Here is a 55449-nt window from a genome sequence, read left to right as displayed (position 1 = left end):
CCGCGACATGGAACGCCAGGCCTGCGAGGCCCTGCGAGACGAACTGCACTCCTTCGCCGACTTCCTCGCCGAAGACCACAAGCCGTAACCAAAGCCCGAGCCTTGACGGCCCTCCCCCGGCCCCGCATCATTGCGCCACTCGATATGCAAACTGAAATATAACGAACCGCGTACCCATCCTGACATAAAGCCCGTCACTGCGAGGAGCCACGCGACGAAGCAGTCGCCCAACGGAACCACCCGAGCCAACCGCAACCCGCACCCACAGGGAACCCTCCCCAACATGCACCTGCGCGCCCTCCTCCTGACCCTGCTCCTCCTGCTGCCCGGCCTGGCCGCCGCCAACGGCCCGCTGACCATCGCCGCCGCCTCGGACCTGCGCTTTGCCCTGGACGAGATCCTGGACGCCTACCGCGAGGCGCACCCGGACGACGCGGTACGCGTCACCTACGGCTCCTCCGGGCGCATGACCACGCAGATCATGAACGGTGCGCCGTACGACGTGTTCTTCTCCGCCGACATCGCCTACCCGCAGAAGCTGCGCGCCGAGGGTCACGCGGTCACCGAACCGGAGGTCTACGCCATCGGCCGCATCGTGCTGTGGAGCAACCGCATGGATGCCTCCACGATGACGCTGGAAGACCTGACGCGCGACGATATCCGCCGCGTCGCCATCGCCTCGCCCACCCACGCCCCCTACGGCGTGCGCGCGAAGGAGGCGCTGCAGTCCGCCGGCGTCTGGGACGCGCTGCAGCCCAAGATCGTCAACGGCGACAACATCGCCCAGACCGCGCGCATGGTGCAGGCAGGCGGCGCGGACATCGGCATCATCGCGCTGTCGCTGGCCGAGTTTCCCGATCTGGCCGAGCACCCGCACCACCTGATCGACGACGCGCTGCACGAACCCCTGACTCAGGGCTTCATCATCACTCGGCGCGGAGAACACAACGAGACCGCGCACCGCTTCGCGGACTACATGAACGCCGACACCGCCCGCGAGATCATGCGTCGCTACGGCTTCGTGATGCCCGGCGACGACCTCGCCGAAAACCGCTCCGCCGAAGCCACCAAGGCCGCCCCGTAAGCGCCCATGTTCGACCTGAGCCCAACGGACTGGATGGCGATCGAGGTCACCCTCAAGCTCGCGCTCTACACCACGCTGATCCTGCTGGTGATCGCCACGCCCATCGCCTGGTGGCTGGCCAACGGCCGCGGCTCCCCCGGCGTACGCACCGCGGTGCAGGCCCTCGTCGCCCTGCCGCTGGTGCTGCCGCCCACCGTGCTCGGCTTCTACCTGCTGGTGCTGCTCGGCCCGGCCGGGCCAGTCGGCAGCACGCTGGAGAGCTGGGGCCTGAACCACCTGGCCTTCACCTTCCAGGGCATCCTCATCGGCTCGGTAATCTACTCCCTGCCGTTCGCGGTGCAGCCGCTGCAGCAGGCCTTCGCCAACCTCGGCCGCCGCCCGGTGGAGATCGCCGGCTCGCTGGGCGCCGGGCGCATCGACCGCTTCGTCACCGTGATCCTGCCGATGACCCGCGGCGGCTTCATCGTCGCCGCCACACTCGCCTTCGCCCACACCCTAGGCGAGTTCGGCGTGATCCTGATGCTGGGCGGCGCGATCCCCGGCGAGACCCAGGTGCTGTCCATCCTGATCTACGACCACGCCGAGGCGATGGACTTCGACTCCGCCCACCGCCTCTCCTTCGGCCTGCTGATCTTCGCCTTCGCCGTACTGTTCATCGTCTACGCGATCAACCGCCGCTTCGACACGGTGCGCCTGTGACCCGGCCCGAGCCCGACACGCTGCGCATAAAGGCCCGGATGGAACGCTCCGGCTTCGCACTGGACGTGGACACCGCCTTCCCGCTGGAGGGCGTCACCGCCCTGTTCGGCCGCTCCGGCTGCGGCAAGACCACGCTGCTGCGCATCATCGCCGGGCTGGAACACCCGCCCGGCGGCGAGGTGCACTTTCGCGATACCGCCTGGCAGTCCGGCAAGACCTTCGTCCCGCTGCACCGCCGCCGCGTCGGCCTCGTGTTCCAGGAGTCCACCCTGCTCCCGCACCTGTCCGTGCGCGGCAACCTGCTCTACGGCTACAAGCGCACACCGGAGCCGTTGCGTCGCCTGCACCTGGACGAGGTCACCCGCCTGCTCGGCATCGACGACCTGCTGGAGCGCCGCGCCGACCAGCTCTCCGGCGGCCAGCGCCAGCGCGTCGCCCTCGGCCGCGCCCTGCTCACCAGCCCCGACCTGCTACTGCTCGACGAGCCCCTGAACGCCCTGGACACCCAGACCAAGCGCGAGATCATGCCCTTCCTCGCACGCCTGGCCGAGGAGACCGGCATCCCCAGCCTGCTCGTCACCCACACCCCGGACGAGGTCGAACGCCTCGCCACCCGCGTCGCCTTCATGCACGACGGCCAACTCGAACGCCTGGAACCCCTGCGCGAAGCCCTCGCCCGCGCCGACTCCCCCCTGTTCCGCGACGAAGGCGCCGTCTCCGTCCTGCAAGGCGAACTGGGCCCGGCCGACGCCCACGGCCTCCACCCCTTCGGCCCGCCCGAGGCCCGCTACCGCGTACCATCCACACCGGGCGCCACCAACGGCGCCGGCCGCCCGGCCCGACTGCGCATCGACGCCCGTGACGTCTCCATCGCGCTGACCCCGCCCCAGGACGTCTCCATCCTCAACATCATCCCCGTGACCATCGAGTCGCTGGATGAGGCGCCCGGGCACCACGGCCCCGCCCGCATCCTGGCCACCTGCCGCCAGGACGACGGCCAGACCCTGATGGCCGAACTCACCCGCCTCTCCACCGAACGCCTCACCCTCCAGCCCGGCACCCGCGCCCACGCGCTCGTCAAGTCCGTCGCCTTTCTCGACTGATCACAGCGGGTGCCCTGCGTGCCGGGCCATCCGATATCGGCAAACAGAATGTCGAGCGTCGCGCAATGCGCTACACTTGACAAATGATCAAGTCGTTTCGGCACAAGGGACTGCGCCGTTTCTACGAATCGGGAAGCGTCACCGGGATACAGCCTCGGCACGCGAAGCGGCTGAGGATGCAGTTGGCGACCCTCGATACCGCTTCCTCAATCGAGGACGTGGATATCCCCGGCTTCCACTTGCACCCACTCAAGGGCTCGGCGCAAGGACGCTGGACCATCCGGGTCAGCGGCAACTGGCGCATGACCTTTGAGTTCCGTGACGGCAATGTCCACGTCTTGGACTACGAGGATTACCACTGATGAACATGCACAACCCTCCGCACCCCGGCGAGTTCATTCGCGAGGTCTATCTGGAACCGTTCGGGCTGAGTGCCCGCCAGCTAGCCAGCAAACTCGATGTCTCGCCTTCCACCCTGGGGCGCGTCCTGCAGGGTCGTAGCGGGGTCAGTCCCGAGATGGCGCTGCGTCTGTCCAAAACGCTCGGCCGTTCGCCGGAAAGCTGGCTGGCGATGCAGGACCAGCACGACCTCTGGTGTGCACGCAGGAACGTGAAGCTGGATGCCGTCCAGCAGATGCGGTTCGAAGATCAACCCGACAAGGGCCAACCAACGGCGTAGGCGGCATTGCACAGTCGGTGGGCATCACCGGGTCACACCTCGCTAGGACAAGGATTCGAAAGGCCTTTTAACATGTTCGATCCATCTATCTTCGTGAAAGACCATATGGTCTACCTCGTCGGCCTCTCCGCCATTCTGCAAATCATAGGGACATTGGTTTTGGCTCTCTTCTCATTCCGAGGAATAAAGATTTCTCCAAGCCTAAATACGTATGCGAACGGGAAGCCAGTTACACACGTAACGATCGTTGACGGCTGGCTACGAGCTGCACAGATTGGCCTAACCCTTGTTTTGGTGGGCATCGCCTTATCGGGAGTTGCAAGCGTTATTGACGCGGCCTGAGCGGCATGAGGATGAGCGGCATGAGGACACCCACTTTCTTCTCGCGACGCCCTCGCCCGCGTCGGAGATGGGTTCGGCGCTGCTTCGATGGAGGAGGCGCATCCTGTGTTGGGCTTGCGCTGTTCCAAGTCGGTCGTCATCCCGGGAACTGCGCTGTGGGGCACAGGGGTCTGTGGGGCACAGGGGTCAGACCTTGCCTTTTGCCTCCCTGCCACGACAGGGGCAAAAGGCAAGGCCTGACCCCTTAGGTGCGTGCTGCCACGACAGGGGCAAAAGGCAAGGCCTGACCCCTTAGGTGCGTGACGGATGCGCTGCACGTAGCGCGCGCGAAGGATAGGACACTCACTTTCTACATGCCTGCCCGCAAACGAACTCCATGCCCGCAGGGGCGGGCGGAAAGGTTGGGAGGGTGCCAGGGGCCAAGCGCCAGATGTCTTGGGAAATGGCGGCGTACCAGGCGCGGTTGTGTTCGCCTCGCGGCGGCGCCAGCTTGAAGGATGGCCGAGCGGACTCACGTCAGCGAAGCCTTCGACTGCCGCCTAGCCGTCATTGTGGTACTGGTACACGGCGGGGGTGAAGACAGGAGACCTACGTTCCTCCACCCTCTCTGACCACTGTTAGTTTCATGAGGATTCCGTGTGATCCCTTCGCGTAAACAGATAAAGATCGCGCTGCTGGAATTGCTAGCACGATCTGGCCCGATGCCCTCAATCGAGGTCTATGGCCAGCTTTCTGAACAATTTGACTTGTCGCAGAAAGACCTTGAACTAACTACAAATGGTAACGAAAGCTTATTTAATAAGGAAGTTCGGTGGGCAAAGAAAGATTTGGTAGATGACGGAAGAATTAAACGCCCAACCCAATCTGGACATGGTGTTTGGGAACTCATCGAGCCTACCAACCCGCCTGAGGAGCGGGGCCCATTACTTTGCAAAACGCGCGAAGAGTTAGAGAAAACGGTTCGCGATCTCCCGTCCAACACAGCGATACCAATTGGGCAAAGAAATCCTGATCGGAATACCACAACGGTCGATACATTTGTTCGCGACGCACGTGTTGTCCGCTACGTTCTAGACGCTGCAGATGGAAACTGTGAAATGTGCGGGAACCCAAGTCCATTCTTCAAAGACAATGGCGATCCGTTCCTTGAGGTCCATCATGTAAAGCGTCTTTCCGATGGCGGCAGCGATACCGCTAGGAATGCAATCGCCGTCTGTCCGAACTGTCACCGGGAGTTCCACTACGGAGCCAATCGCGATGCGCTCAGGGTTCTTATTTATTCGAAGGTCGGCCGGCTCATGAAAGAGTGAAATCCAAGAAATGTCCCCGTTTCGGGGTCGGACCTCAACCCCCATCACGGCGAGGGAAGGAGAGGACACCCACTTTCTTATCCATCGACGGTGTTTGCTTCTCCGTCGTGATGCAACCTCACAGGGGCGACGAAGACGAGGAGACCCATCGTTTCCGTTCCGCAACGTGGCGGTCAGGGCCCGGGGTTGCTTGCGGACGGATGCCCAGACTGTATGCTCGGGCGCTCCGCAAACACTGCCAGCGAGAACCACCGCCATGAACTCCCCAGACCACGAACCGCCCGAAGGGCCGAGCCAAGCCGATCAGGACGGCTTTGCCGCGTTCGAACGGGGCGACTATCGGACCGCCGGGGAGCTCTGGGCGGCCAGTGCCGAGGCCGGCTCGGCCTGGGCCCAGTTGGGTATGGGGATTCTGTATGCCGACGGCCTGGGCCTGGAGGCCGATGCCGAGCGTGCGCGCGGATACTGGGAGCAGGCCGCGGCGCAGGGACTGAGCGATGCCAGCTTTAACCTGGGGGTGATGGCGGAGAAGGCCGACCCCGCCGATACCGAGGCCGCCCGACTCTGGTACGGGCACGCGGCCGAGGCGGGTCACGTCGTGGCGCAGAACAATCTGGCCGTGCTGCTGCAGAACGCGGGCGACGAGGCCGCCGCCACCGAGGCCGTCCAGTGGTGGAAACGCGCCGCGGAGCACGGCGACACCGACGCCCTGAACAGTCTCGGCGTCGCGCATCAGCAAGGCAGCGGATGCGCGCGCGACCGGGCTGCGGCAGCCGAGTACTACGCCCGGGCCGCCGAGGCGGGACACCGCGACGCGGCCTTCAACCTCGCCCTGGCCCTGGAACAGGGCGACGGCGTGGCGACGGACATGACCGGGGCCGCCCACTGGTATCGGCAAGCCGCCGAGGCCGGGGACCCGGACGCCGCTGCCCGCCTGGGGAACCTCTGCCGCGACGGCAACGGCACGCAGGAAGACCTGACGGCGGCGGCCCACTGGTATCGCGCCGCAGCCGAAGCCGGCCATCCCCAGGCTCAGGCGAACCTGGGTGTCCTCCTGGAACGGGGGCTTGGGGTGACTCAGGACGAGTCGGCCGCGGCCGCCTGGTACCTGGCCTCGGCGCGGCAGGGGCTGGCGCCGGCGCAGTACAACATGGGCATCGTGCTCGCCGAGGGCCGTGGCGTGGAGGCCGACCTGCCCGGCGCCTGGGTCTGGTTCGCGCGCGCCGCCGATCAGGGCCACAAGCCGGCCGCGGAGGCCCGCGACTACGTCCACCAGCAGCTCACCCCGGAGCAACGCCGCGACGCCGAGGCGCGCAAGGCCGAGACCTCCCGCTAGTCGCCCCGGTCGGCCCGTGAAGGGGGTACCCACCTTGACACTATCCAGTCTTCAGCTCGCGGCCTTGTCCGGACGGACCTGCCTGGTACTCAAGTCCGCGCCGGCAAAGAAGAGCCTGCGATAACGCCCCGGCGTGGTACCCGTCAGCCGCCGGAACAGCTCCCGACAAAAAGATACGTCCTCGTATCCGACGGCGAAGCTGATCTCCTCGATGGACATCGTCGTAGTCTCGAGCAGGTGTTTGGCCCTTTCGATGCGCAGGTTCTGCAGGTAATGCACCAGGGATACGCCGGTGGCCTGCTTGAAACGCCGCTTCAGGGTGCGTTCGGCCAGGCCAGATTCCTCGGTGAGCAAGCGGATCGCCGAGTGCTCGGCAAAATGCTGGCCCAGCCAGTCCTCGCACTGCCGCATTCGGGCGTCGGTATGGTCGGATTTCAGCACCAGCGGGGTATAAGGCCCCTGCCCTTCATCGTGCCACTTGAGCAGATACACCTTGGCAATGCGGATGGCCTCCACCGGGCCCAGATGGCGCGCGATGATGTGCAGGGCCAGATCGTGCCAGGACGTGGTACCCCCCGCGCTGACGATCCGCCCCGACGGCTCCGCCAGGACCAGATTGGGCTCGGGCAGGAATCGCACTTCCGGATAGTCGCGCCGGAACAAGTCCTGATAGCCCCAGTGCGAGGTGGCGGCACACCCGGACAAGAGGCCCGTTTCGGCCAGCATGATGGTGCCGGAGCAGGCCGAGTAGATGGATTTCCCGCCCTCGTAACAATCCCGAACCCAGCGCATCAGTTCCGGGTACCGACCATGGAAGGATTCATCCGGGCCCAACCACAGCTCGGGCAGGATGACGATGGAGGCCTCCGGCTGGTCGCTGATCGCGCAATGCGGCTGCACCGGAATGTCGTTTCCGCACAGAAACGGCTTGCGTTCGCGGGCGACGATGCGCACCCGAAACCCGGCCTGGCTGACGGGCTCATGGCGAAGGCGTTGCCAGAGATTCCCGGCGGCCGACAGCACGTCCACCATGCCGTACAGCGCGGAACCTGCGGTTTCGGGGACGGCAACGATCAGCACCTCGACAGGCATGTCCGAGCGGCTCATCTGCATCCTCCGGTGGCACGAACGCCACGCTTCTGGCTCGTCTGCCGCTTATGCGGTCGATTCCCCGGTTATAGCCTAAAGCTGCGTCACCATCCGATGGCGCGCAATGGTCCCTTCTCAAGCGGAGAACAGCCATGAACACTCAAAACACGATGAACGGCCTGAACAGAAGGGGTCAGACCTTGCCTTTTGCCCTTTCTGCGGACCTTCCCGGAAACGAACTCGGCGCCCGAGGGGCAGAAGGGGTCAGACCTTGCCTTTTGCCTCCGTACCACGACACGAGGGGCAGAAGGGGTCAGACCTTGCCTTTTGCCTCCGTACCACGACAGGGGCATAAGGCAAGACTTGACCCCTTCGGTGTGACCCCTTCGGTGCGTTTCCGGTTATGACGACTGCCTTAGGCTTCGAGGATTATCGCTGATGACCATGCACAACCCTCCGCACCCGGGCGAGTTCATTCGCGAGATCTATCTGGAACTGTTTGGGCTGAGTGCCCGCCAGCTTGCCAGCAAGCTCGATGTCTCGCCGTCCACCCTGGGGCGCGTCCTGCAGGGTCGTAGCGGGGTCAGTCCCGAGATGGCGCTGCGTCTGTCCAAAACGCTCGGCCGCTCGCCGGAAAGCTGGCTGGCGATGCAGGACCTGCACGACCTCTGGTGTGCAGACAACTAGGACACCCACGTTCCCTGCCGCGTTATGGCGAGGCCCCGCCGGGGCCGTGGCCATCTCCGAACGCGACCCCAGACGTCCGCCTCGATCAGCGCCAAGGACATCCACAGAGATCGCCACGGCGCTACGCGCCTCGCGATGACGGTGTTTGCTTCTCCGTCGTGATGAAACCTCAGAGGGGCGACGAAGACGAGGAGACCCATCGTTTCCGTTCCGCAACGTGGCGGTCAGGGCCCGGGGTTGCTTGCGGCCGGATGCCCAGACTGTATGCTCGGGCGCTCAGCAAACAATGCCAGCGAGAACCACCGCCATGAACTCCCCAGACCAAGAACCGCCCGAAGGGCCGAGCCAAGCCGATCAGGAGGGCTTTGCGGCGTTCGAACGGGGCGACTATCGGACCGCCGGGGAGCTCTGGTCGGCCAGCGCCGAGGCGGGCTCCGCCTGGGCCCAGTTGGGCATGGGGATTCTGTATGCCGACGGTCTGGGCCTTGAGGCCGATACCGAGCGTGCGCGCGGGTACTGGGAACAGGCCGCGGCGCAGGGGCTGAGCGATGCCAGCTTTAACTTGGGTGTGATGGCGGAGAAGGCGGACCCGGCCGATACCGAGGCCGCCCGACACTGGTATGGCCACGCGGCCGAGGCGGGTCACGTCGTGGCGCAGAACAATCTGGCCGTGCTGCTGCAGAACGCGGGCGACGAGGCCGCCGCCACCGAAGCCGTCCAGTGGTGGCAACGCGCCGCGGAGCACGGCGACCCCGACGCCCTGAACAGTCTCGGCGTCGCGCATCAGCAAGGCAGCGGGTGCGCGCGCGACCGGGCTGCGGCAGCCGAGTACTACGCCCGGGCCGCCGAGGCGGGACACCGCGACGCGGCCTTCAACCTCGCCCTGGCCCTGGAACAAGGCGACGGCGTGGCGACGGACATGACCGGGGCCGCCCACTGGTATCGGCAAGCCGCCGAAGCCGGAGACCCGGACGCCGCCGCCCGCCTGGGCAACCTCTGCCGCGACGGCAACGGCACACAGGAAGACCTGACGGCGGCGGCCCACTGGTATCGCGCCGCGGCCGAAGCCGGCCATCCCCAGGCCCAGGCGAACCTGGGTGTCCTCCTCGAACGGGGGCTTGGAGTGACTCAGGACGAGTCGGCCGCGGCCTCCTGGTACCTGGCCTCGGCGCGCCAGGGGCTGGCCCCGGCGCAGTACAACATGGGCATCGTGCTCGCCGAGGGCCGTGGCGTGGAGGCCGATCTACCCGGCGCCTGGGTCTGGTTCGCGCGCGCCGCCGATCAGGGCCACAAGCCGGCCGCGGAGGCCCGCGACTACGTCCACCAGCAGCTCACCCCGGAGCAACGCAGCGAGGCCGAGGCGCGCAAGGCCGAGACCTCGCGCTAGTCCGCCAGCGCGGGCAGCCTAAGCGCAGTAAGCAGAGGCCAGCCAGCTCGCTCCCGGCCCCGTCATGGCGAGGCCCCACAGGGGCCGTGGCCATCTCCAAACGCAGCCCCGGACGTCCGCCTCGATCAGCGCCCGGCCATCCCGTCAGCGATCGCCATGGCGTTGCACGCCTCGCGATGACGGAGCCGGCCCGCGAAGGCGACCGTCACCCTCGGCCGACGCAGCGCGACCCGGTAACCGCAACATCCGCTCCCCCGCCGCAAGATTGTGGAAGCCACCCCGACCGGGCCAAGCCAGAATCCTGGATAAAGGCCGCGCGCACGCATCCCATTGGCGGGGCCCATGACAGAGAAAAGGCTACGCACGGCCCGCGGCCGGCCAAGCCATGGACCCCAGGAGGTGCCTCATGTACGACCACTCGATCCGCCCCACGGGAGCGCTTCGCCACCTGGCCACGGCTGCCGCCGCGCTCGCCCTGGCCGCCCCATTGGCGAGCCTGGCGGCCGACGAAGGCCAGGCCTTTATCTGGGCGCCGGACGCCCCCGATCTCGAATGGAACCCCTGCCCGGCCTTCATGCCCGACGACTGCCGCCTGGCCGTCCTCCAGGGCGACCCGGCCGAGCCCAACGCCGATGTGTTCTTCCTGCTGCCCGGCAACAGCACCGCGCCCCATCACTGGCACACCAGCGCCGAGCGCATGGTGCTGGTCCAGGGCGAGATGCAGGTGGACTATGACGATCAGGAACCGGTAGTGCTTCGGCCCGGGACCTACGCCTATGGCCCTGCGCGACTGGCGCATACCACCCACTGCATCTCGGACGAGGACTGCATCCTGTTCATCGCGTTCGAAGAACCGGTGGACGCGCACGAGACACACGGTCACTGAGGCCAGCCGATCCCTGCCATCCGGGCTTGACGCCCCGGGCTCGTTCCAACGGGCGGGCAGAACGACAAGCCTTTGCGCAATGCGCCGAGAGCCGGCGCATTGCCAGCAACGAGGCAGGGAGGCGAGTACGCGCCTTATTCGGTAGCGGCGTCGCGGGGCCACTCGCGAAAGCCTTCGCGAACCGAAAGGCAGCGGGTATACCCCAGGTCCCGCAGCAGTTCGGCGGCGCGCAGGCTGCGCCGGCCGCTGTTGCACAGGCACAGCAGGATCTGGTCCTGGGTGACGTGATGCCGGTTAATCAGGGAGATGAAGTGCTGGAAGTCGCGATCATCCGGCTCGTCCGCGTCCAGCAGCTCCTGCTCTTCCTCCGACAGGCCCCGACCCAGTAGCTGCTTCAGGCGGAACAGGGGCACCGGGACCGCCCCTTCCACCTCGCCCTCCAGTTCCAGCTCGAAGGGCTGACGGATATCCAGCAGCACCGCCAGACCAATATCCACCAGCTCGCGGGCCGCGTTGACGCTGATCTCCAGCTTTGGATCGTCCGTCTCGTTCACCATGCAGGCTCCTTTTGCGTCGGGGTTGTGAGGGCGCACGGGGTTCGCTTCAGCAGGCGCCCCTGGTTCCGATAGATTTCGCGAAACACCGCATGATTGCAAAAGGCCCGAAGCCCGACGCGCACGCGCGCTGGCCCTGCAGCGCCTCCACACACCAGTCCATGCCGCATGCATTGGGCCCCGTGGTTGTACGCGCCGGCCGAATCACCGGTCTCTCGCCTGCTCGAAGCGATTTTCGGGCACTATCGCAAGGGCAATCGTCCCCCATGGAGGCCCCCTTGACCGACGAGACGACCGGTGGAGCCGAAGGCACGCTTCCCCTGCAGCGGCTGGCCGGCTGGGCGCTTCGCGGCATCGCCGCCCTGACGGGCCTCGGCGGACTGCTGGCCTCGCTGGCCTTCTGGATGCTGGCGCAGGAGACACCGGAGCTCCCGTGGCCGCTCGTCTCCCTGATCCTGCTGCAGATCCTGTTCGGGATGGCCGTAGTCGCCTGGGTCGCGTTGTTGTGGCGCCGCGCCCGGGCACTGGGAGCATTGGATACCCGGGACTATCCCGCCATCACCTGCGTTGTCGTCTGCATGCGGCTGGCGGGCGAATTGCTGGCAACCGGCGTGGTCCTGTTCGCGGTGGCCCTGTCGGTGATCTCCCTGACGGCCGCAGAACCCTTCGCGGGCGCGGCCGTTGCCGCGTTCGGGCTTGAAGCGGAACAGGTGGAAGCAATCGGCTGGGCACTGGCCGTGCTTGCAGCCCTCCTGTGGCCGCTGGCCGGGCTGTTTGCGGCCGGAATGATCGTGTTCGGGGCCTACCTGTTCGCCGACGCCATAATGGCCATGCTGGAGTACGTGCGCGACCTACGGCGGATCCGCGAGACACTGGCGTCGAGACGCGACCGCGACCCGGAATGAGACGGCGCCCGGGCCAGGACCGCGGGTACCGGCCCGACCGGCGACCCGCCACCTTGGGCGACCCTCGGCGCGGTTGATGTGGCTCAAGGTTTGGCGCGCGGGGCCGTTTAATCTGTCATCAGGGTAATGCCGCCGCCGGTGGCGCCCGCTGCCATGCGCGCGAACAAGGCGCGGCGCCTGCCGGTAACACCGCAGCCGTCCGCGCACGACGCCAGCACCCGGAATACCGGGGCACGGACGCCTGCATGGATCGGCATTTCCCGGCCCGGTACCTCGGGCTTACCCCTTCCAGGCCATACAAGGACCCGCCCATGAACCTCCGCTCGCTGTCCGTTCGATCCAAGCTGGTCATCACCATCGTGGTACCCGTGGCCGCGCTCCTGCTGCTGGCCGCCCTGGCGGCCCGCGGCACGGCCAATATCGAAGAAGGCGTGCAGAACATCTACCACGACCGGGTCGTGCCCCTGCAGCAGTTGAAGACCATCGCGGACAACTACGCGGTGCTGGTCATCGATGCCGTGAACAAGGCCGATGCCGGGCGCATGACCGCGGAAGAGGCCCTGGCCGACGTACGCGAGGCGCGCACGGAGATCGCCACAATCTGGGAGGCCTACCTGGCCACGACGCTGACGCCCCGGGAACAGGAACTCGCCGATGGCGCCCGCGCGCTGTTCCGCGCGGCCAACGCGGACCTGGACCGCCTGGAGGCGGCGCTGGGCGGGATGTCGGGCAATGTGCAGGGCGAACTCGACGCCTTCAACGGCCCGCTGTACGACAGCATCGACCCGATCAGCGACCAGATCACCGAGCTGGTCGACCTGCAGATCGACGTCGCCGGCGCGGAGGCCGAACGGGTATCGGAGTTCTATACCCAGGTGCTGGTGCGCAGCGGCGCCCTGATGCTGGTGGTCCTGATCGGGGTCGTGATTACCGGGGTGTGGACCTATCGGTCGGTGGCGCTCCCGATCGCGCACATGCGCGAGACGCTGGAGGGGATTGCTGGCGACCATGACCTGTCGCGCCGGGTGAATGTCGGCGCGAACGACGAGATCGGTGCGACCGCGACCGCCCTGAACAGCATGCTCGACCAGTTCCAGGACTCCATCCGCGAGCTGCGCACCCTGACCGACCAGATGGCCTCGGCCGCCGAGCAGCTGTCCGCGGTCAGCGCGCAGACGGACGGCAACATCGACCAGCAGCGTTCGCAGACCGAGCAGGTCTCGACCGCGATGAACGAGATGGCGGCGACGGTCCAGGAGGTTGCGCGCAACGCCTCCGATGCCGCCTCCTCCAGCCAGGAAGCCGACCAGGAGTCCCGTGCGGGCGGCGAGGTCGTGCGTACCGTCGTCAGCGACATCGGCCGCCTGTCCGGCGAGGTCGCCACCATCGAAGAAACCGTGCGCAACCTGGACGAGAAAGGTCAGCAGATCGGCTCGGTGCTGGACGTGATCCGCGGGATCGCGGAGCAGACCAACCTGCTGGCCCTGAACGCGGCGATCGAGGCCGCCCGCGCGGGCGAACAGGGCCGCGGCTTTGCGGTGGTCGCCGACGAGGTCCGCACCCTCGCCTCGCGCACCCAGGACTCCACCGCCGACATCCAGGCGATGATCGAGGCGCTGCAGGCGGGCACCCGCAACGCGGTCACCGCCATGGGTCGCGGACGCGAGATGGCGGAGGCCACCAGCAACGATGCCGAGCGCGCCGGCCAGGCACTGGAATCCATCGTCCAGGCCATCGGCCGGATCAGCGACATGACCACGCAGATCGCCAGCGCCGCGGAAGAACAGAACGCCGTGGCCGAGGAGATCAACCGCAACATCTACGCGATCAACGACATCACCGGCGACACCGCCAATGGCTCGCGCCAGACCGCGACCGCCAGCCAGGAGGTCGCGGACATCGCCTCGCGCGTACGCGACCTGGCCTCCGCCTACCGCATCGCCTGATCCCCACGCAGGCGACCCAGGCGCGGCCCGCGCCACGGCGGCCACCGGACCCGGCTTCCGGGCACAACGACCGCGGCGGTATAGTCGTGCGGCGTTTTCCCGGGAGGTCGCATGAGACTCTGGTCGAAATGGAAAAAAGGCGGCACGCTGCTGGCCGATGTGCTCAAGCGCAACGGGGTCGACCCCAGGGCGGCCGCTGCCAGGGAGGTCTTTCGCCAGATCCTGGACGACGCGGAGGCGGCGGCCGATGCCCGCCTGAAAGACGAGCAGGCCGACGGCTCGCTATCCCCGGACGAACGCAACACCCGCTGGGAGGCGCTGTTCTTCGAGGATATCCGCGCCCGGGCCAGGGACTACGCACAATCCGCGCGCAACCAGCGCAAGAATTAACCCGACCACACTGCCGGGTCCATTTCGTGGCGCCCGTCGCGCTTCGTGCTACCCTCCGCCACGTTTCCCGATCCACCGGTCCCGCCCATGAAATTCTTCCGCCTGATCAGCGTCCTCGAGGGGTTGTCGCTCATTACCCTGCTGTTTATCGCGATGCCGCTGCGCACCTACGCGGACATGCCCCTGGCCGTGACCTATGCTGGCTGGGTCCACGGCATCCTGTTCATCGTCTACGGCGCGGCGTCGGTGATGGCCAGCCACCTGACCGGCTGGCCGGTGTGGAAATGGCTGCTGGTGCTGTTCCTCGGCGTGGTGCCCTTCGGCTTCCTCTACGTGGACTACCTGATCCGCCGCGAAACCGCCGCCACCGGAAACGCCGAGACGGCCTGACACGCAACTGCCGCCGCTCAAGCGCGACCGATCGGCACAGCCCCACACGACATCATCCCGGCCTCAGCGGAGCGCAGAGCCGGGAGCGCCCACGCCGGCCTTGCCACCGACCGCGCCCGCCCCACCGGCGGAGACCCCGGATCACCGCTGCGCGGCGTCCGGGACGACGGAGCGCAGGAGACCCGACGTCAGGCTTTGTGCCTTGCCCTGCACGTCTGGTGGCGCAAGGGCGTCGGGCGCACCCCTTCCACGGCCGAGAGTGTCGACACCAGACGAGTCCGGGTCTGAGCGCGCGTGGTGCCGACCCGCGCCGGCTCAGTCTGCGTCGCGCAGGAGCTGCTGCTCCATGTCGACGATGAAGCCCGGCAGGGTGTCGAGATCGTGCTGATCACGCACGCCCTGCTCGCCCTCGCGCACCAGCGCGCCGCCCGGGTGGTCGTCGCTGTGCAGGAACTGATAGGTGATCTGACCCGGGTAGAACACCTCCACCTCGGTCCATTCCAGGTCGGCTTCGTCCAGGTCCCCATCGACACGGCGAGCGACGATGTCGGCCTCCCCGTCTTCCAGCCCCAGGGTCATCGGCAGCGAGACCAGGTGCCAGCGCGCGCCCGCGGCACTGTGAACCGCGAAGGCGACGTTGTAGGACGCGCCATGTTCCAGGGTCTTGCTGTCCCGGGCGTTGGGGGCCTCCAGCGTGCGGGTGAGTGCAATCCGCCAGGCGCCGTCTTCGTAGCCACCATCGGCACGGATCGCGCCGCGGCTGCCGCTCGGCTCCCGCAGGAACCGCTGCGGGATCACATCGCCTTCCTGCCAGTCGTGGTCCGGATCGAAGGCGATTGCGTTGCCCTCGTGGATGTAATAAGCATCGTCCTGGCCGTACTCGCGGGCGATCAGGGCCTCCCACTCCAGGGCGGGGGCTCCGACCTGCTCCGGATCGAACATCCAGGCAGGCTGATCGGCGTCGTCATCCCAGTTGGTCGTGAACATGCTGGTGCCCTCGGACGACAGGCGGTAGTGCAGCACGTAGTTGTTGTCCGCGTAGCCCATCGGGTGGCTGCGGTGGGAGCGCCACTGCCACAGGTCGAGGAACACACCGTCGGACTGCAACTGTTCCAGGGCCTCGTCATCGATGACCTGATCCCAGGAGACCTCTTCCGGATCCTCCGTGACGCGGGTCTGCGGGAGGTACTTGCGCACGTCGCTGCGCCCGAGGTCGCCGCCCAGCTTGGGATGCTCGCGAACGGCATCCGCGTCCACCTCGGAGGTCAGGCTGCGCATACCGTCGTGCGCGGTCATCCATCCGCCCATGCGGTCGAAACCCTCCACCTTGCCGTCGTCCAGCATCATGGAGATTCGGTCCTCGTACAGGCCGTGCTCGTCCGGCCCCGGGCCGCCGGATCCGTAGCGCACCCACTCGCCATCCTCGTAGCGCCAGACCTGGTGATACCAGCTGGGCGTATCGGTCTCGTACTCGTAATGGATGCGGAAGTCTTCGTCGTTATAGACCGCGGCGACCCGCAGAACCGCGCGGGCATCCTCTTCGGCGGGAATAAAGACATTACGATCGGTGTCCACGACACGGGGTTCGGCCAGCCCCAGAGCCGGGCAGGCGGCGGCGACCGCAAGGGCCATCAGTGATTTCTTCATTTGGCTCTCCCTATATATGGCTATGAAGATATGCTGAACTCCCTACGACCACAAGGGAATTAGTAGGTTCCTCCCGGGTGTCCCGACAGAGATCACGGCCAGAGGCCGTGCAACGCTGGCACCCGCACCCGGCGGGAGCCGCACACCCTCAACGAAGGAGACCTGGATGAATCACCACGATGAAGCGTTTCTCCGACGCGCACAGGCCGCGCGCGAGCGCATCGATGAAATTGAGCCGAAACAGGTAGACGACCACCTGGCATCCGGTGCCATCGCCATTGATGTGCGCGAACCGGAGGAGTACCAGAAGGGCAGCCTTCCGAACGCCCGCAACGTTGCGCTGGATTCCATCACCCGCCAGATCGAGGGGGTGGTGCCTGACAAGGGCGCGCCCCTGGTCTGCTTCTGCAATGGTGGCAACCGCGGGGCACTGGCGGCGGCCCAGCTGGTGGATATGGGCTATACCAATGTCCAGTCCATCGCGGGCGGACTGCGCGCCTATCAGGACCCGGATGACACCCCGGAAAAATGAGTAATCCCCCTGATCGATGACAGGCCGTGCGCCCGAGCCTCCGCGGGCGGGCGCAGCTTCCACCTTGCGCCTGCGCGCATGGTTAAATCGGCCCTCGTCTTTCTGATAGCGAAACCGCCATGATTGCCGTGATCTTTGAAGTGGAACCGCACGCCGAGCGCAAGCAGGACTACCTGGACGCGGCCGCGAGCCTGCGCGAACACCTGAAGGACGTCGACGGATTCATCTCCATCGAACGTTTCGAAAGCCTGAGCCAGCCGGGCAAGGTGCTGTCGCTGTCCTTCTGGCGGGACGAGGCCGCGGTGCGGCAATGGCGCAACCTCGAGGAACACCGTCAGGTGCAGGCGGCCGGGCGCGGCGGCATCTTTGCCGACTATCGCCTGCGCGTGGCCGAGGTGGTCCGCGACTACGGCATGCACGAACGCGACCAGGCCCCGCACGACTCACGCGACGCCCACGGAAACTGACGCTCGCCACGCCCACTGCGCGCAACGGCCCCCGCGCTGGACTATAGCTTCAGGGTTACTCACTGGAGGAGACGGGCATGGGCATCCTGAACGAGTTCAAGCAGTTTGTGGCGCGCGGCAACGTGGTGGATATGGCCGTGGGCGTGATCATCGGGCTGGCGTTCGGCCAGATCGTGTCGTCCTTGGTATCGGATGTGGTGATGCCGCCGATCGGCCTGCTGATTGGCGGGGTCGACTTTTCCGATCTGGTGATCGTGCTGCGCGAGGCCGAGAATGGCGTGGCGGCGGTCACCATCAATTACGGAGTGTTCATCAAGCGCGTGGTGGACTTCCTGATCATTGCGGCCGTGGTATTCGCCGCCATCAAGATGATCGCGCGCCTCCAGCACAAGGAGGAGGCCAGGCCCGCGGAACCCCCGGCCCCCAGTAACGAGGAGAAGCTGCTGGCCGAGATCCGGGACCTGCTGAAGGCGCGCCAGGACGGCTAAGGGAAAAATCTGGGGTACCAACCCCGCGGGGCTGTCCGGCGGAACCCGGTCGCCCCGCCCGCGTCCGAGCGTGGAGAGCCGATCAGGAGACAGGTTTGGACAACGCCATCGAAGTACAGGGACTGGTACGGGACTTCGCCGCCACGCGGGCCGTGGACGGCGTCGATCTGCGGGTACCAACCGGACAGGTCCTGGGCCTGCTGGGGCCGAACGGCGCCGGCAAGACCACCGTGGTCCGCATGCTGGCCACCCTGCTCGCGCCCACCGCCGGCACGGCCCGCGTGGGCGGGTTCGATGTGGCCCGCGAGGCCGCGCGGGTTCGCGAGATTATCGGCCTGACCGGCCAGTACGCCTCGGTGGACGAAAAGCTGACCGGCCGCGAGAACCTGATCCTGATCGCCCGCCTGCTGGGCCTCAAGCGCGCCGATGCCCGGGCCCGTGCGGACGCGCTGCTCGCGGACTTCTCGCTGCAGGAGGCCGGGCGACGCCCCGCGCAGACCTACTCCGGGGGTATGCGCCGACGCCTGGACCTGGCCGCCAGCCTGGTCGGACGGCCGCGCATCCTGTTCCTGGACGAGCCGTCCACCGGCCTCGACCCGCGCGCCCGCCGCGACCTGTGGGAACGGGTGCGCCAGTTACAGGCGGCGGGCACCACCGTCCTGCTGACCACCCAGTATCTGGAGGAGGCCGACGCCCTGGCCGATGCCATCGTGGTGCTGGATCAGGGCCGCGTAATCGCCGAGGGCACGGCCGCCGAACTGAAGGCCCGGGTCGGGGCGCGCAGCCTCTACGTGACAGTGGCGGACCCGGCGACCAGCGACCGCGCAGCCGGGATCGTCACCGGGCTCGCGGGACGCCCGGCCCAGGTCGAGGGGGCGCAAATCAGCGCGCCGGTGCAGGATGCCGGGCTGCTTCCCGCCGTGTTGCGGCGCCTGGACGACGCCGGGATCGAGGTGGTCGATCTGGGGCTGCGCGGCGCCAGCCTGGATGATGTGTTCCTGTCCCTGACCGGGCGCAGTGGCGCCGGCCACGCGGAACCGGACGCCGGGGAGGACGCGGCATGAACGCCATTGACCAGACCCTGGCGCTGGCCTGGCGCAGCCTGGTGCAGGTACGCCGCAATCCCTGGGAACTGGGCGACTACTCGATCCAGCCGATCCTGTTCCTGGTGCTGTTCCTGTTCGTGTTCGGCGGGGCCATTGCCGGTTCGCCCGAGAACTATCTGGCGTTCGTGCTGCCCGGCGTGATCGTGATGAACATGCTGTTTGTGACCGTGTACGTCGGCCACGGCCTGAACACCGACCTGACCCGCGGCGTATTCGATCGCTTTCGTGCCCTGCCCATCCCGCGCTGGGCGCCACTGGCCGGACGCATCCTGGCGGACGTGGTCAAGCAACTGCTGTGTATCGCCCTGTTGCTGATCGTCGGGTTCCTGCTCGGCTTCCGCCTGGAGACCTCGTGGGCGCACCTGCTGGCGATGGTCGCGCTTGTGCTGAGCTTCGCGGTGGCCTTTTCCTGGGTGATGGTGCTGGTGGGCGTGATCGCGCGCGACCCGGAGCATGTGCAGCTGTTTGGCTTTACCGCGCTGTTCCCGGTCACCTTCGTCAGCTCCGCGTTCGTGCCCGTGGACACGATGCCGACCTGGCTGCAGGGCTTTGTACAGGCCAACCCCGTCTCGCTGCTGGCGGAGGCCGCCCGCGCCCTGATGAACGCCGACGGCCCGGCCCTGCAACCGGCCCTGTGGTCGCTGGCCTGGGCCCTGGGCATTGCCGGTGTGTTCGCGCCGCTGTCGGTCTATGCGCTCAACCGGCGACTGGCGCGCGGCTGAACGTGGCACCCGTCGGCTGACCAAAAAAGGGCCGCCGCTTCCCGCGACGGCCCGGCAGGCCCCGTGTGAGGGGGGTTACGGGATCAGTAAACCGGCACCAGCGCGTAGCCCTGGTTCTGGTAGCCCATGACCGCGATGAAGCCGCTGCGCACCGGCTGGATCGGATCCAGGATGGTGTCGTTGTCCACACCATAGGCCCGCGTCGCGGCGGCGCAGACCTCCATCTTCACACCCAGCTCGTCCAGGCGGTCCACCGCCTTCGCGATCTCCTCCAGGGTGTCGGCGTGATCGATCGCAACCTCGGGCTCTGGGTCGGTGTTGATGAACTTGACCGCCTCGGCGATAAAGACCATGCGCAGATCGGGCTCCACGCCCTCCTTGAGCAGGTTCTCGTGGTTGGTGGCGATGCCGCGCAGGTAGGCCAGCATCACGTTGGGGTCGGACTTGCGCATGTCGTAGACCGCGCGCATCGTCTCGATGCCCTGGGTCGCCTCGCGATTGTCCAGACCCTCGGCGCTCGCCGTGGAGGCCAGGCCAAACGGCAACAGGACGGCCAGCAACAGGATCAGCATTCGATTTCGCATGGTGGTTCTCCTCCTTTTATGGTGAAGGCCCGGGTGTTTCGTCCCCGGGCTCGAAACCCGAACCCTTCAGGCTCAATAGATCGGGATGACCGCGTAGCCCTGGGCCTGGTAACCGGTCAGGGACACGAAGGTATTGCGCACCGGCTCGATGCCGGGCAGCAGTTCGCCGTGTTCGACGCCGAACAGGCGGGTGGCCACGGCGCAGGACTCCATGCGCACGCCCTTCTCCTTCAGTGCCGCCACGTGCTCCTCGATCGCATCCAGGTGGTCGAACTCCGTCAGCTCGAAGCGCTCGCGATCCTCGGAGACCATGGTCACGGCCCGCCCGCGAAAGGCGAGGATCATGTCGGGCTCAACGCCCTGATCGGTCAGGTCTTCAAAGGTCTCGCGGATCACCATCAGGTACAGCGCGAGCAGCTCCGGGTCGTTGTTGTTCAGGTCGAACACGACGCGACCCTGCTCGACGCCGTCCAGGGCGCGGGCGTCGGTGGGGGTTTCGGCCTGGACGCTCAGGGTGGTCAGCGACAGGGTCAGCAGCAGGAACAGGGATGCAACGATCTTCATCGGGGATTCTCCTTTGGGGCCATCGATAGCAGAACGGGTTACGGGCACTCGGCCGAAGGCATCGCGATGGCGCGCCAGGCGGCCTCCTGGGTCTCGGGCAGGTAGTGCGCCAGGGGTTTCTCGAGCACGCCGTCGAGGTACAGGTGCAACAGGCGGATGGCGCCACCGAACGCGGCGGTGGCCGCCACCGGGATCTCCATGGGCCGGACCTCGCCGGCGGCCATGCCCTGTTCGATGCACTCGCGCATGCGCTGGAACGGCTGCGAGGAGCACACCGGCGGCTCGTCCGGAAGAAACTCGCGGTGCCGCGCCTCGAGCACGAAACGCATCGTCTGCGGGGCCTCGGTGGCGGCCCGGAACAGGAACGCGATGATCCCGTCGCAGCGTGCGCGGCAACCGCTCTCGCGCTCCATCACCTCGGCCAGGCCCGCATCCATGCGTTGCAGCAGCGCGTCGTACAGCGCCTTGGCCAGCGCCTCCTTGTTGCCGAAGTGGTGATAGATCGAGCCGATGGAGACACCGGCCTGACGCCGGATGTCATGGATGGAGGTATTGAAATAGCCATCCTGACTGAACCGCTCGAGCGCGGTATCCAGTACCAGTTTGCGCAGCGCGGCGCCGCGCACGGATTGCTTCGGGTTCTCTGTCATCGCCCATACCGAACCGAACGTTCGTTCTAATTTAGCGCGAAGATATGGGAAATGCCACATGCGACCCGGCACTGCCTTCTCGCCAGGACCCATTCTCCGCACAACCGACCTTCACGTACGCGGTGTACTTCCCGCGCTGTACTTCCCAGGGAAATGCTGATCCACGTACACCCTCGCCCTTAAAAGAGCCCGGGTTTCCGGCCGATTGCGGTTTTGCAAGCGCCCCATCGGCCAGGGGGCTGGCCTCCTGCAAATGCTGACTCCAGACCAGTAGGAGCCGAGCCCTCTCGGCGATTGAGGCCTTGCCCACGCCCTGCCGGCAGGGGCTGGCTTCCCACAGGCGAGGGACCCGGACGCTCCGCATTGGGATTCAGAAGTCCTCGAACTCCATGGCGCGGAACACGCGGCCGGCGTTCTGGCGATGCAGCTCGCCGTAGGTGTCCAGGTGGCGGTAGGCGGTCTGGTCGATGTTGTAGGCATCGTTCAGCGTGCCGCCCTCGTCGAGGATGCGCTGGACCTCCTCGCGCAGGTACACGAGATAATCGTGGGTGTAGCGGCGCAACACGTCGAAGTCGTTCACCGGGTCGCCGTGGCCGGGGATGATGTACTCGGCCTCCAGGGCCTCCAGTTCGTGCCAGGTCTCGATCCAGCCGGCGGTATCGGTGTACTCGAAGATCGGCAGCATGCGCTGATGGAAGGCCAGGTCCCCGGTGATCAGGACCTTGCGCTCCGGCGCCCAGAGGGCGATATCGCCCGGCGCGTGGCCCGGCCCGAGGTAGCGGATCTGAATGGTTTCACCACCCATCTCCAGGTCCAGGCGGGTGGCGAAGGTGACGTCCGGCGTGCCCAGCTCGGTCATGAACGCCTTGTCGCGGGTGCGCGTGGCGGCCGCTTCCAGGCTCGCCTGACCATTGGCCTCGATCTCGCGCCAGGCATCGTTGTGCGCGATCACCGTGGCGCCCTGCTCCTGCCAGTAGGTCATGCCCAGCATCGCGTGGCCCTGGGCATTCTCGAGAACCACGTACTTCACCGGCTGGTCGGTAAGCTTCTTGATCTCCTGATGCAGCGACTTGGCCAGCAGGTAGTTGTCGCCGGCGTTCATCACCACCACGCCGTCATCGGTGATGATGAACGACAGGTTGTTGTTGTGGCCGGAGTTCTCGTAGGTGGAGGGCTGGGTCGCGCCGATCGCGGACCAGACGCCATCGGTCACCTTCTGCGGGCGGTCGTAAAGGAACGAGTCGCGCGCCTTGTCCAGCACGTAGAGGGGCAGGCCCGCGTCCTTCCACTCGAAGAAGCCGCCGGGGTAGTTGTACACGTTGGTATAACCCATCTGCTGCAGAGTCTGCGCCGCGGCCACGCTGCGCAGGTTCTGGCCACAGTAGACGACGATCGGCGTGTCCTTGTCCGGGATCTCGCCGGGTACCTCGAACTCGATCCAGCCGCGCGGGATATTCAGCGTCTCGCTGGAGCGGATCTGCCCGCCGGTGTGATCAATCTCGGTACGTGTGCGCACATCAATCACCACGTGGTCAGGCTCGCTGGCGATCAGGTCCTGCAGGCCCTCCTGGTCGATGTTGGTGATCTCCGCGTTCGCCGCCTCCAGCAGCGTGTCGCCCGTCAGCACATCGGCCTGCGCGGCACTGCTGCCCACCGCGACAAGGGCCAGCCCCAGCCAGATCGCTCGCATGGTGATTCTCCGGTTCGTATCCATCCCTTCACCATAGCCCTCCGCGGCGGCGGCAGCCAGGCCCGTTGCTTGAGCCGCCTCCGGCAGCGTCTATATTCATGTTGTAGGCACACGGCCCCGCGGCCGAAGGAGCCCGCAATGAGCACCCATATGGCGGATGTCACCATCCACATCGACGAGGACACCGACCACGCGGCCCGCGAACGCATCCAGGATGCCCTGCGCGAACTCCCGGGCGTGATGGCCGCGTCCAGCCACGATGAACGCCCGCACCTGATGGTGGTGGAGTACGACCCGCAACGCATCAACAGCCGCAAGCTGCTGGACACGGTCACAGCCTCCGGTGTGCATGCCGAACTGATCGGCCTTTAAGGAGACGCTGATTGAATCGCACGTCCGCGTTGGCGCCCCCTGTTTTCCGAGACAAGGCACGTCGTGCAGCGGGTAGTGGTTCTACCCGCAAGCGGCGCAACGCAGGATCGGGGAACAGGGGGCACCAACCCCACAAGCCAGTGAAAGCAGGGGCTCGGCCGCTTTTGCGCGCGCACAGCGTTGCGGTTCCCTTGTGCAGAATGACTGCACGGCAGTCACCGCGCCTTGTTCGCGCGCAAAAGCGACTCGAGCGCGGACGTGCGATTCAATCAGCGTCTCCTTAAGGCCCCCCTGCGGAGGGAGCCGCGCGCCGCCGCGGAGGCGGGACAATCCTGCATCGGTCTGTCACCATACGGCCGATGGGGGAATCGGCCGACATCCAGCGTGGCAGCACGCATGCCGCAAGCAGGGACGCCCGCCGCACCGCGCGACGGCCGCGCCCGGAGGGCTGGAGCGTACTGCTGGGCATCGGCCTGGTGCTGGCCATGGCCTATGTCGCCCTGCCCCATGGCCCGCTGGCCAGCGCCCTCTACGTCATCACGACCGCCGGCGCCGCGGTGGCAGTTGCCCTCGCCACCCTGCGCCCTCAACGCCCGTTCGCCGCCTCGTCCTGGGCCCTGATCGCCGCCGCGCTGGCACTGGCCGCCACGGGGCACGGCATCTGGTACTGGCTGGACCTGCAGGGCCTGGAGCCCTTCCCTTCGGCCGCGGATGTCTTCTACCTCGCCGTGTACCCGCTGTTCGCCGTGGCGTTGTGGCGCTTGGGGGCCCAGGCCGCGCGGAACGATGGCGCCTTCGTGGATGCGCTGATCGTGGGGATCTCGGCCGCGGTCCTCGGCTGGGCCCTGCTGATCGCCCCCTACACCTACGACCCCGGACTCGGCTGGCTGCAACTGCTGGTCTCCACGGGCTACCCCGTTGCCGATCTCATCCTGCTGGTGCTGGTGCTGCGCCTGGTGTTCCTGCAGCGTACGGGCATCACCGCTCACAGCTTCCTGCTGCTGGGGATGCTGGCCTATCTGGCCGCCGACCTGCTGTATGCCCACGGCAACTCTGCGGGCTGGTACCGGGCAGGCGGGCTGACCGACGCCCTCTGGCTCGTGGCCTATGCGCTGATCGCGGCGGCCGCATGGCACCCGTCCGCGAGGGTGGAACCGCGAACCCATACCTCGCCTGCCGAGCTCTCCGGGCGGCGCCTGCTGATCCTGGGGGCGGCCTCGGTGCTGGTCCCCATGGTGATCCTGGCCACCGCCGGCGGCGAGACGGAGACCATCCGCGTGGCCGCGATCGCGTCCATCCTGCTGTTCCTGCTGGTGATGTACCGCATGGCAGGCCTGCTCCGCGAAACCCACGTACTGGCGCAGCGACTGGAACACCTCTCCCGCAGCGACGCGCTGACCGGGGTCGGCAATCGTCGCCACCTGGAGGAACAACTGGACCGCGAAATCGCGCGGGCCGAGCGTAATGCCGGACCACTGACCCTGGCCTTCCTGGATATCGATCACTTCAAGCGCTACAACGACACCCACGGCCATGCCGCCGGCGACGCCCTGCTCCGCGACATGGTCCGCGCCTGGCGCCCGAGCCTGCGCCCCACGGACCTGCTGGCGCGCTTCGGCGGGGAGGAGTTCGTGATCGTGTTTCCGCATACGGATGCCCGGCAGACGCGCCACATCCTGGAGCGCCTGCGCGCGGCGATGCCCAGCGGCCAGACCTGCTCCGGCGGCATTGCCAGCTTCCGCCCGGGGGATACGGCGGATTCGCTGCTGGGCCGCGCCGACCAGGCCCTGTACGCCGCCAAGAACAGCGGACGCGACCGCATTATCATCGCCAGCACCGACGCCCTGCCCCAGTCGGACACGGCAGCAACCGATCAAGGAAACATCGATTCATGACCGCATCCACCCGCGCCACGCTGCGCGCCGCCATCGGACCCGGCCTGCTGATGGCCGGCGCGGCGGTGGGCGTCTCGCATCTGGTCCAGGCCACCCGCGGCGGCGCCGAATACGGGCTGCTGCTGATCCCGATCGTGCTCCTGGCCTGCCTGTTCAAGTACCCCTTTCTGGAATTCGGGCCACGCTACGCGGCCGCCACCGGGCACAACCTGCTGACCGGCTATCACCGGCTCGGCAACTGGGCCCTGGGCCTGTACATCGCGGTGACGCTGGGCACGCTGTTCATCATCCAGGCCGTGGTGACACTGACCACCGCGGGGCTGTTCGCCCTGGTCTTCGGGCTGGACCTGTCGATGGTCGTGCTCTCCGCGCTGATCCTGGCCGCCTGCATCGCTTTCCTGATGGTCGAGGCCTACAAGGGGCTCGACCTGGGCATGAAGATCATCATGGCCGCGCTGAGTGTATCCACCGTGGTCGCGGTCGCCCTGGCGTTCCAGGAGGCCCCGGACTGGCATGCGCTCTCCGGCGCCCGGGAATGGTCGAACCTGTGGACCCTGGCCGGTCTCGCCTTCGTGCTGGCGTTGCTGGGATGGATGCCGATCCCGCTGGACGTGGCGGCCTGGCACTCGGTCTGGACTCAGGAACGCGCGCGCATGACCGGGCATCACCCCAGTGTGCGCGAGGCCGTGTTCGACTTCCGGCTGGGCTTCTTCGGTGCCACCGCGCTGGCACTCGTGTTCATGCTCCTGGGGGCCCTGCTGATGTACGGCAGCGGCGTCGGCTTCGCGCCGGGGGCGGCCGCCTTCTCGGCGCAACTGGTGGATCTCTACGCCCAGAGCCTGGGCGAATGGAGTCGCTCCCTGATCGCGATCGCGGCGCTGACCACGATGTTCTCCACCACCCTGGCCGTGACCGACGCCTACCCGCGAGTGATCATGGCCACCCTGCGCGCGCTGCGCGAGAACAGCCACCAGCCCCGGAGCAGCGACCCGGACACGGGCGCCGAGGGCCGGCTGGAATGGTGGGGCTATCGCATCGCCCTGCTGATCGTCGCCACCGGGGCGTTGGCCCTGATCTGGCTCGCCGGCGAGCAGTTCACACGCTTCGTCGATATCGCGACCACCCTGTCATTCCTCTCGGCCCCGATCCTCGCCTGGATCACTTTCCGAGCGGTGATGTCACCAGATATGCCGGCGGATGCCCGACCCGGGCCCGGCCTGCGTGCCCTGGCCTGGGCCGGCATCATCTTCCTGGCCGGGTTTTCGCTGGCCTGGCTGGTCTGGCGCTTCGTGCTCTGACCGCTCAGGAAGCCGGTTCGCCGGCGCGCACGCAGAAGCGGGCGAGGATCGCCACATCATGCCGGGCCTGCCCGGCCTCAAGCGCTGCATCCACGGCCTCGCGCACCGGCTTGAGCCCATCGGTCGCGAGCCCAAGGTCCCGGCTCAGATCGGCGATGATGCCCAGGTCCTTGTGATACAGCCCGACCTGGAACCCCGGCTCGAAGTCCCCGTCCAGCAGGCGCTGGCCATGCACCTCCAGGATGCGCGAGCTGGCAAAGCCGCCCATCAGCGCCTCGCGGACCCGGGCCGGATCCACACCCGACTGCTCCGCCAGCGCGAAGGCCTCGCCCACCGCGACCAGCGTCTCGCCCACCACCAGCTGGTTGCAGGCCTTGGCGATCTGTCCCGCCCCGCAGTCACCTACGTGCGTCAGGGTGGACCCCACGACCTCGAAGATCGGGCGCAGCGACTCGACCACCGCGGCGGGGCCGCCTACCATCAGGCTCAGGGAACCGGCCCGGGCACCGGGTTCGCCCCCCGAGACCGGGGCATCCACGAAGGTCACTTCGCGTTCGGCGGCCGCGCGGGCGATGGCACGCGTCCGCATCGGGTCGATGGTGCTGTGGTCGATCACGATCAGGCCGGGACGGGCGTGCTCCAGGATGCCGTCCGGGCCCAGCATCAGCGCCTCGACATCCGGCGTATCGGACACATTCAGCACCAGCACCCGCACGCCGCGAACCAGCTCCGGGAGGCTCGCGCACGACTGCGCCCCCTCCTGCGCGAGTGCTTCCGCCGTCTCCGGCCGGCGTGCCCAGACACGAACTTCGGCCCCGGCGGCCAGGAGGTTGCGGTTCATGGGCGCGCCCATGATGCCGAGGCCAATGGCCCCGATCGGCTGCAGTTCGGGCGGGATGGGGGATGCGGACATAGGGCACTCCGAAAACGGTACCCACGCACTGTAACAACCCCGCTGGAAAAGCGGCACATGGAGGGTGACCCGAATCATGCAACGCGAACACCTGCACGGCTCGCTGCTCGCCTTCACCGGTGTGATGGCGCTCAGCTTCGACGGGCTGCTGGTGCGCCTGGCCGACACTCAGGGCATGAACATCGTCTTCTGGCGCGGGCTGCTGATGCCGCTTGCCCTGACCCTGTTGCTGCGTGTCCTCGACGGGCGCTGGGCCTGGACCCACCTGCGCCTGGGCGGCGCGGATGCCGGCTGGGTCTCGGCAGGCTTTGCCGCCACCACCATCCTTTTCGTGCTGGCCATCCTGCACACCACGGTCGCCAACGTGGTCGTGATCCTGGCCGCCTCGCCGCTCTTCGCCGCCGTGTTTTCCGGGGTACTGCTGCGCGAGTGGGTGCCCCCGCGGACCTGGGTCGCGATGCTGGTCTGCCTCGGCGGGATCATCGGCGTATTTGCCGGGTCGCTGGAGGCCGGGGGCTGGCTGGGGGACGGGCTTGCGCTGCTGGCCGCTCTGGTGATCGGCATTAACCTGACGTTGCTGCGGCGGTCGCCACGGGTGGATCGCCTAGGGAAACACTGATCAATGTGCACGCTCGCGCTCGAGTCGCTTTTGCGTGCGAACAAGGCGCGGTGACTGCCGTGCAGTCATTCTGCACAAGGGAGCCGCAACGCTGTGCGCGCACAAAAGCGGCCGAGCCCCTGCATTGAATGATTTGTGGGGTTGGCACCCCAGGTTCCCCGATCCTGCGTTGCGCCACTTGCGGGTAGAACCACTACCCGCTACGCACCGCGCCTTGTCTCGGAAAACCTGGGGTGCCAACGCGAGCGTGAACATTGATCAGTGTTTCCCTAGCCGTGATCGCGGCGGGCGGGCTGCTGGCGGCCGTGATCGCCTGGCCGCTGGCCTCGCCGCTTGCGATCACGCTCGACAGCTTCGCGGTACTCGCCGTGATGGGGCTGGTCCAGCTCCCTCTGGCACTCGCGCTGATCGCCCTGTCGACCCGTTTCCTGCCGGCCGGCGAGGTCGCGCTGTTCCTGGTCCTGGAGGCGGTGTTCGGAACGCTCTGGGTCTGGCTGTTCCTGGCCGAGGCCCCGGGCCGCTGCACGCTGCTGGCCGGTGGCCTGGTACTCCTGACCCTGGCCCTGCACGCCGCCCGGGGCATGCGAAACAACATCCCCTAATGTTCTACTTTTCTACATATGATCAGGCAGTTATCTAGATTCTGATCGGAATAATCGCGGATAGTTCCCGTCCTACCTGTAACCGGAAACGAAAGGCATGGAAGCCCGCCACCGGATCCGGTCAGCTGCTTGCAGCGCGACATACGCCCCGGGCGTATCGACAACGAACACACGGGAACACAAGCAGGAGCCCGATCATGAAAAAACGCTACATCCTTCCGCTGGCCCTGGCCGCTGCCGCATTCGTCCTGCCGGGCACCGCCCTGGCCAACGACAACGGCTACTCCGAACAGAAAGTGGTCTACCACGTAAACCACGACAACGAACAGCGTCAGATCGGCGCGATGCGCAATATCCAGAACCACATCAACGCCGTTGGCGCCGACCGCATGAGCATCAAGGTAGTGATGCATGGAAACGGGCTCAGCCTGCTGCAGCACGCCAAGTCGAACGAAGACCTGAAGGCCTTCGTCGACCAGCTGAAGATGCAGGACGTGGACTTCCAGGTGTGCAACAACACCGTGGTCGGCCGGAACATCGATATCGCCAATGATCTCTACGACGCCTCCGCGGACGACATCATCCCGAGCGGCGTGGCCCACCTGTCGCATCTGCAGCAGCAGGGCTACACCTACGTGCGCCCGTAGGCGTTTCAGGCAAGTTCCCCCCGCGGCGGCCGCCATCTCCCGGTCGTCGCTTCGGGCCCGGGCCTTCCCGGGCCCTTTTCTTTGCTCCCATCCGAACCGAAGAACACCCCTTCAAGCCCGCCCGGACGGGAATAGGCGCATGCCCGGTGCGTCTTATAAACAGCCGCCGACCGCCTTCCCAGTGAAGCCCCCGGTCGCGGCGCGCCAACCCCGGCGCAAGGCCCCGTGGCGTACCCAAGACCCGCCCGGGTTCGTGATTGTTTCAGGAGAGGAACCTGTGCAATGAACGCAATGAAACTGATCCTTCCCGCCCTGCTCGCGATGGTGCTGAGCCTCCCCGGCCTGGCCGCCGCGGGCGACTTCGACTATGGCTATCACAAGGTCGTCTACCACGTGAACTACGATGACGAACGGCGCTACATGGCGGCGATGGGCAACATCCAGAACCACATCAACGCGGTCGGCGCCGAGAACATGGACATCAAGGTCGTCATGCATGGCGATGGCCTCGGCCTGCTCCAGACCGCGATGACCAACGAGAACCTGCGCGGGCGCATCGAGAACCTGAAGATGCAGGACGTGGAGTTCCAGGTCTGCGCGAACACCCTGCGCGGGCGCAACATCGCACTGGACGAGCTGTTCGATGCCTCCGAGGACGACGTGATCCCCAGCGGCGTGGCCCATATTTCCTGGTTGCAGCACCAGGGTTATACCTACAGCCGTCCGTAACGTCGGCAGCGGTATCAGAACGACCGGCCCGGATCAGACGATCCGGGCCTTTTTGATGGCGCGGCCCCGGGCCATTGGGAGCAGGCCCCCGAACCGGTATGGTATGCGCACCCCTTCGCCGCGAGCCCCGCCATGTCCGCGATCCGTATCGACCAGCTCCGCAAGACCTACGACAGCATCCACGTGGTCGACGGCGTGGACCTCGAGATCGCTCCGGGCGAATTCTTCGGGCTGCTGGGTCCCAACGGGGCCGGCAAGACCACCACCCTGCGCATGCTGCTCGGCATGACCCCGATCGACGGTGGCCGGGTCGAGGTCCTGGGCCTGCCGATGCCCGAGGGCGAACGCGCCGTGCGCGAACGACTGGGCATCGTGCCGCAGTTCGACACCCTCGACCCCGACTTCACCGTGATCGAGAACATGCGCACCTACGCTGCCTACTTCGGCCTGGCCGGACCAACGGTGGAGGCGCGCATTGACCGGCTGCTGGAGCAGGTCAACCTGAACGACAAGCGCGGCGCGCGTATCGACGCCCTGTCCGGCGGCATGAAGCGACGCCTGACCCTGGCACGCGCCCTGATCAACGAGCCGGAGGTGGTCGTCCTGGACGAACCCACCACCGGGCTGGACCCGCAGGCCCGCCATCACCTGTGGCGCCAGCTGCGGGCGCTGCGCGCCTCCGGGGTCACGTTGGTGCTGACCACGCACTACATGGAGGAGGCCCAGGAGCTGTGCGATCGCATCGCGATCATCGACCACGGCCGCATCATCGCCTGTGACGCCCCCAGCCGTCTGATCGCCGAGCACATCGAACCCTGGGTGCTGACCGTCGGCGGGGCCGGGGCCGGCGATGTGCTGCAGCGCGAACTGGGGGCGAAGGACCGCGCCCACCAGGTGGCCGATACCTGGCTGGTCTACACGACCGAGCCGGACCGCCTGCGCGAACGCCTGCGCGCGCTCGGGCACGAGTCCACCCTGCGCGAGGCCGACCTGGAAGACGTCTTTCTGAAACTCACCGGACACGAGCTGCGCGACTGATGGCCCATCCCGCGATGCCCCTGCTGCCCCGTCCCAGCCTGCGCTTCGTCGCCGTCTGGCGGCGCAATGCGCTGGTCTGGCGCAAGCTGATCGTGCCGTCGATGCTCGGCAACTTCGGCGAGCCGATCCTGTACCTGCTGGCGTTTGGCTACGGTTTCGGCAGCCTGGTCGGCGACCTCGACGGCATGAGTTACATGGTGTTCATCGCCTCCGGCATCATCTGCTCCTCCGCGATGTTCACCGCCAGCTTCGAGGGCATGTATTCCGCCTACACCCGCATGGCGGAGCAGAACACCTGGCTGGGCATGCTCGCCACGCCGCTCACGCTCGACGACATCGTCTTCGCCGAGGCCGTCTGGGCGGCGACCAAGGGCCTGGTCAGCGCCATCACCATCCTGGTCGTCGCCAGCCTGCTGGGGCTGGTCAGCGATGCCCGCGCGCTGCTCGCGCTGCCGGTGATCTTCCTCGCCGCGTTCACCTTCGGCGCCCTGGCCCTGGTGATCACCGCGCTGGCGCGCAGCTACGACTTCTTTCTCTACTACTTCACCCTGGCCGTCACCCCCATGCTCCTGCTCTCCGGGGTGTTCTTCCCGCTGACCGAGCTGCCCGGCTGGGTGCAGGGCCTTGCGCTGGCCCTCCCGCTGGCGCATGTGCTGGAGATCGTGCGCCCGCTGATGACCGGCGCCTGGCCGGACGCGTGGCTCCCGCATCTGGCCGTGATCACCGCCTACGGCGTCGGCGCCATCATCCTCGCGACCTTCCTGATCCGCCGCCGCCTGCTGCGCTGAGGGGCCGAACGCGCCGCCGGGTGTGCCAGAATAAGCGGCCTTCCCGCCCTGCCTGCCCGAGCCCGCAATGACCGACACCCCTGCCGACGACACGATCCTTCCCTACGACCCGGCGGCCACCACCCGCGTGTATCTCGCGACCGCCGCCGGCGGGCTGGCCCCGCTGGTCGCGCGCGAGCTGGAGGGCTTCGGCGCGACGGATCTGCGCGAGGACCGCGCCGGCATCCACTTCCGGGCGGACCTTGCCACGCTGTACCGCTGCCTGCTCGGCAGCCGGGTGGCCAGCCGCATCCTGCTGCCCCTGGCCCGTTTCGACGAACCCGACGGCGATGCCTGCCACGCCGCCAGCCGGGCCCTGGACTGGCCCGCCCTGTTCGGTCTCGAGGCCACCTTCGCGGTGGACGTGACGGGCAAGAGCTCGCACATCCGGCATACTCATTTCGCCGGGGTGCGGGTGAAGGACGGCATCGCCGACGCCTTTCGCGCCGCCACCGGCGAACGCCCCGACGTGGACGCGGCCGACCCGGACGTACGCGTACTGCTGCAACTGCAGGGCCGGCAGGCGCAGCTGAGCCTGGACATCGGTAACGGGGGCCTGCACCGACGCGGCTATCGCGGCGCGGGCGGCCAGGCCCCGCTGCGCGAGAACCTGGCCGCCGCGCTGCTGATTCGCGCCGGCTGGCCGGAGCACCTGGAGGCCCATCCGGACGCGCCGTTCCTCGACCCGTTCTGCGGCAGCGGGACGCTGGTGATCGAAGCGGCGCTGATGGCGACCCGTACCGCACCGGGGCTGCTGCGCACGGGATTCCGGGCCCGGGGCTGGTCCGGCCATGATGCGGAGCTCTGGGACCGCTGCCTGGCCGAGGCCCGCGATACCGTACGCCCCTGGCAGGGCCCGCCCCTGCTGGGCAGCGACCGCGACCGGGGCGCGGTGGCCGCCGCCCGCAAGGCGGCCCGGGCCGCGGGTGTGGACGACTGCACGCGCTTCGATCAGGCCGATGCCCTGACCCTGGAGCCCCCGGCCGATCACGGCATGCTGGTCAGCAACCCGCCCTACGGCGAACGCATCGGCAACACACCGGAGCTGATCAAGCTCTACAGCCTGCTGGGCGAGCGCCTGCGCAGCGCGTTTGGCGGCTGGCACGTCGCCCTGCTGGTCGCGGATACCACCGACTCGCAGCGGCTGGGCCTGCGTGCCAGCCACAAGCACCGCTTCTACAACGGCACCCTCGCCTGCCACCTGCTCCAGTTCGAGATCCATCGCCGCGAGGAACCGCCGGCTGCCCCGGCGCCGGACTTCGCCAACCGGCTGCAGAAGAACCTGCGTCACCTGACCCGCTGGGCGCGGCGCCAGGGCATCACCTGCTACCGCATCTACGATTCCGACCTGGCCGAATATCCCCTGCAGATCGACCGCTACGAGGCGGAAGACGGGACACTGCATCTGCATGTGCAGGAGTTCGCCGCCCCCGCCAGCGTCGAGCCCGCCCGAGCCGAGGCCCGCCTGCGCGGCGCACTGGCCGCCACCCTGGAGGTCACCGGCGTCGAACCCGCGCACCTGCACTACAAGCAACGCCGGGCCCAGAAGGGGCGCTCGCAGTACCAGCGCGCCGAGGCCGCCGAAGCCGCGCCCTTCACGGTGGTCGAACACGGTTGCCGCCTGCGGGTGGACCTGGATGCCTATCTGGATTCCGGGCTGTTCCTGGACCACCGCCCGATGCGCCTGCGACTGCAGCAGGAATGCCGCGGCCTGCGCCTGCTGAACCTGTTCTGCTACACCGCCGCGGTCAGCGTGCATGCCGCGGTGGGCAGCGCACGCCAGACCGTGTCCGTGGACCTGTCCAATACCTACCTGGAATGGGCCGAGGCGAACTTCCGCGCCAATGGCCTGGAGGCCGAAATCCGCGATGGCCGCAGCCGTCGCCTTCCGGGCACCCACACGCTGCTGCGCGAGGACGTGGTGCGCTGGCTGGAGGGCGCCACCGACATGCCCGGCATGGTCTTCGAGCGGATCTTTCTGGACCCACCCACCTTCTCCAACTCCAAGCGCACCGAGGATGACTTCGAGGTCCAGCGCGATCATGTGCCGCTGATCCTTGCGGCGGCGCGCCTGCTCACCCCGGATGGCGTGCTGTACTTCTCCACCAACCGCCGCCGCTTCGAGCTGGACCACGCGGCGCTGACCGGGCTCCAGGCCCGCGACATCACCCGCGAGACCCTGGACGAGGATTTCCGCCGTCCGCCGCCTCCCCATCGCTGCTGGGCAATCACACCCGCCAACGCCGGATAGCCGGATCGCCGAGGCGCTTACGCCGACCCGCGCGACGCCCTGCCAACATGCAGTGAGCTCCCAAAAAAACGCCCCGGACCAGCCGGGGCGTTTCGTCATCACCGTGTCAGGATCAACGCGGTGGGTAGTAGGTTTCCAGGTAGTCCAGGATCTCTTCCTCCACTTCGGGAGAAAACTCCCAGAGCCCTTGGGTGTCCTGCATCCAGCGGATCTGTTCCAGCCAGATCTTGCGGGTGTACCCGCGGCTCGTGAACAACCGGGCCGAGTGGCAGACCGTGCAATTATTCTTGACGGTATCGAATCCCGGGGCCTTGAGCAGGCCGGTTTCCGGATCGGTCTCGTACTCCTCGGCGGCCTCGACGTGGTCGCCCGCGATCGCGGGCGCCACCCAGAGGAGGCCGAGGATGGCCGGCAACAACAGGACCATCTTCGACTTCATTCGTGCTCCTTACGCTTTGACTCGGACATCGATGTGGTGGGCCTTGTTGTTGCCGTAACCGCGCGGGTTCCAGCCCGGCAGCACCATCGGCTGACGGTCGCCCTTGCTGTTGGTGGCCACGGCCCACACCTGATAGAAACCCTGCTCGGGGAACTCGATGTCTGCCTCCCAGGTTTGCCAGGCAAACTTGTTGACCGGCCGCTTCAAGTCGGCCTTCTGCCAGGTCACCCCGTAGTCGGTCGACACGTGGAGCTCCTCGACATCGCCGTAGCCATCCCACGCCTTGCCCGCGACCTTCAGCGTGCTGCCAGCGGTGGTCTCGACGCCGGTCTGCGGATACGTGATCAGCGACTTCACCGGCATTTCCTCGAGGACGACCATGTCCTCGTTCGGCACGTCGGCGCCCGGCTCCACCGGATGACGCGGCATGCGGTAGCTGTGGCCGGTCATACCCTGACCGTCATGCTCGCGGTCGCGCACCAGGATCTCGGTCAGCCACTTGCCGCTGGCGGAACCCGGGAAGCCAGGCGTAATCAGGCGCAGCGGGTAGCCGTGCTGTTCCGGGATGTCCTCGCCATTCATCGCCCAGGCAATGATGGTCTCGTCCTCCAGGGCCTTGCGCATCGGGCAGCCACGGGACAGGGCGTCCAGGTCGTCGCGACCGCTGAGGTGGGCATCGCCCGCCTTGTAACCGATGTACACGGCCTTGTCCGCGTCGTAGCCGACGTCTTCCAGCACGTCGCGCAGGCGCACCCCGGTCCAGGTCGGGCAGCCGACCGCACCCAGATCCCACTGGTTGCCACGCGGGGACGGCTCGAATGCGGCACGGCCGTTGCCGCCACACTCGATCCAGATCTGCAGGGTATGGTGCTCGAACTTCTCCTTGAGATCGGCGATCGTATAGGACTTCTCCTGATTTGCCGCCTCACCGTGCACGGTGAGGGTCCAGGCCGCGGCATCGATGCCGGCCTTTTCCGGCGGGACGCCGTTGTTACGGATGAACATGTTGGGGAACGGGGTGACCTCGTCGTGCAGCAGGTGCGGCGGCAGCTCGCCGTTGATCGGGCGATCATTCAGCCAGATGAACCCGTCCACCTTGCCTTCCACGTGGAAGCCCTCGATGCCGGCGGCGACGGCGCTCGACAGGGTGCTGCGGTTGAACATGGTCTGCATGGCGGTCTCCGCCCCCATGCCGAACACGGCCAGGGCGGCGCCGCCCTTGCCCAGTTTGCCCAGGAAGCTACGACGGGCCGCGCCCGTCTCGGTCAGCTCCCCGGTTTCCTTGATCGCTTCTTCGGATTTGTTTTCCAGCTCGGTATGATCGTTCTTGTGGTCTGTCATTTGCCAGCCTCCGGCTTGTACTTCGGATCGAAATCGCATGTGCTGCCCCTCTCTCCCTGAGACAGCCGAGTGAATTTTTAGTACATGTTCTAAAAACCTGCAATAAAATATCGGGATTTTTTACGGATTCCAGAATGCCTCCTCTAACACCTGTATTCGGGGCCCGGAATACGGTATAGAATGCCGACCACAACGAAACCGCAAGTCACTGACAATAAAGACTTATCACAAATTTTTAATATTAGCGGAATCTACATAATGAAGAACCGAATTCATCAGTTCGTATATACCCCTATTGTTATGTTTTCGGCTGCGCTGGTTGCGGCCCTGATGGTCACGGGAACCGCCAGTGCGGAATACGAGCCTTCCATCGAAATCCACGAGGTGGAACGCGGGGAGGGTCCAGAGATCGTTCGCCACGACACGGCGATCCTGCATTACACCGGCACCCTCGAAGACGACGGCAGCGTGTTCGACTCCAGTCGCGAGACCGATAGACCGTTCGCGCTGACCCTCGGCCGGGGCCAGGTCATCCCCGGCTTCGAACAGGGGGTGATGGGCATGCGCGAGGGTGGCAAGCGCGAGATCGTGATCCCGCCGGAGCTTGGCTACGGCGAACGCGGCGCGGGCAACATCATCCCGTCCAACGCCACGCTGCGCTTCGAGGTCGAGGTGCTGGAGGTCGAGCGGGCGCCCTTCAGTGGCCTGGACAACGAGGGACTGGCGGAGAAGATCGAGGAAGGCGCGACAATCGTCGACATCCGCCGGCCGGACGAGTGGGCGGAGACCGGCGTGATCGAGGGCAGCCATCGCATTACCGCTTTCGACGAGAACGGCGACCTGCATCCGGAGTTCGGGCAACGCTTCACCGACCTGGTGGACCCGGACGAAGAGGTCGTGCTGATCTGCCGCGTGGGCAACCGGACGAGCGCCCTTGCCCGCGCACTGGCGGACGGTCTCGGCTACGACAACCTCTACAACGTGACCGACGGCATCATGGAGTGGCTGGCCGAGGACCGTCTGGTGCAGCACGACTGCCCCGAGGCGGCCGAAACGGCCCAGTGCTAACTATGGGCTGAGCCGGACCGGGAGTCCGGTTCCGGCTCGGCGTCTGCGACGTCGAAATCCAGCCGCTGGTTCGTGCCCGGGCCAGCGTCTTCTTCCGCTTCCGGCGGCGCCAGGCTCAGCCCCGCGTCCGACGCCACGTCGGCCAGATCGCGGATCTGGTCCAGCGGCGGCAGCTCCTCCAGGCGCTTGAGCCCCAGGTCGTCCAGAAAGCCGCGCGTGGTCGCATACAGCGCGGGCCGTCCGGGGACCTCCTTGTGCCCCACCACGCGCACCCATTCGCGCTCCTGCAGCGTGCGCATGATGCCCGAGCTGACCGCCACGCCGCGCACGGCCTCGATCTCCGCGCGCGTGACCGGCTGGCGGTAGGCGATGATCGCCAGCGTCTCCAGCAGCGCCCGCGACAGGCGCGCCGGGCGTTCGGGCTGAGCCGCCTGTACGGTGGCGGAGAAACGCGAGCGCACGCGGAAGCGATAGCCCCCGGCGGACCGAACCAGTTCAATGGCGCGGTCCCGGTAGCGCTCCTCAAGACGGCCCAGCGCCTGTTCAAGCAACGCCTGATCGATCTCGCCGAGGTCCTCACAGGCCGCCTTCAGGTCGCGGGGGGCGACGGGCTCGGCGGCCGCGAACAGCACCGCCTCCACCGCCAGCTCGACGGCTCGCAGCTGATCGTCATCCGCGGCCGCCACGGGTGCGTGGATCGTTGAATCCATCGTGTCGCTCACGCCGGCTCTCCCCCCTCATCGTCTACGGCCGCCCCGCGCCGGCGCAGCCGGATCGGGCTGTAGGGCTCGCTCTGGCCCCATTCGACCAGGCCCGCCTTGGTCAGCTCCAGCACCGCCAGAAACGATACCACCACGCCCTGGCGCCCCTCGGCAGCCAGCAGCAGGGCCACGAAATCGGTGAAGCGCTCGGGGTGCAGGCTGTCGAGGATGCTGGACATACGCTCGCGCACCGACAACTGTTCGGTGGAGACATGGTGGTGCGCCATCAGACTGGCGCGGTGCATCACCGCGGCCAGGGCCTCCATCAGCTCGTCCATGCTCGGGGCCGGGGGCGGCGGGCCCTCCAGTGCCTCGACGCTGGCGCCCGCGGCGAACACGTCACGGTCCATGCGCGGCAGGGCATCCAGGCGCTCGGCCGCGGTCTTGAACTGTTCATACTCCTGCAACTGACGGATCAGGGCCATGCGCGGGTCGGCGTCCTCGTCCGCCTCGGCCTCCTTCGGCCGCGGCAGCAGCATGCGCGACTTGATCTCGGCCAGCAGCGCGGCCATCACCAGGTATTCGCCGGCCAGCTCCAGACGCAGCGCCCGCATCACCTCGATGTAGGCCATGTACTGGCGGGTGATCTCGGCGATGGGGATCGCCAGGATGTCGAGGTTCTGCCGCCGGATCAGATACAGCAGCAGATCCAGCGGCCCCTCGAAGGAGTCAAGAAAGACCTCCAGGGCATCGGGCGGGATGTAGAGATCGGCCGGCAGCTCGGCCACCGGCTCGCCATGCACGCGATAAAGCACCTCGCCGTCCGCGCCCGTCTCGACCGTCGCGGGGCGCTCGAGGCCGTCGTTCGCGTCAGCGTGCGGATCCATGCCCCGGGCTCATCGCAGGTAGTCCAGCCCCATGGCCCGGCGCACCTCTTCCAGGGTCTCGCGGGCCTCCTCGCGGGCCGCCTCGGAGCCCTCGACGATGATGGACCGGACCAGCGCGGGGTCCTCGGCGTATTCCTTCGCGCGCTGCTGGATCGGCTCCAGCTCCGCCTGCACCGCCTCGATCAGGGGCCGCTTGCAGTCCAGACAGCCGATACCGGCCGTGGTGCAGCCGGTGTAGAGTTCCTCACGCTGACTCTCGCTGGTGTAGACCTTGTGCAGATCCCACACCGGGCACTTGGCCGGATCGCCGGGGTCCGTGCGCCGCACCCGCGCAGGGTCGGTGGGCATGGTGCGAATCAGGCTCTCCACCTCGGCCGGCTCGGTGCGCAGGCTGATGGTATTGCCGTAGCTCTTGGACATCTTGCGCCCGTCCAGCCCCGGCATCTTCGAGGCCGGAGTCAGGCGCGCCTGCGGCTCCGGCAGGATGATCTTGCCGCCCCCCTCGAGGTAGCCGAACAGGCGCTCGCGGTCGCCCAGCGAGATGTTCTGCTGCGACTCGAGCATCGCCCGCGCCACCTCCAGGGCCTCGTCCTCGCCCTGCTCCTGGTAGCGCTTGCGCAGGTCGCGGTAACGCTTGGCGGCCTTCTTGCCCATCTTGTCGGCAGCGGCCTCCGCCTTCTCGGCGAAGCCCGGCTCGCGGCCGTAGAGGTGGTTGAAGCGGCGCGCGATCTCGCGCGTGACTTCCAGGTGCGATACCTGGTCCTCGCCCACCGGGACCATACCGGCGCGATAGGCCAGCACGTCCGCGCTTTGCAGCACCGGATAGCCGAGGAAGCCGTAGGTCGCCAGATCCTTCTCGCGCAGCTGCTCCTGCTGGTCTTTCCAGGTCGGTACCCGCTCCAGCCAGCCCAGCGGCGTGATCATCGACAGCAGCAGATGCAGCTCGGCATGCTCGGGCACGCGCGACTGCACGAACAGTGTCGCGGACCCGGGGCTGACCCCTGCCGCCAGCCAGTCGATGACCATCTCGGTCACATGCTGCTGCAGGTCACCGGGGTCCTCGTAGTGGGTGGTCAGCGCATGCCAGTCGGCGACGAAGAAGAAGCACTCGTAGTTGTGCTGCAACTCGATCCAGTTCTTCAGCACACCGTGATAATGGCCCAGATGCAGGCGCCCGGTGGGGCGCATGCCGGAGAGCACACGCTGGTTGCTACCCTGATTGCTGCTCACGGAATCAATCCCTTCCTGTCAGGAAACGGGCGCATCCACGCCCGGTCAGTCGTCTCAGAACATGCCGCCGGAAAAGGCGAACAGCATCGCCAGCAGCATGGCCGTGCGATCCACGTCGTTGATATGCACCCGGCCGTCCGCCATGGCCAGCGTGCTGTGCCAGTACCCGGCCTCGGCATCGCGGCGGAGCCAGCCGTCAGCCGCCAGGGCGTGCAGCTGTGCATCCAGGTCGATATCGGGATAGGCGGCGTCGAATTCGGCCACCCATTCCAGCCCGAGACGCAGTTCGCTGTCCAGCCGCAGCGTCTCCAGCGGACGGGTAGCGAAGGTCTGTTGCGTGCCGTACAGCCCCAGTTCGGTGTCCAGCGCGACCTGACGCGCCGGCTCCTCGTTCAGGGAGGCCTTGAGCTCGACCACCGGGCGGTGCTCGATCATCCCGCCGACGGCGTCGATCATCGCCGCGCCGATCAGGGCAGTGCGCTGCTCGCCCTCGATGCCACGCGCCTCGATCGATTCCAGTTCGCCGAGCAACTGCAGCAGGCTGGGACGGTCCCAGCGCAGGATGCCCGCCTGCAGGTCCAGGGCGCTCAGCGTCAGCGCATCCCCAGCGCCGTCGTCCATGCGCGCCTGCTCGACCTGCAGGCGCAGGCGCGAGTCCATGCGGTCGTTGTTGGTCTGCTGGAAGGCATCCAGACGCGGGCGCTCGATCCGCAGCCGACTCGCCTCGCCCTCGCGCAGCTCCACCACGGACGCCGCCAGGCCGCCCTCGTAGTCCGGCAGGCGTCCGAAGACCCCGTCGGCGTCGGCCTCGAACACCGTGGCATAGCGGGCGTCCTGCGCCTCCCAGACGAAGGTGTCGTCCGACAGCCTCAGCTCCGGCAGATCCAGGCTCACCAGGATCTGCTCGGCCGACCAGGCGAACCGACCCTGGCCGGCCGCCAGATCCAGCCACAGCGGGCCACCCACCGTGGCGACATGCTCGGCCACCTCGGGCACGGTCATCAGGTCCATGCGCAGGTCGTCGAACGCAACGCGGGTCGTCACGCCACCGCCGATCCCCGAGCGCGAATGCACCTGCAGATCCAGCGAGCGCAGCAGATGGCCGAGCAGGGAATCGTCCGGCGCTGCCAGGGTATCGAGATCCACGAACGAATCGCCGCGCGCCCCGAGCAGACCGTGACGGATATCGTGCACCAGCGGGATCTCGAAGCGCCCGTCGGGGTCTTCCAGGATCAGCTGGCTGCGGCCGCTGGCGCCCAGGTAGCCGCGTTCGTATTCAAGCATCTCGTGGCGCAACTGCACCTCGCCCAGCTGGGCCTCGTGCGTTCCGGCAACGGTACCCTCCACCTGCTTGCCGACCACGACCGGCCACACAGCGGCCACCGCCAGCACGACCACGGCCAGAACCACCCACTTACGCATTGCGCCTCCCTGCGGCCGTGCCGCGCCGTAGCCTCGGTATGCGGCCGGGGCTATTCATCCAGAAATCCCACATCGCCCATCCCGTGACGGATCACCTCGGGGGCATCACCAGTCAGGTCCAGCACACTGGTCGCCTCCAGGGTCCCGGCCCCGCCATCGACCACCAGGTCCACCACCTTGCCCAGCCGATCCTCGATCTCCCAGGGTTCGCTCAGCGGGTTCTCGTCCCCGGGGAGCTGCAGGGTCGCCGACATCAGCGGTGATCCGAGCTCCGCCAGCAACGCCGACAAGATCGGACTAGCCGGCACACGCAGCCCGATGGTGCGCCGCTTGGGGTGTTGCAGGCGCCGCGGCACCTCGCGGGTGGCAGGCAGGATAAAGGTGTAGGGCCCCGGCGTTAGCGCCTTCATCAGGCGAAACGCGCTGTTGTCCACCTTCGCGTACACGCCCAGCTCGGAGAGATCGCGACACAGCAGGGTCAGATGATGGGTCTCGTCCACCTGGCGGATACGGCGGATCCGGTCCGCCCCGGTCTTGTCCCCCGGCAGGCAGGCCAGGGCATAGCAGGCATCCGTCGGCAGGGCGATCACGGCCCCGTCCTGGAGCCGGTCCAGGACCTGCCGGATCAGCCGGGGCTGGGGGTTTTCGGGGTGGATCGAGATCATGGATCGATTCGACGCGGGGATCGGCTGCGCAGTGTAGCGCATCCGCCGCCACGCCCATAAGAACGCGCACGGGCCGCCCGCGCGGAAAGGGGAAAACTGCGAACCCGGAGCGCGAGGCGCGGCCAGTGATCGGTTACGATGCACCCAAAATCAAGGAGAACACCCCATGCTGTATATGATCCGGGGCCAGGACGCCCCCGACTCGCTGGATGCCCGCCTCGCCGCGCGGCCCGAACACGTCGCCCGGCTGCAGGCCCTGCGCGACGACGGCCGGCTGGTCCTGGCCGGTCCCTGCCCTGCCATCGACAGCAACGACCCCGGCCCGGCGGGCTTCACCGGCAGCCTGATCGTCGCGGAGTTCCCGTCCCTGGAAGCCGCCCGCGCGTGGGCCGACGCCGACCCCTATGTGGCCGCCGGCGTGTATACCGCGGTCGACGTACGCCCGTTCAAGCAGGTGTTCTGATGCGACTTCGCCCCCTTGCCACCACACTCGCCACCCTGGCCTTCGCCGGTGCGCTGGTCGCCTGCGACGGGCAGGAAACGTCCGCACCGGACGCCGAAACGGACACGATCACCACCGATACCGACGACGTCGACACCGTCGCCCTCGTCAACGGCGAGCCCATCACCCGCGCCGACCTGTTCACCTACTCCGGTATGGACGAGGACCCGGGCCTGGCCGAGGGGGATGGCACGCTGGAAGAGCTGATCAGCCTGGAGCTGTTGCGCCAGGAGGCGGTCAACCGCGGCCTGGATACCGATGCCGAGACCCGGCGGATCCTGCGCATGGTGGAGACCAACCTGCTGGCCTCGCTTTTGATGGAACGCATCACCGCGGAACTGGAGATCACCCGCGACGACCTCGAGGCGGAGTACGAACGCCAGGTTGAGCAGATGCGCGGCACCGAGTACCGCGCCCGCCATATCCTGGTCGAAGAGGAACAGCGGGCCCGCGAACTCCTCACGGAACTGGACGACGGCGCGGACTTCGGCGACCTGGCCGAGGCCCATTCCATCGACCCCGGCTCGGCCGCCCGCGGCGGCGAGCTGGGCTGGTTCTCCCCGGAGCAGATGGTCCCCGCGTTCAGCGACGCCACCGTGGCCCTGGAACCCGGCACCACCACCGCGGAGCCGGTCGAGAGTCGCTTTGGCTGGCACATCATCCGTCTGGAGGAGACCCGCGACACGCCGGTCCCCGAATTCGAGGATGTGCGCGCCGAACTGGTCGAGATCCTCGAAAGCCGCGCCATCCAGCAATTCCTGGAGACGCTGCGCGCGGATGCCGACATCCAGATTCCGGCCCGGCCCGCCAATCAGTAGCCGGACAACACCCGGACGCCCCGGGCCTCAGTGCCCGTGGTGTCCGCCTTCGGCATCCATGCCGGGGGCATCCCCCTCCATCATGTGGCCACCCGAATGGCCGCCATGGGCACCCTCGCCGCGCTGGACGCGGGCGTGGATCTCCATGGTCCCGCCATCCTCGAATTCCAGGATCACAGGGATCCAGTCACCGGCCGTCAGCGGCTCGTGCAGCCCGATGAACATCAGGTGCAGGCCGCCCGGCTCCAGCACCAGGGTCTCGCCCGCCGGGAGTTCCAGCCCGTTGACCTGACGCATGCGCATCACCCCGTCCACGTGGGCATGCTCGTGCAGTTCCACCACCTCGGAGATCGGCGCCTGCGCCGCGACGATCCGGAGGTCCTGCTCGCCATGGTTGCGCAGCACGAAGTAGCCGCCAGTCATGTCTCCCGGCATCAGCCGAATCCAGGGCGTCCCCTCCATCTCGAGGCCCGCCCGACACTCGCAGACCTCGGGCTCCCCGGCCAGCGCGGGTGCAACCGCGCCGCCCGCCAGAAGGGTGGTCGTCAGCATCACTGCCGGAATCAGCGTGGATCCTTTCATGGCCTTTCACCTCATTTAAGCAAAACGTAATATTGGCATAACTGGGGCTTTCAGGAACCTGCGCGGTTCCCCTACAAAACCCGGTGGTAAGATAACGCCCGCGACGGGAACCTCCGGCCCGCAGGCGCCTCCAAGCGACGGGCCGCACCCGCCCCGCCGAACTGCCAAGCCACAAACGAGACGCCCATGCCGCGCGCCCTCCGCCGAGCCCTACTTCCCGTCCTGATCCTCGCCGTCGCCGTGGTGGGCTTCATGGTCCTGCGCGCGACCGGGCCCGAGGCGCCGCCGCCGGAGGCCAGCGAGCGTACCTGGCCGGTGCAGGGCGTGACCGCCGAGCCCGGGACGCACCGGCCGGGGGTGATCCTCAACGGGCGCAGCCGCTCCGCCCGCGATGCCCAGCTGCGCGCCGCGGTGGAGGGCGAGATCGAAGCCGTGCCGGCGCGCGCCGGCCAGCGCGTGGCCGCCGGCGACACGCTGGTGCAGATCGACCCGCGCGAGGCCCGGCTGCTGCTGGACCAGCGCGAGGCCGAGCGCCGCGAGCTGGAGGGCGCGGTTGAAAGCGAAGAACTGCGTGCCCGCTTCGACCGCGAGGCCCTGCAGCGCGAGCGCGAACTCCTGGCGATCGCCGAACGCGGACTGGAGCGCGCCCGCGACCTGCGCGAGCGCAACCTTGGCTCGGAATCGGATCTCGATGCCGCCCGCGAGCGGCTGCAGCAGGCCAGCATCACCGTGGACAACCGCGAGCAGGCCGTGGCCGACGCCCCGATGCGCAGGGCCCAGGCCGAGGCCCGCCTGGCACGTGCCCGCGCCGCCGAGTCCCAGGCCGAGATCGACCTGGAACGCACGACCATTCGCGCGCCCTTCGACGCACGTATCGTGGAGGTCGACGTCGCCGCGGGCGAGCGCGCCCGACCGGGGGACCCGTTGCTGCGACTGTTCGCGGTGGATGACCTGGAGATCCGCGCCAGCCTCCCGGAACACCTGGTCGCCCGGATCGAGCGCCTGCTGCAGGGGGACACACCCCTGCCCGCCATTGCACAGGTCGCCGGCCACACGGTCGAGACCGAACTGGTGCGCCTGGAGGGCGAGACCCGCACCGGCGACGCCGGGATGCGCGGGGTGTTCGAGGTACGCTCCGGGGGCGAACGACTCCCGCTGAACCGTTTTGTCGAGCTGCGCCTGCAACTGCCAGAGGAACCCAACAGCCTTGCGGTGCCGTTCGAGTCCCTGTTCGGGCGTGACCGCGTGTTCCGAGTGGTGGACGGGCGCCTGGAGTCGCTGCAGGTCGAGCGCCTGGGCGATTTCATCGATGCGGACGGCAATACCCTCGCGCTGATCCGCAGTGACGCCATCGCCGCCGGCGACGCCCTGATCGCCACACGCCTGCCGAATGCCGTGGATGGCCTGCGGGTCGAGGTGGAACAGCAGGATTCCGGTCGATGAGCGAAGCGGAACCCGGCAACTCGCCGGCATCCGGGCAGCCGATGCCCGGGGGCGGCGCGCAGGACCCTGACCGGCCCCCGCGCGGGCCGATCCAGCTGTTCCTGGAACACCGCCTCGCGGCCAATCTGCTGATCGCGCTGATGCTGCTGGCCGGGGCCTTTGCCCTGACCAAGCTCAACACCCAGTTCTTCCCCAACTTCGAGCTCGACTTCATCACCGTGGAGGTGCCCTGGACCGGGGCCAGCGCGGAGGATGTCGAGCGCGCCATCGTCGACCCGCTGGAGCAGGACCTGCGCACGGTGGACGGCCTGCGCAACATGACCTCCACCTCGGCATTGGGCATCGGCGTGGTGACCATGGAGTTCGAGGCCGGGACCGACATGACCCTGGCGCTGGAGCAGGTCAACGACCGCGTGAACCAGCAGCGCAACCTGCCGGAAGCGGCCGAGACCCCGGTGGTCACCCGTGTGATCCGCTACGAGCCGGTGGCACGGCTTCTGCTGACCGGCCCCGACGACCCGCAGCAGCTGCGCATCCTCGCGCGCCAGTTCGAGCGCGAGCTGCTGGATGCCGGGATCGCCCGCATCGAGTTCACCGGCCTGACCGAAGACGAGATGGCCGTCCAGGTGCCCTCGGCGACGCTCTATCGCCTGGACATGACGCTCGCGGATATCGCCGAGCAGATCCGCGCGATGGCGCAGGACCTGCCGGCCGGCTCGGTGGGCCGCGACGACACCGCGCGCCAGATCCGCAGCCTGGAACAGGCCCGCGACATCGTCAGTTTCGAGCGGCTGGTCCTGCGCGGCGACGGCGAACTGGGACGCCTGACCCTAGGCGATATCGCCACCCTGGACCTGCGCCACCGCGACGGACAGGTGCGCGCCCGCGCCAACGGCCAGCGCGCGATCGAGATGCAGCTGCTGCGCTCGGAGACCGGCGACTCGCTGGAGGCCGCGCAAGTGCTGGAGGACTGGCTGGCGCAGACCCGCCCGGCCCTGCCGCCGGGAGTCGAGCTGCAGGTCACCGACGCCTTCTGGGAGCTGCTCTCCGAACGCATCACCCTGCTGCTGAAGAACGGCCTGGGCGGCCTGCTGCTGGTGCTGGGGATCCTGTTCCTGTTCCTCAATCGGCATATCGCCCTGCGCGTGGCGCTGGGCATCCCGATCGCCTTTACCGCCGCGTTCGTGGTGCTGTGGGTGGTGGGTGGCTCCATCAACATGATCTCGCTGTTCGGCTTCATCATGTCGCTGGGGATCATCGTCGACAACGCCATCGTGGTCTCGGAGCACGCCTACAGCCTGCACCAGCGCGGGCTCTCGGCCAGCCGCGCCGCGCGCGACGGCGCCCGGCGCATGGTCGGACCGGTGATCGCCGCCTCGCTGACCACGGTGGCCGCCTTCCTGCCGCTGATGCTGATCGGCGGGATCATCGGCAACATCCTGTTCGACATCCCGCTGGTGGTGATCTGCGTGATCGTCGCCACGCTGCTGATCGCCTTCCTGATCCTGCCCGCGCACCTGAAGGGCGTGATGCACCGACTCAAGCCGCCGCGCGCCGGCAGCCTGCGCGAGCGCTTCGACAACGGCTTCGAGACCTTCCGCAATGGCGCCTTCCGCCGCGCGGTGACCGTGTCGGTCAACCACTCGGGCACCACCCTGGCGCTGGCGGTCGGCGCGCTGATCCTCGCCATCGGCCTGGCCGCCAGCGGACGCATCGGCTTCACCTTCTTCCCGTCGCCCGAGGGCACCATCGTCAACGCCGGGGTCAACTTTGTCGCCGGCACACCGCCGGAGCGGGTCGAGGCCTTCCTGATCCACGTCGAGGAGGCCCTGGCCGAGACCGAGGAGGCCCTGGGCGGCGACCTGGTGCGCGCCTCCGTCACCCGGCTCGGCCGCGGCATCGATCCCGGAGACGGCAACGCCCCGCGCGGCGACCAGTTCGGCAACATCCAGGTGGAGCTGGTCTCTCCCGAACAGCGCGAAGTGCGTAACCGCGAGTTCATCCAGGCCTGGGAGGACCGCGTGCGCCAGGCCCCCGGGATCGAGAACTTCAGCATCGACGAACGCCAGACCGGGCCGCCCGGACGCGACCTGGAGGTGCGCCTGACCGGCGATGACCCGCACGTCCTGAAGAACGCCGCCCTGGATCTGGCGGAGATCTTCGATGACTTTGCGGGCACCTTCGCCACCAACGACGACACGCCATTCGGTCGCGAACAACTGGTGTTCCAGGTCAAGCCGGAGGGTCGCGCCCTGGGCCTGACCACCGAATCGGTCGGCGCCCAGTTGCGCGATGCCTATGATGGCCACCTTGCCCAGCTCTACCAGGACGGGCTGGAAGAGGTGGAGGTGCGCGTGCGCCTGCCGGATGCCGAGCGCCATTCCAGCGAGAGCCTGGAGCGCCTGAATCTGCGCCTGCCCAGCGGCGAGTTCGTGCCGCTGGGCAGCGTGGTGGACCTGCGCTCGCGTCAGGGCTTCGAGACCCTGCGCCATGCCGACACCCGTCTGGCGATCCAGGTCTCCACCGAGGTCGACCGCAGCGTGAACAACGCCGCGCGCATCCGTGCGGCGCTGGAAGACGGCCCACTGGACGACCTCGCGACGCGCTACGGCATCGAATACTCGTTCGAGGGGCGCGCGGCCGACCAGGCCGAGACCTTCGCCGACATGCGCACGGGTCTGGTCCTGGCGCTGGGTCTAATGTATATCACCCTGGCCTGGGTGTTCGGGTCCTGGGGCTGGCCGTTGATCGTGATGGCGATCATCCCGTTCGGCATCCTCGGCGCCCTGCTGGGCCACTGGATCCTTAACGTGGAGCTGACCATCCTGTCGCTGTTCGGCCTGTTCGGCCTGACCGGGATCGTGGTCAACAACTCGATCATCCTGGTGAGCTTCTACCAGGGCCTGCGCGAGGCCGGCCTGGCCCTGCAGGAGGCGATCGTCGAGGCCGCCTGCCAGCGCCTGCGCGCGGTGATCCTGACCTCGGTCACCACCATCGCCGGCCTGACCCCGCTGCTGTTCGAGCGCTCGGTCCAGGCCCAGTTCCTGATCCCGATGGCCATCTCCATCGTGTTCGGCCTGGCCATCGCCACCGTGCTGGTACTGTTCGTGATCCCCGCCCTGCTGCGCCTCTACGAAGGCCGCTTCGACCGCGGCGCCACCCTTACCCACCACGCCACCGACTAACACTTGCATGTGGCCCACCGCTAAGAGGGCCAGATCAAGAGCGATTTACAGGAAGGTTCGAAGATGGGAAGGATGATTTGGGTGTGGACAGCGTGATCTGGCCAGCACCCTGACACTCCCGCACCCCTGCCACACCAGCTACGGCCAAACCCAATCCCTCTTCCTGTCTTCACATCTTCCTGTATACCGCTTTTGACCTTCACCCTCAGTGGCGGGAGCGGTCGGCGAGGTGGACGGGGATGGAGGCGAGCAGCGCGGCGAGGAACAGGAACAGGCAGAACAGGATGGCGTTGGCCAGCCCCAGCCAGGCCTGCAACAGCCCGATCCCGGCCAGTCCGAAGATCGCGGCCGCGCGCGCCGACAGGGCCCAGAACCCGAACCAGCGCCCGGCCTCGCGCACCGGCACCATCATCCCGACCAGCGCGCGCCCGGCCGACTGCGCCGACCCCAGGCACAGCCCGGCGACAATCCCCACGCCGAGGAACACGATCTGCGCCTCCACCGGCCGGCCCAGCAGTGCGCTCAGCCACTGCGCGATGGTCGTGGTGCCGAAGATCGCCAGCACCGCCAGCGCCCATAGCGCCAGGGTCAGCCGATAGATCCGCACCGGGCCGGCACGGTCCTGCAGGAAGCCGAAACCGATCGCCCCGATGATCGCGGTGACCTGGGTGATCACGAACATCGCGATGCGCACCGGCTCGTCCCACTGGATCACCTGCGAGCCGTAGATAAAGGTGAAGGAGATGATGATGTAGATCCCGGCCATCATGAAGAAGATGGACACATACAGCGCGCGCAGCTCACGGCGCTGCCCCAGCGTGACCAGCGCCTCGCGCACCCGCCGCCAGCCGAGCCCCAGCTGCATCCGCCGGCGCATCCGCCGACGCGTGCCGCGCTCCTTCAGGAACAGGAAGGTCGGGATCGCCGAGATCAGGAAAAACACCGCGGCAAACGGCCCCACCCAGCGAATACGCTCGAAGTTCTCGGCGCTGACCTCGCCCAGCAGGCCCAGGGCAAAGGCGGTGGCGATCAGCCCGCCGATATAGCCCATGCCCCAGCCCAGCCCCGAGATCCAGCCGAGCTTCTCCGGCGGCCCGAGGCTCGGCAGGAAGCTGGCGATGAAGGATTCGCCGATCGCATAGCCGAAGTTGGAGGCGATGATCAGCGCCATGCCGAACAGCACCAGCCCCGGCTCGACGAAATACAAAAGCCCCGTCGTCACCACCGTCAGGATCCACGAGGCCATCAGGAAGCGCTTGCGCGAGGCCGTTGCATCCATCACCGCCCCGGCGAACGGGGCCGCGATCACCACCATGGCGTAGCTGATCGCCAGCGCCAGGCTCCACAGCAGGTTGCCCAGGCGGTAGTCCGGGGCATCCCCGACGATGATGCGGGTAAACAGATCGCCGAAGATCACCGTGATGATCAGCAGCGTGTAGGCCTGGTTGGCGAAGTCGAACATCGCCCAGCCGAAGATCTCGCGGCGCGGGGCGGGGGCGTCCTCGGGGTGGCGCCGAATCAGCGGCATGCAGGCATCCTGGTGGGCGTGACGGCCGCCATGCTAACGCAGCTCGGGGAAACACTGATCCATGCTGCCCTCAGCGATCCCGGATCACCAGCGCGTCGCCATCGCGCTCGACCGCGAAGTGTTCGAGGAAGCTGCGCCCCAGACGCGAGCGCGGCAGGTCGCCGTCCGGCAGCACGATCGCGCTGACCCCCGCACGCCGCAGCCCCCCCACCTGGAGCTGGTCGATGCGCACCCGCTGGCCATGCCGTGTGCCGAGCTCGTCACGAAAGCGCACCGAGCGCCCCTGGTCGGGATCAATCCCGACGCGCCCGGCATCCGAAGCGCGCAGCAGCACGGAGTCGGCCTGCGGGTCGACCACCAGGGTCACCGCCGTGCCGTTCAGGCCAGCAGTAACGGCGTGATCCCCCCGCGAATCGCGGTGCACCCGAACCGCTCCAGCCTCCCCCGCCGAGGGATCCGGGCGTGCCGGCGCGGGCCGCGGCTGCACCCGCAGCTCGCGCTGCTCGCCGCGATACTCCACCAGGGCCATCCCGGGGCCGGTGCGCAGGACCCGCACGCCACCGGGCCCCGTATCCCCGGTCGACACCACCGCTCGCTCGTCGCCCACGGACACCACGGCACGTTCGCCGAACACCGCGTGCAGCCGAAGCTCCTCCGCGGCAACCCCCAGAGGCAGCCAGAGGGCCAGGAGCCCGACGAGCCAGAACCGGCGCCCCGTCAAAGCCCAGGCCGAAACCATTGCATGCGCTGTACGATCCATGGGCCGGTTATACCGGGTTCGGCTGAACGAAGCCCGAACGTCCGCAATGGCACCACGGACACACCACGGCCCGGGCCCGCGCGCCTGCTACCATCGGGGCATTCCCCTTCGCGTGGAGCTGCCGTGTCCCGCCAACCGTCTGACGATTCCGCCCGCCCCGGCCCGACCACCCATGTCGCGCTGCGGCATGCCTTTACCGTAACCGTACTGGTGATCGGGCTGTGGCTGATGCACATGAACCTGCGGGTCCTGCCGGAGGCCGGCGTGGTGGTGCTGTGGATCGCCGTGACCCTGCTGATCGCCCATGGCGGCTTCCGCCGTCATCGGGTACGGCGCGCGGCGTTCCTGCGCGGCTACCTGGAGCCCACCAGCCAGTGGCCCCGGCGCTTGCGCGGCGGCCCGTTGATGGCCCTGCGCCACCTGGTCATCGGTGCCCTGCTGGGCGGCCTGCTGCTGATCACACTCGCGCGCATCCCGACACAGGAGGTCTGGGCCGTTCTCCTCGTCGCCGGTTTCGTGCTGGTGATCGGCGAGGCCCTGTTCGCCCGACTGCTGCGGGGACATGCCCACCCCCGGTTCGCCCCGGAGCTGGCCCGCCGCGGGGCCCTGCGCCTCACCGGGCTCCTGCTGATCGTCGCCCTGCTGATCCTGGCCCTGCAGGCGCGCTATCCCGACCTGACCGGCGCCACACTGGAACAGGCGGTGTGGTTCCTGGTGCATCACGAGGCCGCGCGCAGTCACCTGCTGGAGGCCGGGCTGCAGCTCGCCGCGGCGCAGGACGGCCTGCGCCTGTGGCTGGGACAGCAGTGGTTCCCGCAGGGAGTGGAGTCCCTGCCGGCCCTGCTCGGCTGGCTGCTGGTGCTTGCGGAACAGGCCTTCCTCGCGGCCGGGTTCCTGCTGCTGGCCAACGGCCTGCTGCCGCTGCGACCGGCCACCGACACCCTGGGCGATCCGCGCAACGCGCCCGTGATCGAGTAGTCGGGTCCGGAGCCACCGACCCATGACCACGCCGGCAGCGCACACCACCTCCAGCTCAGCCCGCGCCGGCCTGTGGCTCTGCATGACCCTGCTGGCGAGTCTCGCCCTGCTCTGGCTCGCCAGTCAGCACGAGCCGCGCGACTGGGACGCGGACGGCGCGCTGACCCTGCAACTCGGCGAGCAGCGCTACCAGCTCGACCACCAGCGCCTCACCGCGCTCGAGCGCTACACGCTGGAGTGGCTGGAGGCCGGCGACACCGCCGCCCGCGAGCACTGGCAGACCCGCGTGGACGCGGAACTCGAGGCCCGCTTCGCCGCCCTCCATGACCGTGTCCCCGAGGTCGTGGACGGGTACTACTCCCTCGGCGCGGAATACACCCGGCTGTGGCAGCGCGGCGTACAGTGGCTGGGCGACGCCGAACCGGATGCCGGGGCCCGCATGCTGCGCGAACAGCTGCTACCGGACGCCCTCTGGGACGAACCCCTGCGGGAACTCGCGACTCGCGTCGAATGGGGGCTGGACGAACAGCAGCGCCAGGTCCGCGATGCCTGGCGCCTGGAGCTGACCAGCCGCCTGGCGGATGCCCGTATCCCCAACCTGCCACCCCGCACCACGGCCACCTCGGCCGCCGAGATCGAACGCGGCCACGCCCTGCATACGGCCCTGGACATCGACCTGGAGCGCTTCGATCAGCGCACCGGACTGGCCGCGACGGCCGCCGCCGGCAGCGGCCTGGCCACGCCCCTGATCGCCCGCGCCGTGCAGGCCCGGCTGGCCGCCCGCGCCACCCAGGCGGGGCTGGCCCGCAGCCTGGGGCGCGCCGGACGCGCCGGGGCCCTGGGCGCCGGGGTCTGCGCCTGGAGCGGACCGTTCTCGCTGGGCTGCGGCATCACGGCGGCCGGGGCCACCATCATCGGTGTCGACTGGCTGTTGCTGCGACTCGACGAGGCCCGCCATCGCGAGGATCTGGAAAAGGCCCTGCACGAGGCCCTGGACGTACTGGAGACCGAGACCCGCCAGGCGCTGCAGCAGGCGATCGCCGAGCGCGCGGAGGCCCGCCACGCGGCCAGTCGCAGCGCGGTGGAGAACACCTTCCAGCCCTGGCAATCGAGCCGGACACGCTGACCGGAACGCCACGCATCGACACGCCCCCTGCGGGGCCTCGCAATGACAGGGAAAGTGAGCACCGTCATCGCGAGGCGCATCGCGCCGTGGCGATCTCCCGGGGCAGCCCCGGCGCCGGCCTGGGCGGACGTCGGGGGGTCGTCCGGAGATGGCCACGGCCCCTGCGGGGCCTCGCCATGACGGGGAGTGGACACACTGGCGGCAGCGTCCCTGACGTTCGGCCTTACGCCCCTCCCCAAGACCACGGGGACCTGCCCATTGGGTTCAAATGGAACTTTACGACAGGGATTCTCGGCAGTTGGGCGGTGCTGCGTTACACTCCGCGCACCGTTTCCACGCGCCCGCGTAGGTCAACATGAACACGATCCCCACCCGCCACAAGACCGTCCCTGTCCGCGTCGGCAACGTCACCGTCGGTGGCAATTCCCCGGTGATGGTGCAGTCGATGACCAACACCGACACCGCCGATGCCCTGCGCACCGCCGTGCAGGTGGCGGAGCTGGCGCGCGCCGGCTCCGAGGTCGTGCGCATCACCGTCAATTCGGAGGACGCAGCCAGGGCCGTGCCGGAGATCCGCGAACGCCTGGATGCGATGGGACTGGAGGTGCCGCTGGTCGGGGACTTCCACTTCAACGGCCACAAGCTGCTGACCAAATACCCCGAGTGTGCCGAGGCGCTGGCCAAGCTGCGCATCAATCCCGGGAATGTCGGCCGCGGCTCGAAGCGCGACGCCCAGTACGCCGCGATGATCGAGACCGCGATCCGCTACGACAAGCCGGTGCGCATTGGCGTGAACTGGGGCAGCCTGGACCAGGCCCTGCTCGCGCGGATGATGGACGAGAACAGCCAGCGCGCCGAGCCGGCCGCGCCCGAGGCGGTGATGCAGGAGGCGCTGATCGCCTCGGCGCTGGAGAGCGCCGCCGAGGCCGAACGCATCGGCCTGCCGCATGACCGCATCATCCTCTCGGCCAAGGTCAGTGGTGTGCAGCCGCTGATCAGCGTCTACCAGGACCTGGCCGCGCGCTGCGACTACCCGCTGCACCTCGGGCTGACCGAGGCCGGCATGGGTGCGAAGGGCATCGTCGCCTCCACCGCCGCCCTGGCCGTGCTGCTGCAGCAGGGCATCGGCGACACCATCCGCATCTCGCTCACGCCGGAGCCCGGCGGCGACCGCACCCAGGAGGTCCTGGTCGCCCAGGAGATCCTGCAGAGCATGGGGCTGCGCAGCTTCCTGCCGTCGGTGGTCGCCTGCCCTGGCTGCGGCCGCACCTCCAGCGAGTACTTCCAGCACCTGGCGCAGGACATCCAGTCCTACATCCGCCAGCAGATGCCGAGCTGGAAGCAGCAGTACCCGGGCGTGGAGGAGATGACCGTCGCCGTGATGGGCTGCGTGGTCAACGGCCCCGGCGAGAGCAAGCACGCCAACATCGGCATCTCCCTGCCCGGCACCGGCGAGCAGCCGGTTGCCCCGGTCTACGAGGACGGCGAGAAGACCGTGACGCTCAAGGGCGAACGCATCGCCGAGGAATTTCAGGCCCGCGTCGAGGCCTACATCGAACGCCGCTACGGCTAGAAAAATCGATACTCACCACGAAGCACACGAAGCACACGAAGCACACGAAGGCACGAAGAAAAGCGATCGCACCACAGAGGGCACGGAGAACACAGAGAAATCCAAAGAAGGTTTGGATGGGGCTCAAACCCGCCGAGCACAGCGAAACGGTTCAACCCCCTATCGACCTTTCTCCGTGTTCTCTGTGCACTCTGCGGTGCAAAAGCCCTTGACCTTGATCTCCTTCGTGCCTTCGTGGGCTTCGTGGTGAAAAACCAACCCGCGCCGGACCGACGCGGGCGGTGGATCAGAAGTTGTAGGTGTAGCCGCCGACCAGCAGGTCCTGCGCGCCGCTCTCGTCGCGCGAGCCGTAGGTCAGCGAGAAGGTGCCAAAGTCGGTCGCGTGGGCCGCGCCCAGTTCCCAGAACACGGCATTGTCGTCATCGGCGGGACGATCCTGGCCCACCTCGGCGAAAAGCTCGGTACGCGGGGCCACCTCGAATGCCGTACCCGCGAAGAATTCCCGGCTGCCCCGGGCGTCGCGATCATGGGCATGGGCCAGGTAGTTCACCCCCGTGTACACCGGCCCCCAGTCCACCACCACAAAGGTCTCGCCCTCGTAGCGCTCGTCGAGCTCGGTGTAGTGAAAGTGCTCGTAGCCGAACTCGATACCCACCGAACCGACGTCGAAGCCGTAGCCAACGAACGGCACGATCTCGCTGCCGCGACCACTGCCAAGTGTGGAGGCCTGCACGCCGGTGAACACGCCATTATCAAAGCCCAGCTCGAAGCCG

The 55449-nt window shown here is 67.7% G+C and carries 54 protein-coding genes and 3 pseudogenes (2 of these 57 running past the window's edge); 38 read left to right on the top strand and 19 right to left on the bottom strand.

Going from position 1 to position 55449, the window contains the following annotated elements:
- From F793_RS0108580 to F793_RS0108550, 8 genes are all read left to right on the top strand, one after another.
- Nucleotides 1-88, top strand: the 3' portion of a protein-coding gene (locus F793_RS0108580) for a winged helix-turn-helix domain-containing protein (protein ID WP_018882328.1). It extends 299 nt beyond the left edge of the window; only the last 88 of its 387 coding nucleotides appear in the window; the start codon falls outside the window, past its left edge; its stop codon occupies nucleotides 86-88.
- Between the two features lie 195 nt (nucleotides 89-283).
- The gene (gene modA / locus F793_RS0108575; RefSeq protein ID WP_018882327.1) at nucleotides 284-1084 is read left to right on the top strand and encodes a molybdate ABC transporter substrate-binding protein; all 801 of its coding nucleotides are present in this window, start codon (nucleotides 284-286) and stop codon (nucleotides 1082-1084) included.
- Nucleotides 1085-1090: 6 nt separating this feature from the next.
- Nucleotides 1091-1783 carry a molybdate ABC transporter permease subunit gene (gene modB / locus F793_RS0108570; RefSeq protein WP_018174002.1) on the top strand — a complete coding sequence of 231 codons (693 nt, stop codon included), beginning with the start codon at nucleotides 1091-1093 and terminating at the stop codon, nucleotides 1781-1783.
- Nucleotides 1780-2886 (top strand): molybdenum ABC transporter ATP-binding protein, encoded by a 1107-nt coding sequence (gene modC, locus F793_RS0108565; protein ID WP_026280865.1) that lies wholly within the window; start codon nucleotides 1780-1782, stop codon nucleotides 2884-2886. Before modB ends, modC begins: the two co-directional genes overlap by 4 nt.
- Nucleotides 2887-2969: 83 nt before the next feature.
- Entirely contained in the window at nucleotides 2970-3248 is a 279-nt protein-coding gene (locus F793_RS0108560; protein WP_018880799.1) for a type II toxin-antitoxin system RelE/ParE family toxin, read from the top strand.
- Entirely contained in the window at nucleotides 3248-3565 is a 318-nt protein-coding gene (locus tag F793_RS0108555; RefSeq protein ID WP_018880798.1) for a HigA family addiction module antitoxin, read from the top strand. The genes F793_RS0108560 and F793_RS0108555 overlap by 1 nt, the downstream gene beginning before the upstream one ends.
- A 980-nt stretch (nucleotides 3566-4545) precedes the next feature.
- On the top strand, nucleotides 4546-5217 hold the full coding sequence (locus F793_RS13755; protein WP_155985242.1) for an HNH endonuclease signature motif containing protein: 672 nt from the start codon (nucleotides 4546-4548) through the stop codon (nucleotides 5215-5217).
- Nucleotides 5218-5473: 256 nt separating this feature from the next.
- Nucleotides 5474-6553, top strand: a complete 1080-nt coding sequence (locus tag F793_RS0108550) for a tetratricopeptide repeat protein (protein WP_019592803.1) — start codon at nucleotides 5474-5476, stop codon at nucleotides 6551-6553.
- A 51-nt stretch (nucleotides 6554-6604) separates the two neighbouring features.
- Here the strand turns inward: F793_RS0108550 and F793_RS0108545 are convergent, their stop codons facing one another.
- Nucleotides 6605-7660, bottom strand: a complete 1056-nt coding sequence (locus F793_RS0108545) for a GlxA family transcriptional regulator (protein WP_018882324.1) — start codon at nucleotides 7658-7660, stop codon at nucleotides 6605-6607.
- A gap of 420 nt (nucleotides 7661-8080) precedes the next feature.
- On the opposite strand from F793_RS0108545, the pseudogene F793_RS0108540 reads away from it, so the two are divergent.
- From F793_RS0108540 to F793_RS0108530, 3 genes and pseudogenes are all read left to right on the top strand, one after another.
- Nucleotides 8081-8320 (top strand): annotated as a pseudogene (locus tag F793_RS0108540) (HigA family addiction module antitoxin); the annotation flags it as partial.
- A 316-nt stretch (nucleotides 8321-8636) separates the two neighbouring features.
- Entirely contained in the window at nucleotides 8637-9716 is a 1080-nt protein-coding gene (locus F793_RS0108535) for an SEL1-like repeat protein (RefSeq protein WP_019592802.1), read from the top strand.
- Nucleotides 9717-10122: 406 nt separating this feature from the next.
- The gene (locus F793_RS0108530; RefSeq protein ID WP_018882321.1) at nucleotides 10123-10602 is read left to right on the top strand and encodes a cupin domain-containing protein; all 480 of its coding nucleotides are present in this window, start codon (nucleotides 10123-10125) and stop codon (nucleotides 10600-10602) included.
- A 134-nt stretch (nucleotides 10603-10736) separates the two neighbouring features.
- On the opposite strand, the gene F793_RS0108525 is transcribed toward F793_RS0108530, so the two are convergent.
- Nucleotides 10737-11159, bottom strand: a complete 423-nt coding sequence (locus tag F793_RS0108525; protein ID WP_018866527.1) for a rhodanese-like domain-containing protein — start codon at nucleotides 11157-11159, stop codon at nucleotides 10737-10739.
- Between the two features lie 275 nt (nucleotides 11160-11434).
- Here F793_RS0108525 and F793_RS0108520 point away from each other — a divergent pair, with 275 nt between their 5' ends.
- From F793_RS0108520 to F793_RS0108500, 4 genes are all read left to right on the top strand, one after another.
- A complete protein-coding gene (locus F793_RS0108520) occupies nucleotides 11435-12061 on the top strand; it encodes a hypothetical protein (RefSeq protein WP_018882320.1) in 627 nt (208 codons plus the stop codon).
- Between the two features lie 311 nt (nucleotides 12062-12372).
- A complete protein-coding gene (locus tag F793_RS0108510; RefSeq protein WP_018882318.1) occupies nucleotides 12373-14007 on the top strand; it encodes a methyl-accepting chemotaxis protein in 1635 nt (544 codons plus the stop codon).
- A 111-nt stretch (nucleotides 14008-14118) separates the two neighbouring features.
- A complete protein-coding gene (locus F793_RS0108505) occupies nucleotides 14119-14397 on the top strand; it encodes a hypothetical protein (protein ID WP_018882317.1) in 279 nt (92 codons plus the stop codon).
- Between the two features lie 87 nt (nucleotides 14398-14484).
- Nucleotides 14485-14787 carry a DUF3817 domain-containing protein gene (locus F793_RS0108500; RefSeq protein ID WP_018882316.1) on the top strand — a complete coding sequence of 101 codons (303 nt, stop codon included), beginning with the start codon at nucleotides 14485-14487 and terminating at the stop codon, nucleotides 14785-14787.
- A 315-nt stretch (nucleotides 14788-15102) separates the two neighbouring features.
- On the opposite strand, the gene F793_RS0108495 is transcribed toward F793_RS0108500, so the two are convergent.
- Complete coding sequence (locus F793_RS0108495) at nucleotides 15103-16434, bottom strand: ethylbenzene dehydrogenase-related protein (RefSeq protein ID WP_018882315.1); 1332 nt, start codon at nucleotides 16432-16434, stop codon at nucleotides 15103-15105.
- A gap of 166 nt (nucleotides 16435-16600) precedes the next feature.
- Between F793_RS0108495 and F793_RS0108490 the strand changes: the two genes are divergently transcribed.
- From F793_RS0108490 to F793_RS0108470, 5 genes are all read left to right on the top strand, one after another.
- Entirely contained in the window at nucleotides 16601-16966 is a 366-nt protein-coding gene (locus tag F793_RS0108490; protein ID WP_018882314.1) for a rhodanese-like domain-containing protein, read from the top strand.
- A 119-nt stretch (nucleotides 16967-17085) separates the two neighbouring features.
- On the top strand, nucleotides 17086-17433 hold the full coding sequence (locus F793_RS0108485; protein ID WP_018866520.1) for an antibiotic biosynthesis monooxygenase: 348 nt from the start codon (nucleotides 17086-17088) through the stop codon (nucleotides 17431-17433).
- Between the two features lie 77 nt (nucleotides 17434-17510).
- Nucleotides 17511-17921: a large-conductance mechanosensitive channel protein MscL gene (mscL, locus tag F793_RS0108480; RefSeq protein ID WP_018866519.1), complete on the top strand. Its 411-nt coding sequence runs from the start codon at nucleotides 17511-17513 to the stop codon at nucleotides 17919-17921.
- A gap of 95 nt (nucleotides 17922-18016) precedes the next feature.
- Nucleotides 18017-18985, top strand: coding sequence for a daunorubicin resistance protein DrrA family ABC transporter ATP-binding protein (locus F793_RS0108475; RefSeq protein ID WP_018882313.1), 969 nt, complete (start codon nucleotides 18017-18019; stop codon nucleotides 18983-18985).
- Nucleotides 18982-19749, top strand: coding sequence for an ABC transporter permease (locus tag F793_RS0108470; protein WP_018866517.1), 768 nt, complete (start codon nucleotides 18982-18984; stop codon nucleotides 19747-19749). The genes F793_RS0108475 and F793_RS0108470 overlap by 4 nt, the downstream gene beginning before the upstream one ends.
- A gap of 83 nt (nucleotides 19750-19832) precedes the next feature.
- Here F793_RS0108470 and F793_RS0108465 read toward each other — a convergent pair whose 3' ends face one another.
- The 4 genes from F793_RS0108465 to F793_RS0108450 form a co-directional block, all read right to left on the bottom strand.
- Entirely contained in the window at nucleotides 19833-20333 is a 501-nt protein-coding gene (locus tag F793_RS0108465; RefSeq protein WP_026280733.1) for a DsrE family protein, read from the bottom strand.
- Between the two features lie 72 nt (nucleotides 20334-20405).
- Nucleotides 20406-20897, bottom strand: a complete 492-nt coding sequence (locus tag F793_RS0108460) for a DsrE family protein (protein ID WP_018880789.1) — start codon at nucleotides 20895-20897, stop codon at nucleotides 20406-20408.
- Nucleotides 20898-20935: 38 nt separating this feature from the next.
- Nucleotides 20936-21547, bottom strand: coding sequence for a TetR/AcrR family transcriptional regulator (locus F793_RS0108455; RefSeq protein ID WP_018880788.1), 612 nt, complete (start codon nucleotides 21545-21547; stop codon nucleotides 20936-20938).
- Between the two features lie 370 nt (nucleotides 21548-21917).
- Entirely contained in the window at nucleotides 21918-23237 is a 1320-nt protein-coding gene (locus F793_RS0108450) for a rhodanese-like domain-containing protein (protein ID WP_018882312.1), read from the bottom strand.
- A gap of 138 nt (nucleotides 23238-23375) precedes the next feature.
- On the opposite strand from F793_RS0108450, the gene F793_RS0108445 reads away from it, so the two are divergent.
- The 3 genes from F793_RS0108445 (at nucleotide 23376) to F793_RS0108435 (ending at nucleotide 26802) form a co-directional block, all read left to right on the top strand.
- A complete protein-coding gene (locus F793_RS0108445) occupies nucleotides 23376-23609 on the top strand; it encodes a hypothetical protein (RefSeq protein ID WP_018866512.1) in 234 nt (77 codons plus the stop codon).
- Nucleotides 23610-23968: 359 nt separating this feature from the next.
- Nucleotides 23969-25504 carry a GGDEF domain-containing protein gene (locus F793_RS0108440; RefSeq protein ID WP_018879500.1) on the top strand — a complete coding sequence of 512 codons (1536 nt, stop codon included), beginning with the start codon at nucleotides 23969-23971 and terminating at the stop codon, nucleotides 25502-25504.
- Nucleotides 25501-26802, top strand: a complete 1302-nt coding sequence (locus tag F793_RS0108435) for an NRAMP family divalent metal transporter (RefSeq protein ID WP_018880785.1) — start codon at nucleotides 25501-25503, stop codon at nucleotides 26800-26802. The genes F793_RS0108440 and F793_RS0108435 overlap by 4 nt, the downstream gene beginning before the upstream one ends.
- 4 nt (nucleotides 26803-26806) lie before the next feature.
- Here F793_RS0108435 and F793_RS0108430 read toward each other — a convergent pair whose 3' ends face one another.
- Entirely contained in the window at nucleotides 26807-27715 is a 909-nt protein-coding gene (locus F793_RS0108430; protein WP_018882311.1) for an NAD(P)-dependent oxidoreductase, read from the bottom strand.
- A 76-nt stretch (nucleotides 27716-27791) separates the two neighbouring features.
- On the opposite strand from F793_RS0108430, the pseudogene F793_RS13375 reads away from it, so the two are divergent.
- The 7 genes and pseudogenes from F793_RS13375 to rlmKL form a co-directional block, all read left to right on the top strand.
- A pseudogene (locus F793_RS13375) lies at nucleotides 27792-28322 on the top strand (EamA family transporter); the annotation flags it as partial.
- A 284-nt stretch (nucleotides 28323-28606) separates the two neighbouring features.
- A pseudogene (locus F793_RS13370) lies at nucleotides 28607-28936 on the top strand (EamA/RhaT family transporter); the annotation flags it as partial.
- A gap of 197 nt (nucleotides 28937-29133) precedes the next feature.
- Nucleotides 29134-29583 (top strand): DsrE family protein, encoded by a 450-nt coding sequence (locus tag F793_RS0108420; RefSeq protein ID WP_018866508.1) that lies wholly within the window; start codon nucleotides 29134-29136, stop codon nucleotides 29581-29583.
- A gap of 282 nt (nucleotides 29584-29865) precedes the next feature.
- Complete coding sequence (locus F793_RS0108415; protein WP_019583198.1) at nucleotides 29866-30312, top strand: DsrE family protein; 447 nt, start codon at nucleotides 29866-29868, stop codon at nucleotides 30310-30312.
- Between the two features lie 132 nt (nucleotides 30313-30444).
- Nucleotides 30445-31350, top strand: a complete 906-nt coding sequence (locus F793_RS0108410; RefSeq protein WP_018882310.1) for an ABC transporter ATP-binding protein — start codon at nucleotides 30445-30447, stop codon at nucleotides 31348-31350.
- Nucleotides 31350-32138 carry an ABC transporter permease gene (locus tag F793_RS0108405; RefSeq protein ID WP_018882309.1) on the top strand — a complete coding sequence of 263 codons (789 nt, stop codon included), beginning with the start codon at nucleotides 31350-31352 and terminating at the stop codon, nucleotides 32136-32138. The genes F793_RS0108410 and F793_RS0108405 overlap by 1 nt, the downstream gene beginning before the upstream one ends.
- Nucleotides 32139-32205: 67 nt before the next feature.
- A complete protein-coding gene (rlmKL, locus tag F793_RS0108400) occupies nucleotides 32206-34428 on the top strand; it encodes a bifunctional 23S rRNA (guanine(2069)-N(7))-methyltransferase RlmK/23S rRNA (guanine(2445)-N(2))-methyltransferase RlmL (RefSeq protein ID WP_018882308.1) in 2223 nt (740 codons plus the stop codon).
- Between the two features lie 112 nt (nucleotides 34429-34540).
- On the opposite strand, the gene F793_RS0108395 is transcribed toward rlmKL, so the two are convergent.
- Both F793_RS0108395 and F793_RS0108390 read right to left on the bottom strand, forming a co-directional pair.
- Nucleotides 34541-34867 (bottom strand): hypothetical protein, encoded by a 327-nt coding sequence (locus tag F793_RS0108395; protein ID WP_018879495.1) that lies wholly within the window; start codon nucleotides 34865-34867, stop codon nucleotides 34541-34543.
- 9 nt (nucleotides 34868-34876) lie between these two features.
- Nucleotides 34877-36208 carry a sulfite oxidase gene (locus tag F793_RS0108390; RefSeq protein ID WP_018879494.1) on the bottom strand — a complete coding sequence of 444 codons (1332 nt, stop codon included), beginning with the start codon at nucleotides 36206-36208 and terminating at the stop codon, nucleotides 34877-34879.
- 330 nt (nucleotides 36209-36538) lie between these two features.
- On the opposite strand from F793_RS0108390, the gene F793_RS0108385 reads away from it, so the two are divergent.
- Nucleotides 36539-37276: an FKBP-type peptidyl-prolyl cis-trans isomerase gene (locus F793_RS0108385; RefSeq protein ID WP_155985260.1), complete on the top strand. Its 738-nt coding sequence runs from the start codon at nucleotides 36539-36541 to the stop codon at nucleotides 37274-37276.
- Here F793_RS0108385 and scpB read toward each other — a convergent pair.
- From scpB to F793_RS0108360, 5 genes are read right to left on the bottom strand one after another with little or no spacing between them, the layout of a single operon-like run.
- A complete protein-coding gene (gene scpB / locus F793_RS0108380; protein ID WP_018879492.1) occupies nucleotides 37273-37986 on the bottom strand; it encodes an SMC-Scp complex subunit ScpB in 714 nt (237 codons plus the stop codon). The two genes, F793_RS0108385 and scpB, sit on opposite strands and share 4 nt — an antisense overlap.
- A gap of 8 nt (nucleotides 37987-37994) precedes the next feature.
- Nucleotides 37995-38864: a ScpA family protein gene (locus F793_RS0108375; RefSeq protein WP_018882305.1), complete on the bottom strand. Its 870-nt coding sequence runs from the start codon at nucleotides 38862-38864 to the stop codon at nucleotides 37995-37997.
- Between the two features lie 9 nt (nucleotides 38865-38873).
- A complete protein-coding gene (locus F793_RS0108370; RefSeq protein ID WP_018876185.1) occupies nucleotides 38874-40094 on the bottom strand; it encodes a tryptophan--tRNA ligase in 1221 nt (406 codons plus the stop codon).
- Between the two features lie 54 nt (nucleotides 40095-40148).
- Nucleotides 40149-41516 (bottom strand): DUF945 family protein, encoded by a 1368-nt coding sequence (locus F793_RS0108365; protein ID WP_018882304.1) that lies wholly within the window; start codon nucleotides 41514-41516, stop codon nucleotides 40149-40151.
- A gap of 50 nt (nucleotides 41517-41566) precedes the next feature.
- The gene (locus tag F793_RS0108360) at nucleotides 41567-42181 is read right to left on the bottom strand and encodes an L-threonylcarbamoyladenylate synthase (protein WP_018866496.1); all 615 of its coding nucleotides are present in this window, start codon (nucleotides 42179-42181) and stop codon (nucleotides 41567-41569) included.
- A 166-nt stretch (nucleotides 42182-42347) separates the two neighbouring features.
- Here F793_RS0108360 and F793_RS0108355 point away from each other — a divergent pair, with 166 nt between their 5' ends.
- Together F793_RS0108355 and F793_RS0108350 are read left to right on the top strand one after the other, a co-directional pair.
- Nucleotides 42348-42644 carry a YciI family protein gene (locus F793_RS0108355; RefSeq protein WP_018882303.1) on the top strand — a complete coding sequence of 99 codons (297 nt, stop codon included), beginning with the start codon at nucleotides 42348-42350 and terminating at the stop codon, nucleotides 42642-42644.
- The gene (locus F793_RS0108350; protein WP_018882302.1) at nucleotides 42644-43501 is read left to right on the top strand and encodes a peptidylprolyl isomerase; all 858 of its coding nucleotides are present in this window, start codon (nucleotides 42644-42646) and stop codon (nucleotides 43499-43501) included. Before F793_RS0108355 ends, F793_RS0108350 begins: the two co-directional genes overlap by 1 nt.
- Nucleotides 43502-43528: 27 nt before the next feature.
- Here F793_RS0108350 and F793_RS0108345 read toward each other — a convergent pair whose 3' ends face one another.
- On the bottom strand, nucleotides 43529-44083 hold the full coding sequence (locus F793_RS0108345) for a copper chaperone PCu(A)C (RefSeq protein WP_038037070.1): 555 nt from the start codon (nucleotides 44081-44083) through the stop codon (nucleotides 43529-43531).
- 186 nt (nucleotides 44084-44269) lie between these two features.
- Between F793_RS0108345 and F793_RS0108340 the strand changes: the two genes are divergently transcribed.
- Both F793_RS0108340 and F793_RS0108335 read left to right on the top strand, forming a co-directional pair.
- Nucleotides 44270-45526 (top strand): efflux RND transporter periplasmic adaptor subunit, encoded by a 1257-nt coding sequence (locus F793_RS0108340; RefSeq protein ID WP_018882300.1) that lies wholly within the window; start codon nucleotides 44270-44272, stop codon nucleotides 45524-45526.
- On the top strand, nucleotides 45523-48711 hold the full coding sequence (locus F793_RS0108335; protein ID WP_018882299.1) for an efflux RND transporter permease subunit: 3189 nt from the start codon (nucleotides 45523-45525) through the stop codon (nucleotides 48709-48711). Before F793_RS0108340 ends, F793_RS0108335 begins: the two co-directional genes overlap by 4 nt.
- A gap of 205 nt (nucleotides 48712-48916) precedes the next feature.
- Here the strand turns inward: F793_RS0108335 and F793_RS0108330 are convergent, their stop codons facing one another.
- On the bottom strand, nucleotides 48917-50239 hold the full coding sequence (locus F793_RS0108330; RefSeq protein WP_018882298.1) for an MFS transporter: 1323 nt from the start codon (nucleotides 50237-50239) through the stop codon (nucleotides 48917-48919).
- Nucleotides 50240-50309: 70 nt separating this feature from the next.
- Nucleotides 50310-50978, bottom strand: coding sequence for a TIGR02281 family clan AA aspartic protease (locus F793_RS0108325; RefSeq protein ID WP_018877934.1), 669 nt, complete (start codon nucleotides 50976-50978; stop codon nucleotides 50310-50312).
- Between the two features lie 201 nt (nucleotides 50979-51179).
- Between F793_RS0108325 and F793_RS0108320 the strand changes: the two genes are divergently transcribed.
- From F793_RS0108320 to ispG, 3 genes are all read left to right on the top strand, one after another.
- Entirely contained in the window at nucleotides 51180-51977 is a 798-nt protein-coding gene (locus F793_RS0108320) for a hypothetical protein (protein ID WP_369772369.1), read from the top strand.
- Nucleotides 51978-51999: 22 nt separating this feature from the next.
- Complete coding sequence (locus tag F793_RS0108315) at nucleotides 52000-53103, top strand: hypothetical protein (protein ID WP_018882295.1); 1104 nt, start codon at nucleotides 52000-52002, stop codon at nucleotides 53101-53103.
- 355 nt (nucleotides 53104-53458) lie between these two features.
- The gene (ispG, locus tag F793_RS0108310; RefSeq protein ID WP_018882294.1) at nucleotides 53459-54676 is read left to right on the top strand and encodes a flavodoxin-dependent (E)-4-hydroxy-3-methylbut-2-enyl-diphosphate synthase; all 1218 of its coding nucleotides are present in this window, start codon (nucleotides 53459-53461) and stop codon (nucleotides 54674-54676) included.
- Nucleotides 54677-54962: 286 nt separating this feature from the next.
- On the opposite strand, the gene F793_RS0108305 is transcribed toward ispG, so the two are convergent.
- Nucleotides 54963-55449 carry the 3' portion of a TorF family putative porin gene (locus F793_RS0108305; protein ID WP_018877930.1) on the bottom strand. 170 nt of this gene lie beyond the right edge of the window, so 487 of the gene's 657 nt are visible here — the last part of the coding sequence; its start codon lies beyond the right edge, outside the window; the stop codon is at nucleotides 54963-54965.

The sequence above is a fragment of the Thioalkalivibrio sp. ALE22 genome (genome assembly GCF_000381445.1).
Classification (GTDB): Bacteria; Pseudomonadota; Gammaproteobacteria; order Ectothiorhodospirales; family Ectothiorhodospiraceae; genus Thioalkalivibrio.
Note: the sequence above shows the minus strand (reverse complement) of the source record. Positions and strands in the feature narration are given on the sequence as shown.

What these genes read in the sequence shown, in the direction of transcription:
- F793_RS0108410 (WP_018882310.1), top strand. Translation starts at nt 30,445, where the DNA reads ATGTCCGCGATCCGTATCGACCAGCTCCGCAAGACCTACGACAGCATC.
- F793_RS0108340 (WP_018882300.1), top strand. Translation starts at nt 44,270, where the DNA reads ATGCCGCGCGCCCTCCGCCGAGCCCTACTTCCCGTCCTGATCCTCGCC.
- F793_RS0108525 (WP_018866527.1), bottom strand. Translation starts at nt 11,159, where the DNA reads ATGGTGAACGAGACGGACGATCCAAAGCTGGAGATCAGCGTCAACGCG.
- F793_RS0108465 (WP_026280733.1), bottom strand. Translation starts at nt 20,333, where the DNA reads ATGCGAAATCGAATGCTGATCCTGTTGCTGGCCGTCCTGTTGCCGTTT.
- F793_RS0108335 (WP_018882299.1), top strand. Translation starts at nt 45,523, where the DNA reads ATGAGCGAAGCGGAACCCGGCAACTCGCCGGCATCCGGGCAGCCGATG.
- F793_RS0108440 (WP_018879500.1), top strand. Translation starts at nt 23,969, where the DNA reads ATGGGGGAATCGGCCGACATCCAGCGTGGCAGCACGCATGCCGCAAGC.
- ispG (WP_018882294.1), top strand. Translation starts at nt 53,459, where the DNA reads ATGAACACGATCCCCACCCGCCACAAGACCGTCCCTGTCCGCGTCGGC.
- F793_RS0108560 (WP_018880799.1), top strand. Translation starts at nt 2,970, where the DNA reads ATGATCAAGTCGTTTCGGCACAAGGGACTGCGCCGTTTCTACGAATCG.
- F793_RS0108405 (WP_018882309.1), top strand. Translation starts at nt 31,350, where the DNA reads ATGGCCCATCCCGCGATGCCCCTGCTGCCCCGTCCCAGCCTGCGCTTC.
- F793_RS0108470 (WP_018866517.1), top strand. Translation starts at nt 18,982, where the DNA reads ATGAACGCCATTGACCAGACCCTGGCGCTGGCCTGGCGCAGCCTGGTG.
- F793_RS0108505 (WP_018882317.1), top strand. Translation starts at nt 14,119, where the DNA reads ATGAGACTCTGGTCGAAATGGAAAAAAGGCGGCACGCTGCTGGCCGAT.
- F793_RS0108385 (WP_155985260.1), top strand. Translation starts at nt 36,539, where the DNA reads ATGGTCACGGGAACCGCCAGTGCGGAATACGAGCCTTCCATCGAAATC.
- F793_RS0108450 (WP_018882312.1), bottom strand. Translation starts at nt 23,237, where the DNA reads ATGCGAGCGATCTGGCTGGGGCTGGCCCTTGTCGCGGTGGGCAGCAGT.
- F793_RS0108435 (WP_018880785.1), top strand. Translation starts at nt 25,501, where the DNA reads ATGACCGCATCCACCCGCGCCACGCTGCGCGCCGCCATCGGACCCGGC.
- F793_RS0108445 (WP_018866512.1), top strand. Translation starts at nt 23,376, where the DNA reads ATGAGCACCCATATGGCGGATGTCACCATCCACATCGACGAGGACACC.
- F793_RS0108510 (WP_018882318.1), top strand. Translation starts at nt 12,373, where the DNA reads ATGAACCTCCGCTCGCTGTCCGTTCGATCCAAGCTGGTCATCACCATC.
- F793_RS0108550 (WP_019592803.1), top strand. Translation starts at nt 5,474, where the DNA reads ATGAACTCCCCAGACCACGAACCGCCCGAAGGGCCGAGCCAAGCCGAT.
- F793_RS0108490 (WP_018882314.1), top strand. Translation starts at nt 16,601, where the DNA reads ATGAATCACCACGATGAAGCGTTTCTCCGACGCGCACAGGCCGCGCGC.
- F793_RS0108535 (WP_019592802.1), top strand. Translation starts at nt 8,637, where the DNA reads ATGAACTCCCCAGACCAAGAACCGCCCGAAGGGCCGAGCCAAGCCGAT.
- F793_RS0108355 (WP_018882303.1), top strand. Translation starts at nt 42,348, where the DNA reads ATGCTGTATATGATCCGGGGCCAGGACGCCCCCGACTCGCTGGATGCC.
- F793_RS0108530 (WP_018882321.1), top strand. Translation starts at nt 10,123, where the DNA reads ATGTACGACCACTCGATCCGCCCCACGGGAGCGCTTCGCCACCTGGCC.
- F793_RS0108420 (WP_018866508.1), top strand. Translation starts at nt 29,134, where the DNA reads ATGAAAAAACGCTACATCCTTCCGCTGGCCCTGGCCGCTGCCGCATTC.
- F793_RS0108315 (WP_018882295.1), top strand. Translation starts at nt 52,000, where the DNA reads ATGACCACGCCGGCAGCGCACACCACCTCCAGCTCAGCCCGCGCCGGC.
- F793_RS0108360 (WP_018866496.1), bottom strand. Translation starts at nt 42,181, where the DNA reads ATGATCTCGATCCACCCCGAAAACCCCCAGCCCCGGCTGATCCGGCAG.
- F793_RS0108545 (WP_018882324.1), bottom strand. Translation starts at nt 7,660, where the DNA reads ATGAGCCGCTCGGACATGCCTGTCGAGGTGCTGATCGTTGCCGTCCCC.
- F793_RS0108390 (WP_018879494.1), bottom strand. Translation starts at nt 36,208, where the DNA reads ATGACAGACCACAAGAACGATCATACCGAGCTGGAAAACAAATCCGAA.
- F793_RS0108330 (WP_018882298.1), bottom strand. Translation starts at nt 50,239, where the DNA reads ATGCCGCTGATTCGGCGCCACCCCGAGGACGCCCCCGCCCCGCGCCGC.
- F793_RS0108500 (WP_018882316.1), top strand. Translation starts at nt 14,485, where the DNA reads ATGAAATTCTTCCGCCTGATCAGCGTCCTCGAGGGGTTGTCGCTCATT.
- F793_RS0108350 (WP_018882302.1), top strand. Translation starts at nt 42,644, where the DNA reads ATGCGACTTCGCCCCCTTGCCACCACACTCGCCACCCTGGCCTTCGCC.
- F793_RS0108430 (WP_018882311.1), bottom strand. Translation starts at nt 27,715, where the DNA reads ATGTCCGCATCCCCCATCCCGCCCGAACTGCAGCCGATCGGGGCCATT.
- F793_RS0108455 (WP_018880788.1), bottom strand. Translation starts at nt 21,547, where the DNA reads ATGACAGAGAACCCGAAGCAATCCGTGCGCGGCGCCGCGCTGCGCAAA.
- modA (WP_018882327.1), top strand. Translation starts at nt 284, where the DNA reads ATGCACCTGCGCGCCCTCCTCCTGACCCTGCTCCTCCTGCTGCCCGGC.
- F793_RS0108415 (WP_019583198.1), top strand. Translation starts at nt 29,866, where the DNA reads ATGAACGCAATGAAACTGATCCTTCCCGCCCTGCTCGCGATGGTGCTG.
- F793_RS0108395 (WP_018879495.1), bottom strand. Translation starts at nt 34,867, where the DNA reads ATGAAGTCGAAGATGGTCCTGTTGTTGCCGGCCATCCTCGGCCTCCTC.
- F793_RS0108485 (WP_018866520.1), top strand. Translation starts at nt 17,086, where the DNA reads ATGATTGCCGTGATCTTTGAAGTGGAACCGCACGCCGAGCGCAAGCAG.
- F793_RS0108375 (WP_018882305.1), bottom strand. Translation starts at nt 38,864, where the DNA reads ATGGATCCGCACGCTGACGCGAACGACGGCCTCGAGCGCCCCGCGACG.
- F793_RS0108345 (WP_038037070.1), bottom strand. Translation starts at nt 44,083, where the DNA reads ATGAAAGGATCCACGCTGATTCCGGCAGTGATGCTGACGACCACCCTT.
- rlmKL (WP_018882308.1), top strand. Translation starts at nt 32,206, where the DNA reads ATGACCGACACCCCTGCCGACGACACGATCCTTCCCTACGACCCGGCG.
- scpB (WP_018879492.1), bottom strand. Translation starts at nt 37,986, where the DNA reads ATGGATTCAACGATCCACGCACCCGTGGCGGCCGCGGATGACGATCAG.
- mscL (WP_018866519.1), top strand. Translation starts at nt 17,511, where the DNA reads ATGGGCATCCTGAACGAGTTCAAGCAGTTTGTGGCGCGCGGCAACGTG.
- F793_RS0108555 (WP_018880798.1), top strand. Translation starts at nt 3,248, where the DNA reads ATGAACATGCACAACCCTCCGCACCCCGGCGAGTTCATTCGCGAGGTC.
- F793_RS0108460 (WP_018880789.1), bottom strand. Translation starts at nt 20,897, where the DNA reads ATGAAGATCGTTGCATCCCTGTTCCTGCTGCTGACCCTGTCGCTGACC.
- F793_RS0108365 (WP_018882304.1), bottom strand. Translation starts at nt 41,516, where the DNA reads ATGCGTAAGTGGGTGGTTCTGGCCGTGGTCGTGCTGGCGGTGGCCGCT.
- F793_RS0108495 (WP_018882315.1), bottom strand. Translation starts at nt 16,434, where the DNA reads ATGAAGAAATCACTGATGGCCCTTGCGGTCGCCGCCGCCTGCCCGGCT.
- modB (WP_018174002.1), top strand. Translation starts at nt 1,091, where the DNA reads ATGTTCGACCTGAGCCCAACGGACTGGATGGCGATCGAGGTCACCCTC.
- F793_RS0108325 (WP_018877934.1), bottom strand. Translation starts at nt 50,978, where the DNA reads ATGGTTTCGGCCTGGGCTTTGACGGGGCGCCGGTTCTGGCTCGTCGGG.